General features: G+C 61.0%; 49 protein-coding genes and 5 pseudogenes. 18 read left to right on the forward strand and 36 right to left on the reverse strand.

Going from position 1 to position 47,674, the window contains the following annotated elements:
• The 11 genes and pseudogenes from PAN31108_RS24630 to PAN31108_RS24685 all read right to left on the reverse strand — a co-directional run.
• Positions 1-460: pseudogene (locus PAN31108_RS24630) on the reverse strand (hypothetical protein); the annotation flags it as partial.
• Between the two features lie 2 nt (positions 461-462).
• On the reverse strand, positions 463-1,059 hold the full coding sequence (locus PAN31108_RS24635) for a phage adaptor protein (RefSeq protein ID WP_150671392.1): 597 nt from the start codon (positions 1,057-1,059) through the stop codon (positions 463-465).
• A gap of 1 nt (position 1,060) precedes the next feature.
• Positions 1,061-1,465 carry a hypothetical protein gene (locus PAN31108_RS24640; RefSeq protein ID WP_150671393.1) on the reverse strand — a complete coding sequence of 135 codons (405 nt, stop codon included), beginning with the start codon at positions 1,463-1,465 and terminating at the stop codon, positions 1,061-1,063.
• Positions 1,465-1,755 carry a hypothetical protein gene (locus PAN31108_RS24645; RefSeq protein ID WP_150671394.1) on the reverse strand — a complete coding sequence of 97 codons (291 nt, stop codon included), beginning with the start codon at positions 1,753-1,755 and terminating at the stop codon, positions 1,465-1,467. Before PAN31108_RS24645 ends, PAN31108_RS24640 begins: the two co-directional genes overlap by 1 nt.
• Positions 1,752-2,087, reverse strand: a complete 336-nt coding sequence (locus PAN31108_RS24650) for a hypothetical protein (RefSeq protein WP_150671395.1) — start codon at positions 2,085-2,087, stop codon at positions 1,752-1,754. Before PAN31108_RS24650 ends, PAN31108_RS24645 begins: the two co-directional genes overlap by 4 nt.
• Before the next feature lie 203 nt (positions 2,088-2,290).
• Positions 2,291-2,602 (reverse strand): portal protein, encoded by a 312-nt coding sequence (locus PAN31108_RS27305; protein WP_150671396.1) that lies wholly within the window; start codon positions 2,600-2,602, stop codon positions 2,291-2,293.
• Complete coding sequence (locus PAN31108_RS26555) at positions 2,523-2,867, reverse strand: hypothetical protein (RefSeq protein ID WP_174995137.1); 345 nt, start codon at positions 2,865-2,867, stop codon at positions 2,523-2,525. Before PAN31108_RS26555 ends, PAN31108_RS27305 begins: the two co-directional genes overlap by 80 nt.
• Before the next feature lie 1,206 nt (positions 2,868-4,073).
• A complete protein-coding gene (locus PAN31108_RS24670) occupies positions 4,074-4,970 on the reverse strand; it encodes a hypothetical protein (RefSeq protein ID WP_150671398.1) in 897 nt (298 codons plus the stop codon).
• A 119-nt stretch (positions 4,971-5,089) separates the two neighbouring features.
• Entirely contained in the window at positions 5,090-5,470 is a 381-nt protein-coding gene (locus tag PAN31108_RS24675) for a hypothetical protein (RefSeq protein ID WP_150671399.1), read from the reverse strand.
• A complete protein-coding gene (locus PAN31108_RS24680; protein ID WP_150671400.1) occupies positions 5,467-5,820 on the reverse strand; it encodes a hypothetical protein in 354 nt (117 codons plus the stop codon). The genes PAN31108_RS24675 and PAN31108_RS24680 overlap by 4 nt, the downstream gene beginning before the upstream one ends.
• A 292-nt stretch (positions 5,821-6,112) precedes the next feature.
• Entirely contained in the window at positions 6,113-6,628 is a 516-nt protein-coding gene (locus PAN31108_RS24685; protein ID WP_150671401.1) for an Arc family DNA-binding protein, read from the reverse strand.
• 103 nt (positions 6,629-6,731) lie between these two features.
• On the opposite strand from PAN31108_RS24685, the gene PAN31108_RS24690 reads away from it, so the two are divergent.
• Both PAN31108_RS24690 and PAN31108_RS24695 read left to right on the forward strand, forming a co-directional pair.
• Complete coding sequence (locus tag PAN31108_RS24690; protein WP_150671402.1) at positions 6,732-6,899, forward strand: Arc family DNA-binding protein; 168 nt, start codon at positions 6,732-6,734, stop codon at positions 6,897-6,899.
• A 71-nt stretch (positions 6,900-6,970) separates the two neighbouring features.
• Entirely contained in the window at positions 6,971-7,666 is a 696-nt protein-coding gene (locus tag PAN31108_RS24695) for a phage antirepressor N-terminal domain-containing protein (RefSeq protein ID WP_150671403.1), read from the forward strand.
• Here PAN31108_RS24695 and PAN31108_RS24700 read toward each other — a convergent pair.
• Entirely contained in the window at positions 7,663-8,349 is a 687-nt protein-coding gene (locus PAN31108_RS24700) for a hypothetical protein (RefSeq protein ID WP_174995138.1), read from the reverse strand. The genes PAN31108_RS24695 and PAN31108_RS24700 overlap by 4 nt on opposite strands.
• Positions 8,350-8,518: 169 nt before the next feature.
• Entirely contained in the window at positions 8,519-8,869 is a 351-nt protein-coding gene (locus PAN31108_RS24705) for a hypothetical protein (protein ID WP_150671405.1), read from the reverse strand.
• A 1,089-nt stretch (positions 8,870-9,958) separates the two neighbouring features.
• On the opposite strand from PAN31108_RS24705, the gene PAN31108_RS24710 reads away from it, so the two are divergent.
• Together PAN31108_RS24710 and PAN31108_RS24715 are read left to right on the forward strand one after the other, a co-directional pair.
• Positions 9,959-10,825 (forward strand): CsgG/HfaB family protein, encoded by an 867-nt coding sequence (locus PAN31108_RS24710; protein WP_150671406.1) that lies wholly within the window; start codon positions 9,959-9,961, stop codon positions 10,823-10,825.
• 780 nt (positions 10,826-11,605) lie between these two features.
• Positions 11,606-12,427 carry a glycosyltransferase family 9 protein gene (locus tag PAN31108_RS24715; protein ID WP_150671407.1) on the forward strand — a complete coding sequence of 274 codons (822 nt, stop codon included), beginning with the start codon at positions 11,606-11,608 and terminating at the stop codon, positions 12,425-12,427.
• Between the two features lie 112 nt (positions 12,428-12,539).
• On the opposite strand, the gene PAN31108_RS24720 is transcribed toward PAN31108_RS24715, so the two are convergent.
• From PAN31108_RS24720 to PAN31108_RS24740, 5 genes are all read right to left on the reverse strand, one after another.
• Complete coding sequence (locus PAN31108_RS24720; RefSeq protein ID WP_150671408.1) at positions 12,540-13,013, reverse strand: WbuC family cupin fold metalloprotein; 474 nt, start codon at positions 13,011-13,013, stop codon at positions 12,540-12,542.
• Positions 13,014-13,169: 156 nt separating this feature from the next.
• Positions 13,170-13,382, reverse strand: a complete 213-nt coding sequence (gene rpsU, locus PAN31108_RS24725; RefSeq protein WP_010806331.1) for a 30S ribosomal protein S21 — start codon at positions 13,380-13,382, stop codon at positions 13,170-13,172.
• Between the two features lie 489 nt (positions 13,383-13,871).
• Entirely contained in the window at positions 13,872-15,056 is a 1,185-nt protein-coding gene (locus PAN31108_RS24730) for a porin (RefSeq protein WP_150671409.1), read from the reverse strand.
• Positions 15,057-15,570: 514 nt separating this feature from the next.
• Complete coding sequence (locus PAN31108_RS24735) at positions 15,571-16,266, reverse strand: hypothetical protein (RefSeq protein WP_150671410.1); 696 nt, start codon at positions 16,264-16,266, stop codon at positions 15,571-15,573.
• A gap of 131 nt (positions 16,267-16,397) precedes the next feature.
• Positions 16,398-17,489 carry a mechanosensitive ion channel family protein gene (locus tag PAN31108_RS24740; protein WP_246184134.1) on the reverse strand — a complete coding sequence of 364 codons (1,092 nt, stop codon included), beginning with the start codon at positions 17,487-17,489 and terminating at the stop codon, positions 16,398-16,400.
• A gap of 517 nt (positions 17,490-18,006) precedes the next feature.
• Here PAN31108_RS24740 and PAN31108_RS24745 point away from each other — a divergent pair.
• The 10 genes and pseudogenes from PAN31108_RS24745 (at position 18,007) to ssuD (ending at position 29,304) form a co-directional block, all read left to right on the forward strand.
• Positions 18,007-18,837: a MetQ/NlpA family ABC transporter substrate-binding protein gene (locus PAN31108_RS24745; protein ID WP_150671411.1), complete on the forward strand. Its 831-nt coding sequence runs from the start codon at positions 18,007-18,009 to the stop codon at positions 18,835-18,837.
• A gap of 51 nt (positions 18,838-18,888) precedes the next feature.
• Positions 18,889-19,704 (forward strand): MetQ/NlpA family ABC transporter substrate-binding protein, encoded by an 816-nt coding sequence (locus tag PAN31108_RS24750; RefSeq protein ID WP_150671412.1) that lies wholly within the window; start codon positions 18,889-18,891, stop codon positions 19,702-19,704.
• A gap of 28 nt (positions 19,705-19,732) precedes the next feature.
• Positions 19,733-20,950, forward strand: coding sequence for a methionine ABC transporter ATP-binding protein (locus PAN31108_RS24755; RefSeq protein ID WP_150671413.1), 1,218 nt, complete (start codon positions 19,733-19,735; stop codon positions 20,948-20,950).
• Positions 20,922-21,584, forward strand: coding sequence for a methionine ABC transporter permease (locus PAN31108_RS24760; RefSeq protein WP_150671414.1), 663 nt, complete (start codon positions 20,922-20,924; stop codon positions 21,582-21,584). Before PAN31108_RS24755 ends, PAN31108_RS24760 begins: the two co-directional genes overlap by 29 nt.
• 120 nt (positions 21,585-21,704) lie before the next feature.
• On the forward strand, positions 21,705-22,964 hold the full coding sequence (locus PAN31108_RS24765; RefSeq protein WP_246184135.1) for an SfnB family sulfur acquisition oxidoreductase: 1,260 nt from the start codon (positions 21,705-21,707) through the stop codon (positions 22,962-22,964).
• 38 nt (positions 22,965-23,002) lie between these two features.
• Complete coding sequence (locus PAN31108_RS24770) at positions 23,003-24,352, forward strand: SfnB family sulfur acquisition oxidoreductase (protein WP_150671416.1); 1,350 nt, start codon at positions 23,003-23,005, stop codon at positions 24,350-24,352.
• A 16-nt stretch (positions 24,353-24,368) separates the two neighbouring features.
• Entirely contained in the window at positions 24,369-25,745 is a 1,377-nt protein-coding gene (locus tag PAN31108_RS24775; RefSeq protein ID WP_150671417.1) for an LLM class flavin-dependent oxidoreductase, read from the forward strand.
• Positions 25,746-25,784: 39 nt separating this feature from the next.
• A pseudogene (locus tag PAN31108_RS24780) lies at positions 25,785-26,988 on the forward strand (acyl-CoA dehydrogenase family protein).
• Between the two features lie 10 nt (positions 26,989-26,998).
• On the forward strand, positions 26,999-28,177 hold the full coding sequence (locus PAN31108_RS24785) for a sigma-54 interaction domain-containing protein (RefSeq protein WP_150671418.1): 1,179 nt from the start codon (positions 26,999-27,001) through the stop codon (positions 28,175-28,177).
• Positions 28,174-29,304 carry an FMNH2-dependent alkanesulfonate monooxygenase gene (ssuD, locus tag PAN31108_RS24790; protein WP_150671419.1) on the forward strand — a complete coding sequence of 377 codons (1,131 nt, stop codon included), beginning with the start codon at positions 28,174-28,176 and terminating at the stop codon, positions 29,302-29,304. Before PAN31108_RS24785 ends, ssuD begins: the two co-directional genes overlap by 4 nt.
• Before the next feature lie 229 nt (positions 29,305-29,533).
• On the opposite strand, the gene PAN31108_RS24795 is transcribed toward ssuD, so the two are convergent.
• The 14 genes from PAN31108_RS24795 to PAN31108_RS24860 all read right to left on the reverse strand — a co-directional run bounded on the left by PAN31108_RS24795 (position 29,534) and on the right by PAN31108_RS24860 (position 41,337).
• On the reverse strand, positions 29,534-30,439 hold the full coding sequence (locus PAN31108_RS24795) for an ABC transporter permease (RefSeq protein ID WP_370819728.1): 906 nt from the start codon (positions 30,437-30,439) through the stop codon (positions 29,534-29,536).
• Positions 30,440-30,466: 27 nt separating this feature from the next.
• On the reverse strand, positions 30,467-31,345 hold the full coding sequence (locus tag PAN31108_RS24800) for an ABC transporter ATP-binding protein (protein WP_150671420.1): 879 nt from the start codon (positions 31,343-31,345) through the stop codon (positions 30,467-30,469).
• Position 31,346: 1 nt separating this feature from the next.
• Complete coding sequence (locus PAN31108_RS24805; RefSeq protein WP_150671421.1) at positions 31,347-32,360, reverse strand: ABC transporter substrate-binding protein; 1,014 nt, start codon at positions 32,358-32,360, stop codon at positions 31,347-31,349.
• Between the two features lie 309 nt (positions 32,361-32,669).
• Positions 32,670-33,077: a nuclear transport factor 2 family protein gene (locus PAN31108_RS24810; protein ID WP_150671422.1), complete on the reverse strand. Its 408-nt coding sequence runs from the start codon at positions 33,075-33,077 to the stop codon at positions 32,670-32,672.
• Between the two features lie 82 nt (positions 33,078-33,159).
• Positions 33,160-33,351: a hypothetical protein gene (locus tag PAN31108_RS24815; RefSeq protein WP_150671423.1), complete on the reverse strand. Its 192-nt coding sequence runs from the start codon at positions 33,349-33,351 to the stop codon at positions 33,160-33,162.
• A gap of 39 nt (positions 33,352-33,390) precedes the next feature.
• Positions 33,391-34,371, reverse strand: coding sequence for a branched-chain amino acid ABC transporter permease (locus tag PAN31108_RS24820; RefSeq protein ID WP_246184136.1), 981 nt, complete (start codon positions 34,369-34,371; stop codon positions 33,391-33,393).
• A 7-nt stretch (positions 34,372-34,378) separates the two neighbouring features.
• Positions 34,379-35,269, reverse strand: a complete 891-nt coding sequence (locus PAN31108_RS24825) for a branched-chain amino acid ABC transporter permease (protein ID WP_150671425.1) — start codon at positions 35,267-35,269, stop codon at positions 34,379-34,381.
• A 15-nt stretch (positions 35,270-35,284) separates the two neighbouring features.
• A complete protein-coding gene (locus PAN31108_RS24830) occupies positions 35,285-36,022 on the reverse strand; it encodes an ABC transporter ATP-binding protein (protein ID WP_246184137.1) in 738 nt (245 codons plus the stop codon).
• Complete coding sequence (locus PAN31108_RS24835) at positions 36,019-36,798, reverse strand: ABC transporter ATP-binding protein (protein ID WP_150671426.1); 780 nt, start codon at positions 36,796-36,798, stop codon at positions 36,019-36,021. Before PAN31108_RS24835 ends, PAN31108_RS24830 begins: the two co-directional genes overlap by 4 nt.
• A gap of 4 nt (positions 36,799-36,802) precedes the next feature.
• Positions 36,803-37,492 (reverse strand): DUF2848 domain-containing protein, encoded by a 690-nt coding sequence (locus PAN31108_RS24840; protein WP_150671427.1) that lies wholly within the window; start codon positions 37,490-37,492, stop codon positions 36,803-36,805.
• A gap of 22 nt (positions 37,493-37,514) precedes the next feature.
• Positions 37,515-38,756 carry an ABC transporter substrate-binding protein gene (locus PAN31108_RS24845; RefSeq protein ID WP_150671428.1) on the reverse strand — a complete coding sequence of 414 codons (1,242 nt, stop codon included), beginning with the start codon at positions 38,754-38,756 and terminating at the stop codon, positions 37,515-37,517.
• A 105-nt stretch (positions 38,757-38,861) separates the two neighbouring features.
• Complete coding sequence (locus PAN31108_RS24850; RefSeq protein ID WP_150671429.1) at positions 38,862-39,242, reverse strand: cupin domain-containing protein; 381 nt, start codon at positions 39,240-39,242, stop codon at positions 38,862-38,864.
• Positions 39,243-39,309: 67 nt separating this feature from the next.
• Positions 39,310-40,791, reverse strand: coding sequence for a 4-hydroxyphenylacetate 3-hydroxylase family protein (locus PAN31108_RS24855; protein ID WP_150671430.1), 1,482 nt, complete (start codon positions 40,789-40,791; stop codon positions 39,310-39,312).
• Between the two features lie 27 nt (positions 40,792-40,818).
• Positions 40,819-41,337: a flavin reductase family protein gene (locus PAN31108_RS24860; protein WP_150671431.1), complete on the reverse strand. Its 519-nt coding sequence runs from the start codon at positions 41,335-41,337 to the stop codon at positions 40,819-40,821.
• 489 nt (positions 41,338-41,826) lie between these two features.
• On the opposite strand from PAN31108_RS24860, the pseudogene PAN31108_RS24865 reads away from it, so the two are divergent.
• Positions 41,827-42,954, forward strand: a pseudogene (locus PAN31108_RS24865) (IscS subfamily cysteine desulfurase); the annotation flags it as partial.
• 99 nt (positions 42,955-43,053) lie between these two features.
• Here the strand turns inward: PAN31108_RS24865 and PAN31108_RS24870 are convergent.
• The 3 genes and pseudogenes from PAN31108_RS24870 to PAN31108_RS24880 form a co-directional block, all read right to left on the reverse strand.
• Positions 43,054-43,596: a MarR family winged helix-turn-helix transcriptional regulator gene (locus tag PAN31108_RS24870; RefSeq protein ID WP_150671433.1), complete on the reverse strand. Its 543-nt coding sequence runs from the start codon at positions 43,594-43,596 to the stop codon at positions 43,054-43,056.
• Between the two features lie 147 nt (positions 43,597-43,743).
• Positions 43,744-43,971 (reverse strand): annotated as a pseudogene (locus PAN31108_RS24875) (integrase core domain-containing protein); the annotation flags it as partial.
• Positions 43,972-43,999: 28 nt separating this feature from the next.
• Positions 44,000-44,437, reverse strand: a complete 438-nt coding sequence (locus PAN31108_RS24880; RefSeq protein WP_174995136.1) for a hypothetical protein — start codon at positions 44,435-44,437, stop codon at positions 44,000-44,002.
• Between the two features lie 19 nt (positions 44,438-44,456).
• On the opposite strand from PAN31108_RS24880, the pseudogene PAN31108_RS27225 reads away from it, so the two are divergent.
• The 3 genes and pseudogenes from PAN31108_RS27225 to PAN31108_RS24895 form a co-directional block, all read left to right on the forward strand.
• Positions 44,457-44,605: pseudogene (locus PAN31108_RS27225) on the forward strand (IS5/IS1182 family transposase); the annotation flags it as partial.
• A 507-nt stretch (positions 44,606-45,112) separates the two neighbouring features.
• Positions 45,113-45,694 (forward strand): JmjC domain-containing protein, encoded by a 582-nt coding sequence (locus PAN31108_RS24890; protein ID WP_246184138.1) that lies wholly within the window; start codon positions 45,113-45,115, stop codon positions 45,692-45,694.
• 852 nt (positions 45,695-46,546) lie between these two features.
• Entirely contained in the window at positions 46,547-47,209 is a 663-nt protein-coding gene (locus PAN31108_RS24895; protein WP_150671436.1) for a GNAT family N-acetyltransferase, read from the forward strand.
• 89 nt (positions 47,210-47,298) lie between these two features.
• On the opposite strand, the gene PAN31108_RS27055 is transcribed toward PAN31108_RS24895, so the two are convergent.
• On the reverse strand, positions 47,299-47,580 hold the full coding sequence (locus PAN31108_RS27055; protein ID WP_150671437.1) for an adenylyl-sulfate kinase: 282 nt from the start codon (positions 47,578-47,580) through the stop codon (positions 47,299-47,301).
• Between the last annotated feature and the right edge of the window lie 94 nt (positions 47,581-47,674).

Here is a 47,674-nt window from a genome sequence, read left to right on the forward strand (position 1 = left end):
TCGAATCTGTGGTGTCGAAGGCAAATACGAAGCCCTGAGTGACTTCGATAATGCGTGCGACCGGTGCGCTCGCAATGCTGCTGAAAGCGCCAGTGAGGATCGACTGCTGAATCTTGTCAGTGCCATTCGTGGCGAGCGTCGCATTTCCGAACTGGCAGAACCGCCAGCGGTTTTCACCGCCGGTGTACGTCATTCCGGAGACGTCCGTTTGCGTCGAGCCGACGACCTCGATCAGCTTATTCGATGTGCCCACGATCGTCCGGTATGTGCCGAGAAGAAGTTCGCACGTCGCTGCGCCGGTAACCTCAGACGGGAAGGCGTCGACGGCCAGCGGCGTCGGTGTGGGAGCGCCGCGCATACCGCGAAGCGTCGGGATCATGTTGGCGCAGTCGAGCACTGCGCCTGGCGTCGTCGGATCGGCCGACGGCGTAAAACCAGCGAAAGGGATGGTGCCTGCCATGCTTACGCCCTGCGCATTGTGAGGGGTTGCTCCGGCACCTTCGCGGCGTTGTCGTCATCAATCAATTCGCCGATGGCGGCGTCGCGCTTTTGCCCCCAAAGCGTGGCTCTGGCGTCGTCGCGTGTGTAGACTGCGGCTTCGTGAAGTGCCCCGTAGAGGTATGCGTCCGGAGCATCCTCCAGCAACCAGTTAGATTCGTTTGAGTCCGCCAACGGCTCGATCAGCGTGTAATAGTCGAGACGCAACACTTGACCGAGTTGCGGCACGCTGAGCGTCATGTTGTTGCCCTGGATCTGATAGCCGAAGCCGATGTCCTGCTGTGGGCCGTTCGCATATGCCGAATCGAAATCGTTTGGGAATGGCGACAGCGTGTTGCCGCCGTAATATGCGCGAATAATCCGGCGCCAGTCCGACGGCAAGCCAACGCGAGGCGAAGTCGGCGTTATCTGGAACGTCGCGCGCGCATTGCGCGTATATATCGTTCGATCGAAATGGGCCTCGGCCAGCATGATGAAGTCGGGGAACAAATCCGCGAGGTCTGCCCGCTTGAGCCAGCGCTTCATGCTGGTTTGCAAGTCGCTGTAGGAGGCGATCCCCATGTCAGGCACTCGCCTTGACTGCCGATACCACGCCAGCCGAAACTGTTGCCACAGCGGGGCTGTTCAGGCCAGCATTGCCGCTCGACGTGGTTCCCGACGAATTTTGGAGCACGAGAGAGGCACCATTGGTGACGATGGCATCGGTCGCCGCCAGGGAAACGACGCCGTTTGTCGCCGTCAGGCTCCGGGTGACGGTTCCAGCGGAATTTTGGACTGTCACAGGACCGTTAATCGCTACGGGGACGCCGTTACCGCTGCCGTCGCGTACCTTTACCCAGCCCGTCGTGAGTTTGACGTAGACGTCACTCGTCTGGTCATCCACGGCGGTTTGCCCCGGTGCGCCAACGTTCGCGTTGAGGGCCGCGACAGCGGAAAGAGGAACGTGCTTTTGCAGAAGAAATGCCATCACACTCTCCCGGGGTGAATGCGGAATAGGCTGAATTGAGGGTCGTTAAGGATCGCCTTCAAGTGTTTCTGATCCGACCAGAATTCAGGCCACGAGATACCCGTCTGAAAGCAATACGCCTCGATGACGATCCCCGGGATGTTGGCCACGTGGCGCATTTCTTTATCGCCGAACTGCCGGGTAGCACGGAGCTCGGCATTGTGGTCGAGCAAACCATCGAACCGCTCGGTGTGAGCGATGATGGTTTGCTCCCGATCAGGGTCGGCGATGAACTGGGTCGTCGACGTCATAGGAGTGCGCGGAACTTGTCCAACACGGCGGCGATCTCGGACTTGCCCATATGCTCGACGTGTTCGAGTTCTTCGAGCAATCTGTGCAGCAATGTCCCATGGTCCGGCAACGCTGCCGGACCATCGGGATTTCCAGCGACGGTCAAGGTCGCATCGAGATCGGGGCCGATTTTATCGGTTACACCGGCCACGTCCGCTTCCGTTGCGATGGTGCTGCTCGCAGAATCGCCTGTGTCCTCGGACTGCCCCGTCGGTTCGACGTCGGCAATGCTGAGCGTCGCGTCGGCGGTTGGGTCCACATCGGTGCCGGATGCTTGATCTCGAAATTCCATCAGTGATTCCCCAGTTTACGCGTGCCGCTGTTTCCGGCGTTGCTGTTGGACAGTCCTTTCACCGAAAACGAGCTGCCTTTGCTGCCCGCACTCTTGACGGGAGGGACCTTCGGTGCAGCGCTCGATTGGTTGCCCTTGGCCGCAGTCGATACGGCCTTCTTAGCTTGGGGCAGAGCGTACTTATTACCTTTCATGTGACCTCGCTATGGGGAGGCCTGCGCCTCCCCGGCAGGATTACGACAGGTCGCGGATTTGGCCGCTCGACGCTTCGTTGCGTGCTTCGAGCGTGCCTTTTCACGCTCAACCTCGATCTGGCCTTGCACGAGTGCCATTTGGGGATCGGGTTTCGGTGGGGCCGGCGGTGGAGCAACGGGCTTTGAGAAGAATTGCGACGGCGTGCCGAGTTGCAGCGCCTTTACCAGTTCGGTCGCGGTGTTATAAATGTTCTCGGGCGTAGCGATGCTCTGGATCGCGGGGTTCGCGCTCTGCGCCATCTGCGTTTGCACCGTGAGCATCTGCGTCCCCGTCACGCATGTACGGGAAAATGACAAAGGTCTTCTCGCCGCGCACCTGCTCAGCAACTCTAAAGGCTGCAATCGTCGCGGCGCTCAAGCCACGAGCGCTGAGCCAATCGCCCACAAGCGATGTCGGCTTGTGGCACTGCGGCTTCGCAGGGCGCTTGTAGCTCGGCATCGGTCGTTGCGGCATGTCGTCACGGATACCGAGAAAGCGCTTGGCTTCTCGCATCGCCTCCGCGATCGACAGGGCACGGCATTCCATCCACAGGTCGAGCAGATCACCTTTTCAGCGACAACAGGGTGATACAACCGCCCATCGCTGCACTTCACCCACCCGTGAAGCGCGCCATCACGCACACTATTCCAGGTCTCATCCAGCTTTCCCTTGTGCCAATAGCCAGTGCGCTTTGCGAGCCATTCGTCGTTGTCGGGGAGAGAACCTGCCGGCACTTCATGCCACGCGACGCACCACAACAAGACCGCAGACCAACAGGCCTCCGGTGACTCATCGTGTGCAAGATCGGAGCGAAGAAGACGCGGTACGTCGATTGGCATTTCCCGAAAGTTGCGTAAGTCGCAATCGGCGGGAGTCATTGGCGTGGGGTATTCAGACATGGCATTGCTGTCCATCTCGCTGACTTGAATTGGGTCGGGGCGTGCCACGTGCACAGCGAACACATGGCGCGGCTGTACATCCGCTGCCCCGTTAGAAGAAGGTCGGTCAGTGCCGAGAGAGGTCGAACGCGTCATACAGCTTCGCGACGATGCGCGGCGGCAAAATGCCGCGGCAATAGCCGGCCATGAGCAAGCGCTTCAGGACCCGCTTCATCAGAGCAACCCCAGGGCGGCTTCCATCCGTCGAACTTGATCCGCGCTTCGTTGGTGAATCTCGAAACGAATCCGACGCCAGCAAAGGGATCGAAGAACGCGGTTGGGCGTGCTCGTCATGAGGGCACCGAGCAGCGTGATGCGCCGCTCGCGGGCCTCATCGTTTGCTCGGACCAGTTCAGGCACTTGTTCGCGGTCTTCGACGGACGGTCCCAGTGCGGAGAACGGAAATCGAGGGGCGAACGCCACCCCGCAGCGGCCAACGTGGAGCAGCGAAGTATGGATAGCCATGACGTCCCCGCTCAGGCAGTGGGCTGCGTGTACCCGAGGGGATCGGCGAAGTACCGGTGGCACTCCTCGTTGCTATAAACCGTGCAACGGGGCGTCAACCGGATCGCCTTAGGCGCCCGCCCTTCAGCGGACATAGCTCGCCAAGTTTCGCGACAGACGGGGAGGAATGGTTTGATCTGCGACCAGCGGGAGAATCCCGTTCTGGGGAGATCTTGTTGCAGTGGGATAGATTTCTTATCGGTTGCCATCGCGTAGCCTCCTTAGGCGTCGTTTGCAATGGCTTCCTATTATTCGCAGAATCGGCCGATTGTTTGCCAGTTGGCAAAACTTGTTGCCAACTGGCAAGCGGCTACTTTGTGAGCAGGTCCAGCCCCGACTTGATGTTTGCCCGAATGCTTGAGCTACTTAGACCGTTGTCATCTGCATTCGGTAAGGCCGCGATGACTTCTTCGATTGAGTCAGCGACCTGCTTTACGTTGAGCTTTCCGCCTCGCTGATATTTACCTGCTTTCTCTGACAACAGCAACGCGAGGGCGGCTAACTGCTTCTGTAGCGTGGCCTTTTCCCTACCCAACAGCTTCGGCCCATCCGACGGCAGATCTGCTCGATCTGCAGAACCAGCGAGCATACCCTTTTCCGACGCCCAATTGAACCAACTCGGCTCTATCCCCTTCCCAGAGGCCCACGCCAAAAAATATGACGGTGATGGTCTCTCAGGGTGCTCCCCGCTATCCCACAGTTCATTTAGCAGATCATAGTAGTGATTCGTCTCCCAACAGTACTCTTTAAGTCTGGTAACTGGCGACGGTATCAGATCAGAGTAATCTGACCAAAGACTGAAGCCAGAGAGCGTACGAAATAGTCCGATATCGAGGAACTCGCCAGCTTCAGTAATCATTTGCGTCGATGCGGATGCGGAGCTTGCTTTTCGCCTCGCGACTCGAGTCTGTTCAGAGCACGGCTCGAGACCTAGAATCAGGGGAATCGCTTGATCGCGCGTCCAACTATCGAGCAGCAGCCATTTGGCCAGTAGTTCGGGTTCATCCGTACCGTTTAGGAACCTCTCAACTTCCTCAACACGCTTCGATATTCTCTGCTCAAGATACTTGAGACGTAGATCCAGGTGCTCCTGCTTCCTGGCCCTACGTTCCTGCTCGAGTCTCGTCACCCGTTCGAATTCCGCAAGCAACTCGTCACGTTTTTTCGCTACGACGGCACTGGTATCCACTTTGAATGGCTGCTCCATTGCGCCCTCACACATCTAGATATTGAAGCTAATCACCGGGAAAAGCGACGTCCAATCTTGCTTCTCTAGCCCAAGCTTGATTTCACCCATTCTGTCATTCAGTCGTAAAAGCGTTTGCATCACTCTGTACGCCTCGCCAACCACGGCTCACGTTCACCAAGGATCTCGGCACCCAGCTTCGCATCTTCGAACATATGCTCGGCCACCTCGTGGAGATGCGCGCCAACGATCTCTAAAGCATTGAGCAGACCTAGGTGAGCCGGCGCCCCCAAAGGCTCGCCCCCAGACATCAAGGGTTCGGAGAGACTATTGTGCACAAGACGGGCAATAGTTGTCACGGCTGCTGACGCTCGTCGAATATCGGCAACGTTCCCCGAATGGACCAGATACCGCTCGGGTTCTCCTTCCGTCAACCAGTCCTTGACGAGCGCACCACGAAACCACGGTTTGTGGTACTCAGCTTCCTTTTCCTTTGCGGGTTTCATCTTCGGCACGCTCATTGTTCACCTCCCGCCTCGGCAGCTTGATCCATCAGGGCATCCGCAACATCCTCGATTCTCCGGATGAGGGAATCCGAGGCGTATCGCGCCAGATTGACGAGTGATTCGACCGTTGTGGGCAGGAGCGGGGCGCCGTCCGCATCACTGGCGTCGCTTCCTGCGAGTGAAGTTTCGGTGATGTTGTTGCTCGTGATTGTGAGAACTGTCGACACCCCCGAAGCGACTGTTCTGACGTCTTCGAGTAGATCGGTGATCCGCTCCAAGCAGACTACGCCGGAGGGAATAGACTGCATCTTCTGGGCCGGGAACAGCCTGAAATCTGCATCAAGGGAGTTTTGATTAGCGCGCATACAGCCTCCTACGTTTGGTAGAAAGCCTGCTTTTCCGCTCTCAAACGGGGTGGGCAGGCACATGGCAGGGTTGAGAGACCGGAACGTAGGCACCGGCGTGCGCAAGCGCACCCCCACCATGGCCCGCCCGTTGAATGGGCGTGCGAAGGCGACGGACGTAAAAAAACCGCTCAACGGCGGCTGTCCGCCTACGTTTTACCGGCTCTCACCCCGGACCGCTGTTGTTTCAGCGGTGATTAAAGGTTAGTGACAAAAGTGGCATACGTCAAGAGGGCTTGCTCGGGAGATGAAATTACTTCGGATCACATACAGGTTTTGCGAAGGGCTTCACAACGGTAAGGTCCAACCGTGCAAGGTAGCTCGACATTGCCTCTTTGTGCATTGACGCCGCCGCAATCATTTCCGGATCAACGGCCGGCACTTTTGCGAGATATCGAAGAAGCTCGCCAAGCCTTTCGTTCGTGGAAACGAGCAACTCTTGGACTGCAACGTTTCGGTACCGCTCAGCAGCAACGGCCGTCTCGGATGACTTGCGAATCGCTTGCGACTGGATCCCGAGCACCACTAACCGGAGGGCTGCCTCCTCAAGAGACTCGTCGGCGCCTGCCGTAGCAGCTTCGATGATTTGCTGCAAGCCCTTGGGAATCTTAGGGGGCGGACCAACGCTTCTTTCGAGTCGATCGACGATCTCCTGATTGAGACTGCGACCCGCCGCCTCAGCCTGCAAACCTAGTTCCCGGCGCAGTTCCGAGCTCATTCGGAGCGGATAAGCACGGGCCTGTTTGGCACTCGATTTTTCGGTTTCCATAGCACCTCTTGACTAAATCTATCTGATGTGACGATACTATCTATATGATTCAAAGTAGATTCTACTATGATTCTTTTTGTGGATAACAAGAAAAGGAGATCTTATGGAGGTGCTGCAACCGAGTTCGTACCCGCTGAGAATGCCGGCGGACCTGCGGAATTTTCTGCAGGAGAAGGCCGACCGGCTTGACCGGTCGCTGCATTGGGTGATCGTCAATACGCTGAACGACGCAAGGAAGAAGGAGTCGCGCACGAAAGCGGAAGAACGATAGAAAAAGCCCCGACCGAATATCTGGGGAGATGGGCGGTCAGGGCTCGGTGTTCAAACTTGGAGAATGAACGCATGTATCCTAGCACGCGGGCGTTGACGCCCCAAATTAAAGTGCCGTTTCACGGCGCAGAGTTGTTGCTTGTCGAACACGGCGGGCAGCCGTACACCCCGATGAAGCCCATCGTCGTGGGTATGAGTCTGACGTGGCATGGGCAGCATGCGAAACTGAAGGAGAATCGGGAGCGGTGGGGTATTCTCGATTTGAGAATACCTTCCAGCGGTGGACTCCAAGACATGATTTGTCTCCCGCTTCGTAAGCTGCCTGGTTGGCTCATGACAATGGAGCCCAACAAGATCAAAAATCCTGATGTCCGGGCCCGCGTGATTCAGTATCAGAACGAATGCGACGATGTGCTCTGGAAGTACTGGACTGAGGGGACCGCAGTGAATCCGCGCACCGGCAATGAGAGAAGCACGTCGGCCGATCGAGCCGACGCCTTGCGCTATGCAACCGAACTGGTGATCGACCGACATGTACCATTCAGCGCGGCCTATCGCGTGTTGAGGTTCTATGTCGGCACACCGAGTTTTCGCTTGATGACGTGCGATCAGGTCATTAGAGCGACCGAATTTGCCAAGAGGCTATTGGCGCATCTTGACACGCGCGCCGACTGGATCATCATCGAGAAGCATAGAAGCGAGCTTGCCGGGGCGCCCGAACAGTTTAGCCTGGACCTGCATCCTCGTCTTGGGCCCACCCGAAACTAACCGCGTAGCAATATCAATCCGAATCTCGAGTAGAGGTGCGCCTGCCAAGGACGCGCCTCTCCGCATATTCGATGGGATTTGGAAAACGCCCGACGGCGTCGCAGAAGACCCTGCGCAGGGTGAAAATCTTCTGACAGTAGTTCGATACCGTCAAACATCGATGGCTGCCTCCCCTCCAGTACCATCGCCCTGCGCAATCTTGTATCCAGCGTCCGAGGGCGAATCGCGAGGTAATTCGCGAGTTCCGCCTTACCACCATGAAAATTCTGGAGCGTGCGGAGATATGCTACCGCTTCTGAGAAGCGTCCGGAAACGATTTCCTCTTGCTCCCGTTCTCGCTGCGCACGCTCGAGAATCTCAGCTGGCTCCGTCGAAACGTCAGCAGTCAGACGCGCTGCCACCGAGTTCACCACAAACTCGCCATCGTCAGTACGTGACTCCTGGTCGAGCCTATAAGCGCCTCGGTCCTTGTAGTTGGCGAAGAAGCCGAAGCGCCGCATCAGGCGAGTCAGAATGCCCTCCTGAAGAGCAGCGTCCTCTGGCGCCACGTCGCCATTTTCGGCGACGTAGGCAACCGCCTCCAGATATGCCTCTGACTCTAGGTCTTCGACCTCATATTCGTTTTTTGAGGCACGGGCAATGCGTTTAAGCGCATCGCGCATCGGGGCGAGGAGTCGTGCCAAGAAGGTCCCGTCAAGTATATTTGCCATTTCCCATGCGTGAGGCGTCCGTATAGGTATGCCAGTACGCCATACGGGTTCTGATCCACAGTCTTTAGGACCAATCTGGTTTAGTGCACGTCAAAAAGAAAAACGGAGCAAAAGCTCCGTCTTCAGGCTACATCTCCCCGAACTACTGGGCAGGCGTCGGTGGCACAGTGGCATAGGCCCCACAACCTTTTGAGGCACGCAAATCATCCAATGCAGCGCGCCGCCGATTCGCGCTTTCCATCGCCGAGTCCTTTTCCATCATGTTACCGATGCCGAAGTCTCCCAGAAACGAAAGCACTGACCGACCGTCGAACTGACTCTCACGATTTACGTGATCGATGAAGCCATTGACTTTGGCCGATTCTAGATCGATTTCTCGACACGTCATCGTGCCCTTCTCGTAGCCAGTGAGTTCCCCTTGGCGGCCATAGTTTTTTGTTGCGCAGCCGGAAATAGCCACGACCGCGATCACAGCAAACAGAACTTGCTTCATATTTCCCCAGTCTGAATTGTCTTTTTGTACGAGCGGCCGAATGTACACGCGACCAGCATCCGACACAACACGCTAAACCAATTCGAGTTCGTCGACTTTGGGGTAAAGCTCGATTTTCGTGGCGCGTTAGATCAACAGCCGACCAGCCGATGGTCGATCGCCGTCTGGATCTCGTCGATAAGCGCCGCCTGGATTAGGTCCAACGATTACCCTTCGCCTGCTTTAGTTCCCTGGTACCGAACGGCTCAATGAGTTCGACACCATCAAACGGTGTGACTCTGATCGTGATTTCCCGAACGGCGGGGTGATCCGTGATCTGAATGTCGACAGTGCAACCGCGATGCACGAACTTGAGGGAAGGCATTGGAGGCACTCTTCATGAGGTGAATCTGGTCGAATGATAGTATCAGCGTCGGCCTACGACAGACTTCAGGAATTCGCCCTATGACAGGAACGTAGGCGCCCGATCGCTCGTACCGAGTTGCTGGCATGCTACATTGGGGCAACGAAACTCGGTTCGGGGGATTTTTTGGGGTATTTCTCAAACCACTGCCCTCCTGAAGCTTGTCAAATCGACATATTCGATTCCTGTCGGGGACCAAAAGACTGCGCCTCATGGCGCTCCCGAATGACAAAGAAAGCCCCGTGCAGCGAATGCTGCCGGGGCTTTCTGTTTGCCGCGTCATTACGGTGTGACGCTCCCGCCACACTATCGCCCCATCGCTGCCCCAGTCACAGCGTTGTCACACGCGCACGCAAAACCCGCGACAACATCGCCTTTGCATCAGCAGCCAAACGACTCATGGTTTTTACTTAATCCTCACCTACGACTCACGAAAGCAGCGCCGTAATCCATTCGTAACCCCCACTAATTTTGAGAGGGGATACGCGATTTACGCACGTGCTAGCATGCGGCGCGGAATGTTCTTACGGAGCATTTCAGCATAGGAGTCCTACCATAAATTGATCCCACTCCTGCTTTTTGGACTCCTGGCATTCGGCGGCGTCACCGACTTGGCCAAAACCCAAGCGTCAATCGGGTGCGGCAGCGCCGCCATTTCCAGAACAACATTCTAAAGAACTAGGAAAATGGCACACCATCTCGTAAAAATCTCCGGTCTGCTGCTGGCAGCCGGACTCATGGCGGGTTGCTCGACCATGAACCAGGGGAGCAGCAGCGCCAAGACGGCCGCCACCGGTTCGGCCGGCGGCGCGAACTCCGAAAATGCCAACGCCTCACTTGAGAAGTGCGATCGCCCGCTCGGCACGATCGCCGTCATCGAAGACACTTCAGCCCCCTGGTACGGCGTGCTGACCGGTCAGTACAAGCTCGGCTCGACCGTGCCCGTGCTCAAACTCCTCGTCCAGCAATCGAACTGCTTCGTCGTCGTCGATCGCGGTCGCGGCATGAACACGGTCATGGGCGAACGCGCGCTTCAGGAGTCCGGCGAACTGCGCGGCAAATCGAACTTCGGCAAAGGCAAGATGGTCGCCGCCGACTATGCGATCAGCCCGTCGATCACCTTCACGAATAACAACGCCGGCGGTGTCGGCGGCAGCCTGACGGGCGTCCTGCCGGGCGGTATCGGTGCCGCCATCGGTGCCCTCGCCGGCAGCATGAACTCGAAGGAGGCCAGCACCTTGCTAACCGTCATCGATAACCGCTCGAGCGTCCAGATCGCCGCCGCAGAAGGCAGCGCCAGCGCCATGGACTTCGGCGCGCTCGGCCGCATCGTCGGCAGCTCGGCCGGCGGCTCGCTCGGCGGCTATTCGAACACCGCCGAAGGCAAGGTCATCGTGGCAGCCTTCACCGACTCGTATAACAACGTCGTGCGCGCCGTGAAAAACTACAAGCAACAGACCGTCGCCGGCGGCCTCGGCACAGGCGGTCAACTCACCGTTCAGGACGACGACGCCCCGGCCCCCGCCAAAAAGGTCGTGCGCAAGAAGAAGTAATTCGACGTTGCCCTCACCTCACCCCTCAAACTCTGTCGTCGACGTTTGAGGGGTGACACCAACGTCGCCGGAGACGCATCCGCCCGGCGGGAACCCGCTCTGCAACATCTCAGCCCGTCGGAACACCCCCGCCCCCGCAACCGCACGAGCCTTCGCGAAACGGCCCGCCGCGATCCCGCCAGCCCCCTTCCCGCAAACATCCGTCGGCCCAGCCCAATACCCGCACCACGCCCCAGCCACGCCCCAGCCACGCCCGAGCAATGTCAGCGCAACGTCCACACCCTCTCTCGCCCATCACGGCACGCCAAGCGTCTCCCGTCTCCTCCCCGATCTGCCGCACCGGTCACCATGCCAGCGGTACCCAACAGCGCGCTCGATACCGTCCGCTTCAAACCTCAAATATTTTGCCGTCCGGCAAACGAATCCGCCTCGGGGGCAAAAGCTTCGGTGCGGCGACCTGTTCCATCGCCCCTATCATGCTCTTCGTGCCTCCCCCGATGTCCTAGCTGTAACGTTGCCGTGCACCCGCCGTCCGGTGCCGCGCTCCCTCCATTCCTTGTTCGCTCTCGACGCCAGGATTCGTATGACGAAGCCTTCGCAGCGCGCCGTCCCGCCCCCCTCTCCAGCAACGCCCCTGCCGCCAGTGAGATCGCGCACGCCTGGGCTCAGGTCGGCGCCGCACTCAGCCCACATCCGGATTGCCCGCTCCCGAACTGGGCCGGGGGTGGCGACACGCTCCATCAACATCTGCTGGTCATCGGTGCCGGGCACGATACCGAAATGATCGATCAGTTGCGCCACCTCGAGACGGCCGCTGCACGCTTCGGCAAGATAGGCTTCGTGGGGCCGACGGAGGCGCGTCGGCTCGTCGAATGGTCGATGGGGGAACGCATTGTCGTGTTATCGCGAATGCCCCGCAATGTCTCGGACTGGGACCTGCGCTGCCCGCTCGCCGCACTGGCCCGCACCCTCGGGCCACAAGCCGCTCATGCGCACGCAGGACGCCCCTTCCTGCGTGTCACCGCCACCGCCGCGCGTCACTGGCGCGACCGACTCGCCGCGGCGGCGCAGCACGGCTTCTGTGTAGGTCTTGCAGGATGGGAAGCCTTTGACGACGCAGGCACAGGCCGAACGGATTCATCGCCGCACGTCTCACGGCCCTCCTCACTCTCTTCACTCGCCCCGCTACTGCGCGTTCCGGGGGTTTCGTGGGTACCGCTGGGATGCCCTGGAGATGACGCATCGTCCGCCATGCCACCCCAATCGGTCGACTGGATCGACTGGCGCGCCGACTGCGACGATCTGGCCGACGAAGCATCGCTCATCGACAATCTCGATCTTGTGATTGCGTTGGACTCGGCCCACGGCCATCTGGCCGACGGTCTGGGCGTGCCGGTGTGGCGTCTCGACGCCGCGCGAATCACGGCCTCGCAACGCGAAGGCGGGGGCGACACGCCATTCAGTCCGCAACGTCGGGCCACCATCGACGCGCTGAGCCGCTTCCCATTGCCCTGCGTCGCTGACGACTGGCCCGGGGCCGTGGGTGCCGCCGCCGACGTATTGCTCGCCATGGCGACGGAATTTCAAGGCTGGACTCGCTGATCGTCCTACCGACGGACAGCACCGCGCGCCGCCCCCCAGCGCATCGCGTATTCACGCCAGACCGTCATGCCATTACGGTATTACGCCATTACGCCAATGCGCTATTACGCTGTTATGCCGTCCAACGATCCCCGACCTGTGCCGTCTTCACCCACGCCATGAAGGCGCTGGCTTGCGGCGTATCGGCCGGGGGCGACCAACTCGCGTAATCGGACTCCACGAACGGACGATAAGGCCCATGCTTCACCTCGAAAATCACCGCCCCTGGATCCAGCGAAAGCACGGTGTGATAAACGCCGACCGGGCTCTCGATCACGCTCGCGCCCTCCCCCAACACTTGACGGTCGACGACGGCACCCGCTTCGTCGAACGTCAGCACAACGACCCTGCCGCGCAACGCCGTCAGCAATTCCCAGGTGTGAAGATGCCGATGCGGGCGAATGTACGTTGCCGGCTCCATGGCGATCGCCAGACGTTGAATGACGTCGTCCAGCGATTCGTGCAGGTTCTGGTTCATGCGGGCACGCGGCGATTGTGCGGCTTGCCCGGTCAACGCGTCGAGCGCGGCGAAGGTCAACGTTTTCATGGGGATATCGTGGGGTAAGCGGATGATGCGTTGTGCAGACGGCGATGGCCGCGAGTGTAGCAAATCGACCCGCCGCGTCCGACCATAAAAAAACCCGCCAGACGGCGGGTTTTTCGACTTCGCACGACATTGCGCCAATGCGGCGCAATCGAGTGCTTAGTACATCTTCTTCTTCAGGGTCTGGCTGCGCAGACGCTTACGCAAACGGGCCACGGCAGCAGCCTTCTTGCGCTTGCGTTCAGCCGTCGGCTTTTCGTAAGCAGCGCGTGCCTTGACTTCCTTGATCAGGCCCGTGCCATCGATAGCGCGACGGAAACGACGCAGTGCGACTTCAACGGGTTCACCGTCTTTGATAACGATCTTGGTCATGCAATATCTCGAATAATGTTCGGCTCCGTAAGAGCCGTAAATTGGATTTACCGCGCAAAGCTACCCTTCTCCGCCCTGCCGGAGACATCTCTCCTGCCAGACGCGACGAACGGACTTGCTGCGGACTGCACTACACCACATCCGGCGGGACCGCGACTCACCTCCTCTGCGATCTCCCGATTGGCTTTCGACACCCTGCCCGCTGAACTGCGAACCCGGTATCGCGCCTTCCAGACTGGCTGAACGGTTGATTGATGGCGAAGCGGCGCACTCATCGTTCGTCAGTGAGTCCCGCTTCCCGCAATGCCCATATTTTGGACAAGGTCGGGATTATACACATAAAGGACGTCGAATGCACACGTTTCGAGGCCCTGCCCTGTGAAACGGGCCCTGCCAGGGGATGGCAGGGCCCGCAGCAACGGAAAAGACGCCAGTCGGCCCTTCCCCGTTCCTGGAGCGGCAATCGTGCGATTGCGCAGGAAAACCCGCTTAGAACTTGTGGCGCACGCCCGCGATCACGGCGATCTGCGACTGAGCGCCGGTGCCGGTCGGCCCGCCAACGTTGTCGATCGCGGCAACGACGGCGTCACCCGTGGCGCGTTGGTACACGCCGTTCAGGTACGTCTCGGTGCGCTTGCTGAAGGCGTAGGTCGTGCCGGCGTTGATCTGGAACCAGCGAGGCTTCGTCCCCTTCGTGATGCCGGACAGCGCCGTCGTGCCGCCCACGCTGCCATCGCTGTAGATGAACGCCAGACCGCCCAGCAGGTTCGGCGCGATCTGGTACTTGCCGTTCAGTTCGAACGTATTCACGCGAATCGACGACTGATTGACGTAATTCACCTTGGCATAGCTGTACACGAAGCCGATGGTGGCTGCCTGGATCTGATACGAGACGCCTGCCGCCGCGATGTCGTGCTTGTCCACGGCGCTCGTGTAGAAGATGTCCGTAGCGCTGGAATAGTCGGTCGAGACGGCACCGGTGGGGTTGGCGGCCCCAGGACTCGACAAGTGCATGTAGGCGAGCGCGGCGGTCAGCGGGCCATTGGCGTACGAAGCGCCCAGGCTGAATGCCTTGTTATGCGCGAAGCCCGTCCCGTTACCCGTGTTCGCCTCGTTGCTGAAGCCGTACAAACCGCCGAACGAGAAGCCGTTGTAGTTCGCGCTCGTGTACTTGACCGAATTGTTTACGCGAAACGAGTTGTACAGGTTGTCGATATCGCCAATGTGCGCGCCATACTGCGTGGCCCACTGCTTGGCCGACGTGAGCGGGCTCACGAAGTCAACCACGGAGTCGTATTGACGACCGATCGTGACGCTGCCGGCTTGAGCGCTTTGCAGACCGACATATGCCTGACGACCGAACATGCGACTGTTTTGCAGCAACGCGCCGTTCATCAGGTTGAAACCGTTTTCCAGCACGAACACAGCCTTCAGACCGCCGCCCAGGTCTTCCGAACCCTTCAGGCCCCAGCGGTTGCCCTGACCAATACCGCTCACGGCCTGGAAGTTATGAGCCCCCTTGGCGTTCAGCCCCCCTGCGACATTGTTGACGTAGGCAACGCCCGCGTCGATCACGCCGTACAGCGTAACGTTAGTCGTCGAGCTCTGCGCCATTGCAGGCGCGGCAACGGCGAAGCTGGCAGCGGCCAGCGCCGTGAGTTGGAAGCGCTTCATCTTTATCCTCTTTGATGGTGATCTTATATTTCTGGCCTGCATGACAGGCGTCCACTGTCGCTACGGCCGCCTCGGCCTGAGCGACGAGGATGCTGCAACGCATATGCAATGGAGTGCTTACCAAATGACAAACGGTGCTTTCCATATTAAGGAACAGCACCGCCGGTCGTTTGCGAGCGGGTGCATTCTGACACGTTCGTGACACGGCTCGCACGCAAGTGGTGCATTTGCAACACATGAAATAGCCCCCCGGATGCCGCGGGGTTACGTCACTGTTTCGTCGCGCTTGATGACGCTCACCATGCTCACGCGACAGGCGACGTGGCATCGCTTTCGCAAGACGCGAGCCACCGCAATCGATAAGACCAACGATATCAACGAAGCAATGAAAAACGGCGCGTCACCGCTTGGGCACGCGCCGTTTCCGAGATGAAGAAGGTCGTGAAATGTGTTCGTCGACCGCCGTTGAGCAGATCGAGGACGTCAGCACATCAATCGATCTCCGGTGACGGGCTCACACCTTCGCTACGCGCTGACGCGTCGTCGCCGCAGCGCGGGTAGCGCGTTTGCCCACACGCCCCGCCTTGGCCGAGACAGCGCCATTGACGGCTTTCGCCGGTGCGGAGGGTTTCACGGCCGCCGGGGACTTCGCGGGACCGACCGTCTTCTGCACCTTTGGTGCGCTTGGTACCTTGGGGGCCTTGAGACGCTGCACCTGAACGGCACCGCTCGCCGCGCTTTTTGCCGCCTCCACGACCTTCGCGACCTTCTCGACCTTCGCGACCCTCTCGGCCTTCACCGCCTTCACCGCCTTGGCCGGCTTCGTCGCTTTTTCAGCTTTCGGCGCTTTGGCGACTTTGGGCCGCTTTGCCTCTTTCGCGCCACTCACGCCGTTGTCCGTCTTTACGCGTTTCGCCTCGGGGGCGCCCGGCGCAGGTTTCGCGACCGTCTTCGGCGCGGCCTTCGCTGCGGCAGCCAGTTCGAGATCGATGGTGTGTTTGAGGCCAGCGATCACCGGCGCGGCGAGATCGTCCGCAAAATGATCGAACCAGCGTTTGGCCTGCAGCAGTTTTTTACCGCCGAGGCGTCGCTTGTGGCCCTCGTCACTGGCGATCACCTTGGCCGAAAGCCGGGCACGCCCTTTCGAGAGGCGCTCGAGAACGGTGATGATGGTGAACCCGCGATGCGACGTCTTCTGCTCTGCAGACATAATGGCCTCCTGATGTACCTGCCGCACGGCAGGCCCGGATTAGGTCAAAGCCACGATATGAACCACGTGGATGCGACCGATCCTACCACGCCGGAATGTCGATGCCAGCAGGCATGCGGCTTTCGGAGACATTAGTGTGTGGTGGACGCAACCTCGGGCGGGTTCGGCGCCTGCGCGAAATACTGAACGCTGGCCGGAATTGCGAAGCGGATGTCTTCCTTCAGGAACGCGCGCATGAGCGCAAGGTTAATGTCCTGCTGCAAATCCATATAAAGGTTGTAATCGGGACTGAGCACAAAATAGACGACTTCGAAGTCGAGCGAACTCGCACCGAACTGCTTGAAGTGCGCACGATCGAAGCGCGTCTTGCCGCTCGCCTGCACCACTTGCCTGACCATCGCAGGTATCTTCGCGATTTTGTCCGGCACGGTGTGGTACGTCACGCTAAAGGTAAATACGATGCGACGCTCCGACATGCGTTTGTAGTTATGCAGCGTGTTCTTGAGCAGTTCGGTATTGCCGCAGACGATTTCCTCGCCACTCAGACTGCGAATGCGCGTGGTCTTGAGTCCGATGCGCTCGATCGTGCCGGAAACATCGCCGAAGACGATAAAGTCGCCGACTTCGAACGGCTTATCCAGGCCGATGGCCAACGACGCGAACAAATCGCTCAGCACGTTCTGCACGGCGAGGGCGACGGCGACACCCCCGATACCGAGGCTGGCGACGAAGGCGGTGATGTTTACGCCGAAATTCGCGAGCATGGCGAGCAACAACACCGCCCATGCGAGGACCCGCACCGTCCACGCCGTCATGGTGACGATGACGGGATTGTCCGGCACCGTGGCGCGATGCTGCATGCGACGCGCCGACCACACGCCCACGGCGCGATTGACCCAAAGCGCCAGTTGCAGGCAGAAAAGCACCGTCCAGCCGCGAACGATAGCGGTGTCCCACTTATCGCCGAGATCGAGCATCTTCAGCCCGATGAGCAACGCAGCGAGCAGGAGAACGAAGTGACGCGTCGCCCCCAGCACCTCCGCAAACATCCCCGCCGCCTGCGATTGCAAACGCCTGGACAGCGCTCCGAAACGTACCAACGCGAGACGAAGCACACCGCTCATTACGCCGTAACTCAACACCATGGCGATGACGGCGAACAACCCGTCCGCAGGTGAAATCCCCTCGAAAGCCTGTAATGAAGTAAGCGCGCCGATTTGCAAGCGTGGCCTCCTTGCGTAAAGGTCAAAACTCGTCAGGACGCAAGATATGTGCCGACCGGTCGATCCGTCGTCCGGCCGGTCGGGGAGGCACCCGGGCGATGCCGCAGGCGTGCAGATCTTTCAAACGGTGGAAGAAATGACAGCGACCGATCGCCCTCGCGCGAACCGGAGCGTCGGCGAAGGCGCGCGCTGCCGTGTGGTGCCATGTGGTGCCGATCGGCACGGGGGCTGCTGGAATCGACGCAACCGGCCAACAGATTGTTCATTTTTTGCGCCCCTCACCGCACACCATCGCGTGGCGTCAACGCGGCCCTGCTCGCCACCGCCATCACAAAACTCAAAAACATCATTCAGAAATAATCACTTACACCACATCCGGGATGTGCATATGCAAACCATTTTTGCTTCGTAGTCGTCGCGCGGCCACAAGGTTTTAATACGCTCTCGGGGCACAGGCGATCCAGATTCCAGGGAGATGTCCTTATGCCGTAGATGGGGACCACCTTCTGATCGGACCATGACGAAGCAATCATTGCGAAGCCTTTCGCTTTCCCTCTTGTCGGCACTGTCGTTTGCGTTGTCGCCCGTGGTTTCGGCTCACGCACAACCGCTGAGAATCGGCACCAACCCGGGTATGCTCGGCGACACGCTGGAGGTCGCTGCACAGGAAGCCAGGAAGCAGGGCATCGACGTGCGTATCGTCGAAATGACGGACTGGACCACGCCCAACGTGGCCCTCTCCGCCGGCGATCTCGATCTCAATTACTTCCAGCATTCGGCCTTCCTCGAAAACGAAATCCGCGAGCGGGGCTACAAATTCGCAAAAGCCGGTGTGGGCGTGCTACCGAACATCGGCCTGTTTTCCACACGCGTCAAACAACTCTCGGCCCTGAAAAACGGTGCGAGCGTCGCGCTCGCCAACGACCCGGTCAATCAGGGTCGCGGCCTGCAACTGCTGGCCCGCGCGGGCCTCGTCACACTCCGGCCGGGCGTCGGCAGCAAAGCGACACTCGCCGATATTACCGGCAATCCGAAGAATCTGAACATCAAGGAAATCGAAGGACCGCAGCTCGTTCGCGCGCTCGACGATGTCGACCTGGCGCAGGGCTACCCCGCGCGCTTCGTCACCGCCGGGCGGCCCGATATCGCCACGCATGGCTTGCTTTACTCGACCACCGACGATGTGCAGTACGCCCTCGTGTTCGTCTCGCGCGCCGACAACGTCAACGATCCGCGCATTCAACAGTTCATCAGGATCTATCAGGAATCTCCGGCCGTAAGGGCCAAGATCGACGCCTCATACGTCGGCGACCAGCGACTCTACAGCCTGCCCTGGCTCAAAAAGTGAGCGCTATCCCCCTCCTCTCCTTCCACACGCTACCTGTTTCCGGAGTCTTACATGAAGCTTTCCTTCGTCCTGCGCACGGCGCTTGCCCCGTTGGCCGCACTCCTCATGCTCAACGCCAGCGCTGCCGACAAGTTGCGCATCGGTGTCGTCCCCGGCGCCTATGGGGACTCCATCGCCGTGGCGGCCAAAGAGGCCAAACGTCAGGGCATCGATGTGGATGTCGTCGAATTCACCGACTGGACGACGCCGAACATCGCCGTGAATTCGGGCGATCTGGACATCAATTACTTTCAGCACCAGCCTTTCCTGAATAACGCGATTCAAAAGAACGGCTTCAAACTCGCCAGCGCGGGCACGGGCATTCTTGCCAACGTCGGTCTGTATTCGCTCAAGCACAAGACCATCGCCGAGGTGCCGGAGCGCGGCACGGTCGGCATCGCCAACGATCCGGTCAATCAAGGCCGGGGGCTGCTCCTGCTGCAAAAGGTCGGCCTCATCAAGCTCAAGAGCGGTGTGGGCTTCCTCGGCACGCTCAACGACATCGTCGACAACCCGAAAAAGCTGCGCTTCGTCGAAGTCGAAGGGCCGCAACTCGTACGTATCACGGGCGACGTGGACATCGCGCAGGGCTATCCGCACTTTATCGTCGCCGCGAAGGCGTTCGATCCGTCGAGCGGACTGGCCTATTCCGGCATCGAAGACGCGCAATTCTCGATTCAGTTCGTCGTCAAGGCCGATCGTGTCCAGGACCCCGTGGTCAAGAAGTTCATCCGCATCTACCAGAACTCGGACGCAGTGAAAGCGACTGTGAATCAGGCTTTCAACAACGACAAACGACTGTACTCGCTGTCGTGGGTCAAACAATGACGCGCTTCGTCGCGAAAGGAGCCCGCTCATGAGCGTGACAGCGACCGCAAGACAAACGCTGGCAGAGCACGCCGAGACGCCGGTCGTTCTCGCGACGGCCGGCCGTGCCCCGTCTCCGGCAGCGACGCCCGCTGCGCGTAACGACGCGAGCCTCAAAGGCGCCGTGGCGTTTCGCGACGTGACGAAAACATACGTGTCGTCTGCCGGGCTCGTGACCGCGCTCGACGCCATCGATCTCGACATCCGGCCAGGCAGCGTTTTCGGCATCATCGGACGCAGCGGCGCGGGCAAATCCAGTCTGCTGCGCACCATCAACCGGCTGGAGCGCCCGAGCGGCGGACAGGTGCTCGTCGACGGTGTCGACATCGCTACGCTGAACGACGCACAGCTCGTACAGCTTCGCCGTCGCATCGGCATGATCTTTCAGCACTTCAACCTGCTCTCGGCCAAGACGGTCTTCGACAACGTGGCGTTGCCGCTGCAAGTCGCGGGCGTGCCGAAAGCGCAGATCGACGCCCGCGTGGGCGAATTGCTCGCGCTCGTCGGTCTGTCGGACAAAGCCGGTACGTATCCCGGTCGCCTCTCGGGCGGACAGAAGCAGCGCGTCGGCATCGCCCGTGCCCTCGCGACCGGCCCCGAGATCCTGCTGTGTGACGAAGCGACGTCCGCGCTCGACCCCGAGACGACGCACGCCACCCTGCGCCTGCTGCGCGACATCAATCGTCAGTTGGGCATCACCATCGTACTCATCACCCACGAGATGAGCGTGATTCGCGAGATCGCCGATCAGGTGCTCGTGCTCGAGCAAGGACGCATCGCCGAACTCGGCGACGTGTGGCGCGTATTCGGCGCGCCCCGGCACGACGCCACGCGCGCGCTGCTCGCGCCGCTTCGACATGACTTGCCCGACGATCTGCGTCAGGCGATGCAGCCCGATCGGCCCGCCGGTCCCTGCGTGCAGATCCTTCAACTGACGTATCGCGGCGCGGACGGACTGGAGCCCGACTTCCCCCGTATTGCGCAAGCGTTGGGCGGGAGTGTCCGGTTACTGCACGGCGGCGTGGACCGCATTCAGGGTCACTCGCAGGGGCAGTTGCTGATCTCGCTCGCCCCCCCGCCACATCGCCCGGACGCCCCCGGCGAGCGCACCCCGCCGGATTGGCAAACACTGACGCGCGGGCCGAACGCCATCGCGCATGACATCGAGGGACTCGGATATGTCGCTGACGCTGTCCATCTCCATTGACCGCTACTGGAGCGCGCTGATCGACACGCTGATGATGGTCGGCGTGTCGGGCGCCATCGCCTTTGCCGCAGGCGTTCCGCTGGCCGTACTACTGATCGTCACCGCACCGGGCGGTTTCCTCGCATGGCCGCGCGTGAACCGCGTGGTCGGTGGCGTGATCAACGGGTTTCGCGCAACGCCCTTCATCGTGCTACTCGTCGCGCTGATCCCCTTCACGCGCCTTATCGCCGGCACCACCATCGGCGTATGGGCGGCCATCGTTCCGCTCGCCGTGAGCGCGACGCCCTTCTTCGCCCGCATCGTCGAGGTCAGCTTGCGCGAGGTCGATCCCGGACTGATCGAAGCCGCCCAGGCAATGGGTTGCGAGAAATGGGACATCGTGCGCCATGTGTATCTGCCCGAGGCCCTGCCGGGCGTCATCGGGGGCTTCACCATCACGCTCGTTGCGCTCATCAGCGCATCGGCCATGGCCGGGGCGGTGGGGGCAGGCGGGCTGGGCGATCTGGCTATCCGCTACGGCTACCAGCGATTCGACACCCAGGTCATGTTGATCGTGATCGCCGTGCTGATCCTGCTCGTCACGCTCGTGCAAACCGCGGGCGATCGCTACGTGCACTGGCTTCGCAGCCGCTGAATAGCGCGCGCCCCCACGCCCCGTCCCGCATCGAGGAAACGCCTAATGACTCATCCAGACGCTACGATCTCCCGAAGCGCCCATAGCTCTCATAGCCCTCATAGCGCTCCGAATCCCGCCGTGTCGGCCGATCACACGGGCCCGGCCGCGCCCCCACGCACGCTCAACCGCCTGCCGCTACCCCCCAGCCCACCCCATCGCATTACCAGCGAAGCCGAAGCACTGACGATTGCTCAAACCCTCGCCGACACCTTCCGCGCGAGCGCCGCCGAGCGCGACAGCGAGCGTCGCCTGCCGTGGGACGAGATCGAGCAATACACCGCGAGCGGCCTGTGGGCCATCACCATTCCCCGGCAATACGGCGGGCTCGGCGCATCGTACGTGACGCTGGCCCAACTGTTCGTCACGATCTGCGCGGCCGACCCGTCGCTGGGTCAGATTCCGCAGAACCACTTCGCGGTGCTGCAAAACCTCTCCGACATGGGCGATGAGGCGCAACGGCAGCGCTGGTTCGCCGATGTCCTCGGCGGCCAGCGGATCGGCAACGCCGGCCCCGAACGCAAGTCGAAGGCGGCACGACTCGACTCGCCGACCGCGCAACTCACGCGCGACGCCAACGGCACCCTGCGCGTGAGCGGCACCCGCTATTACTCGACAGGCTCCGCCTTCGCGCATTGGATACCGTTTCGCGCGGTCGACGAGGAGGGTCGCCCCGTGCAGGTGTGGGCGCGGCGCGACGCGCCCGGCGTCACCGTCTTCGACGATTGGGACGCCTTCGGCCAGCGAACGACGGCCAGCGGTGGCGTGATCTTCGAGAACGTCGCCGTCGAAGATCGGGACGTGGTGCCCGTCTGGCGATTTGGACAAATCCCCACGCTTTCTGGCCCGGTCTCGCAGTTGATTCAGGCGTCTATCGACGCGGGCATCGCCCAAGGCGCGCTGCGCGATGCGCTCGACTTCGTACGCGACAAGAGCCGCCCCTGGATCGATGCCGGCGTGCGTCAGGCAAGCGATGACCCCTACATCATCCACGAGATCGGCCAATTGCAGATCGAGGTCGACGCCGCACATGCCGTGCTGCTCGAAGCGGCGCAATATCTGGACACGCTCGCGCTCGGCCCCATCGACGAGTCGATTTGCGCGAGCGCGTCGGTCGCCGTGGCAGAAGCCAAGATCCTGACAACCGAAGCGGCGCTGAACGCGGGCGAGCACCTGTTTGCGCTCGCCGGCTCGGCGTCGAGCCGCGCCAGGTACAACCTCGACCGCCACTGGCGCAATGCCCGGGTTCATACGCTGCACGACCCGGTGCGCTGGAAATACCACCTGCTCGGCAATTACGTCCTCAACGGCGCGCTCCCGAAGCGACACCAATGGAACTGATGGGCACGGATTGCCCGGCCTTCGCAAGACATCCCGACATGACATACGCCTCGACACTGGCGCGCCTCCCAGCGGCCGCTCAAGCCAGCCATGCCGCCAACGCGGACGCCCCCAATGCCCCCAATGCCCCTACCGCCCCCGAAGATCCGTTGCGAGCGTCGATCCGAACGGATCGGCCTGCGCCCGCGCCTGCCCCGCAACGAAACGCAGACGTGATTCGGGACGATGCCCACGCGCTAGAAGTCGCAAACGCGTTCGCCACCGACATCGCCGGCGACGCCCGCAAACGCGATCAGGAGCGCCGGCTCGCGTGGCGCGAGGTGGAGCAGTTCAGTCAAAGCGGACTGTGGGGCATTACCGTACCGAAGGCTTACGGCGGCGCGGGCGTCAGCACCGGTACGCTGACGAAAGCGGTAAGCGTCATCGCTGCTGCCGATGGCAGTTTCGGTCACATCCCGCAAAACCATTACTACTCGCTCGAAGTGCTGCGCGTTGGCGGCACGCACGAACAAAAAACATTTTTCTACGACCGCGTATTGCGCGGCGAGCGTCTGGGCAATGCGCTGGCCGAGGTCGGACAGCGCGACTTCAAGCGTCGCACGCAACTGCTGCGCGAGCCGGGCGGCTGGTTCGTGAATGGGGCGAAGTTCTATTGCACCGGAGCGGTCTATGCACACTGGATTCCCACCCTCGCCGTCGCTCAGGAAGACACCGGCGAGCGGGGCTATCTCGTGTTCATCCCTCGCGCCGCGCCGGGCGTGACGATTACCGACGACTGGGACGGCTTCGGCCAGCGCGTAACCGGCAGCGGGTCGGTCCAGTTCGAGCGTGTGCGCATCGAGCCGGAATGGGTCGTGCCGTTTACCGCATCGTTCGAGCGGGCGACCACCATCGGTCCGTTCGCCCAGATCATCCACGCCGCGCTCGACGCCGGTATCGGCCATGGCGCGTTGCAGGCCGCGCTGCCGTTCATCCGGGAGCATGCCAGGCCATGGATCGACGCAGGCGGGCAACGGGCCGCCGACGATCCGCTGCTGCTCGAACAGATCGGTAACGTTCACCTGCGCCTGCGCGCCGCCGACGCCCTCATCGCGCGCGCCGCGCATGCCGTCGACACGGCGCAACGGGCGCCGGACGACGACAGCGTGGCGGCCGCGTCGATTGCGGTGGCGCAGGCCAAGGCGCTGAGCACCAGCGCCAGTTTGCTCGCCAGCACCAAACTGCTCGAACTCAGTGGCACGAGCGCGACATCGGCGTCGCTCGGGCTCGACCGCTTCTGGCGCAACGCGCGCACCCATACGCTGCACGACCCGGTGCGCTGGAAGTATCACGCAGTGGGCAACTATGTTCTCAACGGCGTGCGCCCGCCCCGCCACGGGGCGATCTGAGGCCAGGACTCTCGTCATGACACAAGCTAAGCGGCACATTCACGTCAACGCATTCAACATGAATTGCGTCGGGCACATTCACCATGGCCTATGGACGCACCCGCGCGACCAATCCACGCAATATCACTCCCTCGAGTACTGGACACACATCGCTCAGGTACTTGAGCGCGGGCTGTTCGACGGTCTCTTCATTGCCGACGTCGTGGGCTATTACGACGTCTATCAGGGCGGTGTGGATCTGACCCTGCGCGAAGGCATCCAGTTACCGGTCAACAATCCGTGGCTGGTCGTCTCGGCCATGGCGGCCGCCACGAAACACCTCGGCTTCGGGCTTACCGCCATGGTGGGCGCGCACCACCCGTACACGTTCGCGCGCGACGTCACGACACTCGATCAACTCACCCACGGCCGCATCGGCTGGAACATCGTCACCGGCTATGTGGACAGCGGCGCACGCGGGCTGGGCCAGAGCGGACTGGCCGAGCACGATAGCCGCTACGATCGCGCCGAAGACTTTCTCGAACTGAGCTACAAGCTGTGGGAGGGGAGTTGGGACGACGATGCCGTCGTTGCCGACAAGGCGCAACGCATTCACACGCTGCCCGGCAAAGTCCGCCCCGTGACACACGACGGACCGTTCTATCGCGCTCACGCCATCCACATGAGTTCACCGTCGCCGCAACGCACGCCGGTTCTGTTCCAGGCCGGTTCGTCCTCACGCGGACTGCGCTTCGCCGGGCGTCATGCCGAAGGCGTTTTCATCGGGGCGAACTCGCCGGAGGCCGCGCGGGCAGCGTCGCGCAAACTGCGCCAGGCGGCCGTTGAGGCCGGCCGCCGACCGGACGACATCAAGATCTACGCAGGCATCGCGGTCGTGCCCGGACGCACGCAGGCCGAGGCGCGCGACAAATACGCCGAGTATCTGGCGCACGCCAGTGCCGAGAGCGGTCTGGCGCACTTTGCGGCCAGTACCGGCGTCGACTTCGCCAGATTCGCGCTGGACGAACCGATCCAGTTCGGTAACGCCAACGCCATCCAGTCGGCCACCCAAGCCGCGCAGCAACAAGGCTGGACCACACGGCGCAAGCTGCTGGAACAGTTCGCGCTGGGCAGCCGGTATCACACCGTGGTGGGCGACGCGACGCAGGTCGCGGATGAATTGGAACGCTGGATCGATGTGGGAGAGATCGACGGCTTCAATCTCACGCGCATCGTCGTGCCCGAAACGTGGGAGGACTTCACCGATCTCGTCGTGCCCGAACTGCAAAGCCGCGGACGCTACCGCACGCAATACGACACCGACACGTTCCGCCAGCGGCTGTTCGGCCGTGGCGACCGCCTGCCCGCCCATCACGCGGGCGCGGCCTTCCGTCACGTTGCGCAGTGCGCCTGATGCGTCTGCCGAAGCCGTGACTCCTGACTCATGAGATCGATGTCCATTCCTTCCCCCGCGATTTCCTTGCCCACCCTTGACGACGCGCTGCAACGCGCGCAGACCCTTGCGACGCGCTTTGCCGAGACCGCCGTCGCCCGCGACGCCGCCGGGGGCACCCCCAAGGCCGAACGGGACGCCTTGCGCCACAGCGGCCTGCTCTCGCTGTCCATTCCGACGGATTACGGCGGTCAGGGCGCTCCTTGGGGCGAGACCCTGGAGACGGTGCGGATTCTGGCGCAGGCCGATAGTTCGGTCGCGCATGTCTATGGCTTCCACCATCTGTTGCTCGCGACCGTTCAACTGTTTTCGCAGCCCGCACAATGGGCGCCGTGGGTGGAGCAAACCGCGCGCAAACAATGGTTCTGGGGCAACGCCCTCAACCCGCTGGACGAGCGCACCGTGGTGCGTCGCATGCACGATGCCGACGCCTGGTTCGAATTCTCCGGCAAGAAGAGCTTCTGCTCCGGCGCGCTCGACTCCGAAATGCTGATTGCGTCGGGCAAAGACGAGATCAGCGGCAAGTTGCTGATCGCCGCGATTCCGACGGCGCGTGCCGGCATCACGATCAACAGCGACTGGAACTGCTGGCCAGCGTCAGACCGACAGCGGGAGTGCGCGCTTCGAGCGCGTGCGTGTCGAAGCCTCGGAGATGTTGCTCGATCCGGGGCCGCTGACCACGCCGCGCGCATCGCTTCGCCCCCTGCTCGCACAACTGGTGTTCGTCCATATGTTTTTGGGACTGGCCGAAGGCGCGCTTGCCGAAGCGAGGCATTACACGTTGCACGAAGCACGGCCGTGGTTCCGCTCGGGGGTCGCTCGCGCGGGAGACGACCCCTACATCCTCGCCCACTATGGCGAGTTCCACGTCGGGCTGGAGAGCGTGCGGTTGCTCGCGCGGCACGCTGCGGCGTTGTTCGACGACGCATGGCGGCAGGGCGAGTCGCTCGATGCCGACGGACGGGGTCGCGTCGCCCTCGCGGTCGCCACGGCGAAGGTGGCGGCGTCGCGCCACGGCCTCGATGTCGCAAGCCGTCTGTTCGAGACGACCGGCGCACGTGCCACGCACGGCGCGCTGCGACTCGATCGCTACTGGCGAAATCTGCGCGTGCAGACGCTGCACGACCCTGTGGATTACAAGCTTCAGGACATCGGCAACTGGGTGCTCAACGCTCAGGCGCCGGCGCCATCCTTCTACTCGTGAGATGACGCGCATGGCGACCCTACCCGTCTGGCCTCAGCCCTGCGAGCGCTCGCTACGCCCTGACGCCGGTAACGACGAATCCCCGGACTGCGCCGCCGACTGGATCTTCGTCGATCCCCGGTCGCGCGAACTGCTCTCGGAGGTCGAACAGGTAGCCCCCAGCGACGCGAGCATTCTCATCACCGGCGAGACGGGAACCGGCAAGGAATTGATCGCGCGCCACATCCATCGTCGCAGCCTGCGTCGCAGCGGGCCGTTCGTGAAGGTCAGTTGCGGCGCGTTCGCCGAGGCGCTCGTGGACGCCGAACTGTTCGGCTATGAAAACGGCGCATTCGCCGGCGCCTTCGGTTCGCAACCCGGCTGGTTCGAGCAAGCCAACGGCGGCACGATCTTTCTCGACGAGATCAACGATCTGCCCCTGCCCGTGCAAAACAAGTTGCTGCGTGTGTTGCAGGATCGCGAGGTGAACCGTCTGGGCGGCCGGCATCCGCTGCCCGTCGACGTGCGCGTGCTGGCCGCCGCCACCGCCGATCTCGAACAACTCGTCAGCGAAAGACGCTTTCGCAAGGATCTCTTTTACCGCCTGAACGTCATCACCCTGAACGTGCTGACGCTGCGGGAGCGCCCCGGCGACATCGTGCCGCTCGCGCGCTACTTCATCGACACCTACAGCAGACGACTGGGTTATCGCAAGCTCGCGCTCACGCCCGATGCCGAGCAAATGCTGGTACAGGCCCCGTGGCACGGCAATGTACGCGAGTTGGAGAACGTCATCCATCGCACGCTGCTGCTCTGCGAACAAAGCGAGATCGACGCGACGAGTCTGCGCCTGCCGGCCTCGCCCCCCGTGCCGGCGGCGTTGCCCGGCCCGACTGCGGTATCGAGCGCCGAAACGCATTTCCGCCCCGTTCAGGACGAAGAGGTGGCCGCATTGCATCGCGTCATCGCCAGGCTGTGCGAATCACGCGGCGCGAATCTGCATCAACTCGTGGAAGACGCGCTGGTGCGCGAAGTCTTCCGCTTCAGCAATTACAGCCAAAGCGAGACATCTCGTGTGCTGGGCATCAGCCGCAACGTGGTGCGTGCCCGGCTCATCCGCCTCGGCGAAATCGGCCCGCCGCGCAAAGCCGCGGGCGAGGCGCCGCACACCGACACCGCTATCGACATCGATCCTCGGAAACTGCAATGACTCCCGACATCTTCTGGTTCCTGCCCACCTCGGGCGACACGCGTTATCTTGGCAAGTCCGACTTCGGACGCCCCGCCACCAACGCCTACATGCGTCAAATTGCGCAAACCGCCGAGCAGTTGGGATTCGACGGCCTGCTCATTCCCACCGGCAGTTCCTGCCTCGACCCGTGGGTGACGGCAGCGAGCCTGATCCCCGTCACGCAACGCATCAAGCTGCTGGTGGCGTTGCGCACATCGCTGGGCAACCCCACGGCATCGGCGCGCCAGGCCGCCACACTCGATCAGGCGCTCGGCGCCGGACGCCTGCTGCTCAACGTCGTGCCCGGGGGCGATGCGACCGAACTGGCGGCGGACGGCGTGTTCTATTCGCACGACGAGCGCTACACGGCGGGCGACGAGTTCCTGAGCATCTGGCGACGCCTGCTGCAAGGCGAAAAAGTCGACTTCGAAGGCCAGCATCTGAAAGTGGCCGGGGCGCAGAATTTCTTCGAACCGGCGACGTTGCCGCATCCGCCCCTCTACTTCGGCGGCTCGTCACCGGCTGCGCACGAACTCGCCGCCAGACATGTGGATGCGTACCTGAGCTGGGGTGAACCTCCGGCGGCCGTCGCCACCAAGATCGCCGACGTTCGCGCGCGCGCCGAGCGACATGGCAGGACACTGCGCTTCGGCGTGAGACTGCATGTCATCGTGCGCGAAACGAGCGAAGAAGCGTGGGCGGATGCCGACCGCCTCATCAGCCATCTGACCGACGACGACATTGCCGCCGCGCAGCGCAACTACGCGGGCATGGATTCGGTGGGACAGGCGCGCATGGCGTCGCTGCATGGGGGGCGTCGCGACAAACTCGTCGTCGGCCCCAACCTGTGGGCGGGGGTGGGACTCGTGCGCGGCGGCGCCGGCACCGCGCTGGTCGGCAATGCCGACGAGGTCGCCGCGCGTCTGAAGGAATACGTCGACATTGGCGTCGACACCTTTGTCCTGTCGGGCTACCCGCACCTCGAAGAAGCGATCCGCTTCGCCGAACTGGTGTTCCCGCTGCTGCCGGGCAAAGCGCCAGTCACGCTGCGCGACCGTGCGCTGACCGGCGGCGCGTTCGACGTGCGGGCCAGTCGCGCGTCGTGAGCCGGCGATTGCCGTGAACGTATGCCCTCCCCGGCGCGTTTTCCGGGGCTGGGGAGGCAACGGGCTCGCCGTCGCGATTCACGTCGGGCATACGAGCCCGATCCCGATAAGACGCCATTTAACGCCATACAACGCTGTATGACCCGTTATGGCCCAGTCCGGCACGCCGCGCACCACGCAGCGACGGGTGCGGGTGCTCACAAGCCGCGCACAAGCCGACTACCACCGCCTAGACGCTCTGCATTCCCCAGCGACGCACGGTCACGCGGGCCAGGGTATCGAAGACGAGATGCTCGACGATCAGACCGATGAGAATGACCGTCAGCAGCCCGGCGAAGACCTTGTCCGTGTAAAGCTCGTTGCGGTTCTGGTAGATGTACCAGCCAAGTCCGCCCGAACCGGTGTTCGCACCGAACACGAGTTCCGCGGCGATCAACGTGCGCCACGCAAAGGCCCATCCCACCCGCAACCCCGACAGTACCGAAGGCAGCGCCGCCGGCGTGAGAATCCACATGACCTGACGCAATCCCGAGAGACCGTAGTTGCGTCCGATCATCCGTAGCGTGGGCGACACGGATTCGAATCCCGAAGAGACGCTCAGCGCCAGCGGCCACAGCACCGCATGCACGAGCACGAACAGCAGGCTCCCCGTGCCCAGACCGAACCAGAGCAGCGCCAGCGGCAACAGCGCAATCGACGGCAACGGGTTGAACATGCCCGTGAGCAGCGACAGCAGATCGCGCCCGACGGCGGTCGTCATGGCGAGCGACGTCAGCGCGAAGGCGCACAGCACGCCGAGCGCATAGCCGCGCAGGAGCACCCAGAGCGACGTGGCCGTGCGGGCGACGAGCTCGCCGTTGCGCAAGCTGCTCCACCACGCATGCGCACTCGCCGTGGCGCTGGGCAGCAACAAATCGTTGTCGACCCAGCGGGCGGCCAGCTCCCATAACAGGATGAGGCCGATGCCGATGGCCAGCTTGCGCCAGAAGGTCGGCGTGGCCCGCCACCATGTTCTCGCGTCGACGGGCGGCGACACCTGCGGCTTTTCGACGTTCTTGCGCGGCGCGGGCGGGAAAATGCGCTCCGGCCGCCGGGGCGGTCTGAGGCGGACGATATCCGACGGCGTTCGATTCACGGGGTCTTCCTCTGTTTTTCGTCGATCTCACGTCGTTTCATGCTCGCCGAAGAGCAAGTCATGAATGCGTGCGGTGGCATGTCGGAATTCGGGGGATGCGACGTCGCCCGGTTCGAAGTCGCCGGCGTCCAGCTCGGCGCGCATTCGCCCGGGCTGACCGTCGAGCAACACGATGCGGCTGCCGACGATGAGCGCTTCTTCGATCGAGTGCGTGACGAACAGCAGCATGACGTGCGTGTCGTCCCACAGACGCAACAACTCTTCCTGCATGCGCAGGCGCGTGAGCGCGTCGAGCGCGGCGAACGGCTCGTCCATGAGCAGCACGCGCGGGCGCACGGCAAGCGCTCGGGCGATGGCCACCCGCTGCTTCATACCGCCCGACAGGGTGTGCGGGTAGGCATCGGCGAATCGGGCGAGTCCGACTTTCTCCAGGGTCTCGCGCGCACGCTCTCGCGCGTCGCGACGCGACATACCCCGCGCGAGGCGCAACGGAAACATGACGTTTTGCAGCACCGTTTTCCAAGGCGCGAGTTGATCGAACTCCTGAAACACGAACATCCGGTCGATGCCCGGGCCGTTCACTGGCTGTGCGTCGAGCGATATCTCGCCGTGCGCCGGTTCGACGAAGCCGCCGATCGCTTTGAGCAGCGTGGATTTGCCACAGCCCGAGGGGCCGAGAAGCACGAAGCGGTCTGCGTTGTAGACGTCGAACGATATGTCGTTCAACACGGGAACGTGACGGCCGCGATGCCGAAACTCGATGCCCAGGCCGCGCACTTCGAGCACACGCGAGCCGGCAAACGCCTCATCCTTCGGGGAGGCGGCGGGCCCGGAGGATGGGGTATGTGTCCGGACGGCTGGCGCGACATCCGGGCGAGCCAGCGTCTGAGCGCTCGACGTCGCCATCTCAACTCCCCTGCCCTAGCGCCGGATCGTCGAAGAAATAGTCCTTCCACGAATTCGCCTTGTGGCGAACGGCGCCCACGCGTTGCATGAACTGGGCGAGGCCCAACGTGTTCTGAGGGGCAATCGAGAAGTTGACCTTCGGGTCGGTGATGATGCTCACCAGCAGTTTCTTGTCGGTCTTCGATTGATTGACCCGAAGGTACGTATCGGCGGCCGCTTCGGGCTGACGTTTGACGAAGTCGGCTGCGCGCGCGAGCGCCAGCACGAAGGCGCGATACGTCTTCGGATTTTCGTTGCGGAATTTTTCGGTCGTGTAGAGCACCGTGGCGGAGCTCGGACCGCCCAGCACGTCGTAGGAGTCGAGCACGATGTGCGCGTTGGGGTTCGCGGCGAGTTCCTGTTCCTGGAACGGCGGCGTGCCGAAGTGCCCCGTGATCTCGGTGCCGCCTGCGATGATCGCGGCGGCCGCGTCGGGATGCGCCATCGTCTGGGTCCATTTGTCCAGACGATCGAATGCGCCGTCGCCCCATTGCCTGGCCGCCGCGTATTGCAGCACGCGAGACTGCACCGACACGCCCACCGCCGGCAGCGCAATACGATCCTTGTCCGTGAAATCGGCGATCGTACGGATCTTCGGATTATTGCTCACGAGGTAATACGGCAGGCTGCCCAGCGACGCCACCCCACGCACGTTCTGACGCCCGTACGTGCGATCCCACACGGTGATCAGCGGGCCGACACCTGCACCGGCGATATCGATGGCGCCGGACAGGAGGGCATCGTTGATCGCTGCCCCGCCAGACAGTCGCGCCCAATCGACTTTCACGTCGACACCCAGCTTGCGCCCCTCCTGCTCGATTAACTGCTGGTCGCGTACGACGTTGAGCAACAGGTACACGATGCCGAACTGCTCGGCGATCCGAATCCGCCCCTCCGCGCGCGCGGCGGGCACCGCCATCGCGAACGAGAGACTGACGAGCAGCAAACGAACCAGCGAAATACGAGCGAAGCGCATGGCGAACCTTGAGCTGTAGAGGGCAAAGCATCGAAATTAGCGACGCCCTCGACGAAGGTCGACGAAGCAAATCGCACAAGGTTATGCAGGCATGGGGGTATAAGGGAGTGCGCCGAGAGGCATGCCGGGCGTTCGCTGCGGCGACCGCGCGATGCGGCACCGCCGAAACGGCTATCGTAGTCGACGGGCAGCAGACGGCGCCGGGGCGAAACGATCCGATCTGACGCATGGGAATCCGCTAATGCGCGAGATCGACGCCTTGCCGGCCTCGCGCGGGATGGTACGTGACGTCAATGTCAATGCCGTCGCTCAGCCGGCACGCACCGCTTGAGAGACTGCGAAGCTGTCCTCGAACATCCGGTAGTGCGTAATTTTTTCTCCCGAGATTTCGAGAACTACGGCAAATGCCGTTTCAATGACCTGCCGGTTCGGTTGGTATTTCGACGCCAACTCCCCGAGGATGATCGCCCGGCGGTCGCTGGCAAGAATGTCATGTACCTCCAGTTTCAGTCGTTCAAGCAGGCGAGCGGAGTCGTGTATGAAGTCGATGACCGCGCCGCGGCCCTGCTTCTTGCCGAGCCACGGCAAGGCGCCCACGTCGCCTGCGATTTCCCATTGCGCATCCTCGGCAAATAGCGCAGCAACCGCGCCCGCGTCGCCTTGCCCAAATTTGGTAAGAAATGCATGGGCAATTTCAAGATTCTTTTGTTCACTCATCACTCATATCCTTCCAGTGGCGACGCCACCGGCAAACTCAACACGCGCAGCCGCCGCGCACGGAAATCATCGCAACGCATCGTCACCAATCCGCTTGCCTGTTTTCCTTGGCGGCGATGTCCGAAAAAGCGGGAGACTCATGCCCGCTTTGCCAATAAAAATGCGCTGCTACGTCTTCCGTAGTCAGCACGACGATTGTGCGACGATGGTAAAGAATTATCCAGTACGCACCTTCTGGTAAGTACTCCACAGCGACATCCGGTTCGACCGCCATCGACGTCTTCGAGGAGGGCATGCCCTCCTCGCTTTCCTGTCAGCGCTGTCGGGTCGCCCAACGCATACGCCACGCCAGCCACTCGCCGACGATACCGCGTCGGAACATCAGCACGCACAGCACGAAGATCACGCCGGTCAACACGCTGATCATCGAGCCGAGGCCTGAAAACGGCTGCCATCCGGTCGCCTGCGAGAGCCAGTTGCCGAAATCGCCGAGCTTCGTCTCCAGCGAGACGATGAGCAACGCGCCCACGACCGGCCCGAAGCGCGTGCCCAGGCCGCCGACAAGCGTCATCAGGATGACCGAGCCCGAGAGCAACCAGTGAACGTCGGAGAGCGTGGCGAACCCCAGCACCAACGTCTTGAGCGCCCCGGCGAGCCCGGCAATCGCCGCCGAGAGAACAAACGCGAGCAACTTGAAGCGATCTGCCTCGTAACCCAGCGAGATAGCGCGCGGCTCGTTCTCCTTGATCGCCGCCAGCACGCGACCGAACGGCGAGGAAATCACACGCGTGATCAGCACGAACGCCGCTGCCACCACCGCGAGCACTACGTAATAGAGCGTGAGATCGCGATCGAGCGAGACGCCCATGAGCGTACGGCGTGGCACGCCTTGCAGGCCATCCTCACCGCCGGTGAAAGGCGCCTGTAGGCAAAAGAAGTAGAACATCTGCGCAAACGCCAGCGTGATCATCGCGAAATAGATCCCTTGCCGACGAATGGCAAACAATCCGAAGAGCCAACCGAAGACGGCACCCGTTGCCACGCCAATGAGCAAACCGATGAGCGGCGACCACGCAAAATCGCGCATCGCATAACCGGCGAAGTACGCCGCGCCCCCGAAGAACGCTGCGTGGCCGAACGACAGCAATCCCGTATAACCGAGCACGAGATTGAGCGAGCAGGCGAAGAGCGCGAAACACAACACCTTCATGGCGAAAACCGGATACACGCCGAGCGCAGGCAGCGCGAGCAGCACCAACAACAGAACGAGATCGAAAGGGTATCGACGCATCATCGAAGACTCACTTGTGTGCATAACCACCGAACAGACCATGCGGGCGCACGAGCAGTACGAGCGCCATGACCACGAACACGACCGTCGCCGAAGCCTCCGGATACCAGAGCCTGGTCAGACCTTCGAGCACGGCGAGCACCAGCCCGGTGATGACCGACCCCGCGATCGAGCCCATTCCGCCGATCACCACAATGGCGAAGACCGTCACGATCATCGGCTGCCCCATGATCGGCGAGACCTGCATGATGGGCGCCGCCAGCACGCCGGCGAACGCCGCCAATGCCGCGCCAAACGCATAGGTCAGCGTAATCATGAGCGGCATGTTCACACCGAACGTCTCGACCAGGCGGGCGTTCTCGGTGCCGGCACGCAGCAAGGCCCCAATCCGTGTGCGCTCGATCGCGAACCACGTGAGCACACACGCCGCCAGCGAGGCAAACACCACCCACGCACGATAGTTCGGCAGCACCATGAACGGCAGACGGGTCGCACCGTCGAGCAACGCGGGCCCTTCGAAGGACATGCCCGAGACCCCGTATGCCGACCGCCCCAACCCCTCGATGACGAGAGTGAGCCCCAGCGTGAGCAACAAACTGTAGATGTGATCGAGTTTGTAGATGCGCGAGAGCAGCCCGCGCTCGATCGCCGCCCCCAACAGCGCGGCCGCAAGCGGTGCGAGGACCAGCATCGCCCAGTAGTTAAGACCGAGATACTGCTTCCCCATCCAGGCCACCAGCGCCCCGATCATGAACAGTGCTCCATGCGCAAAGTTGATGACGTTGAGCAAGCCGAAAATGACCGAGAGCCCGAGGCTGAGCACCGCATAGAAACAGCCGTTGACCAGCCCGAGCATTAGTTGGCTGAGCAGCGCCGGCAAAGGAATATCGAATGGATTCACGGTAGAAGCCCCTGATTACACGTTGAGCAGTCTTTGCAAGGTCTGCGTATGCGACGGCAACTGGGCGGCGTCGAACTGCATGGCGACGCGTCCGTGTTCCATCACATAGAAGCGCTCGGCGAGCGGCGCGGCGAAGTGGAAGTTCTGCTCGACGAGCAAGATCGTGTAGCCGCGCGACTTGAGCGTCTCGATCATCCGGGCGAGCGTATGGACGATGACGGGCGCCAGCCCTTCAGAAATCTCGTCGAGCAACAGCAGACGCACGCCCGTGCGCAGGATCCGCGCAATCGCGAGCATCTGCTGTTCACCGCCCGACAGGCGCGTGCCCGGACTGTGACGACGTTCCGCCAGGTTTGGAAACATCGTGTAGATCTCATCGAGCGACATCCCGTCGCCCGCGCTCAGCACCGGCGGTAACAACAGGTTTTCCTCGCACGACAGGCTCGAGAAGATGCCACGCTCCTCCGGACAGAAGCCCACGCCGCAACGAGCGATCTTGCGCGTGGGCAGGCCGATGGTCTCCTGCCCGAATACGCTTACCGAGCCGGTACGCGCATCCGTCAGGCCGAGAATGGCGCGCAGCGTGGTACTGCGCCCGGCCCCGTTGCGACCGAGCAGACTGACGACTTCGCCCTGCCCGGCCACCAGTTCCACGCCGTGCAGGATGTGCGATTCGCCGTACCACGCCTGAAGGCCGCTGACGGCCAACGCCGGAACGCTCGCAGAAATGAGAGAGGGTTCGAGCATCTTCATGCGTGCGCCCCTTCGAGCGCGACAGCGGCCGACCCCATGTAGGCTTCGCGCACACGGGCATCGGCCGTGACCGTCGCGTAGTCGCCCTCGGCCAGAATCTCGCCGCGTTGCAGCACCGTAATGGTGTCGGCGATGCCGGACACCACCGTCATGTTGTGCTCGACCATGAGCACCGTGCGCCCCACGGCGACCTGCCGGATCAGCGCGGCCACACGGGCAACGTCTTCGTGCCCCATGCCTTGCGTTGGCTCGTCGAGCAGCATGACATCGGGTTCCATGGCGAGCGTCGTGGCGATTTCCAGCGCTCGCTTGCGCCCGTACGGCAGTGAGACCGTCAGTTCATTGGCATACGCCGCGATGCCAACTTCGTCCAGCAGCGCCATTGCCCGTGTGTCCAGATCGCCGAGCCCACGCGTGCTGCGCCAGAAGTGGTACGACTGTCCGGTCGCGCGTTGCAGCGCTACCCGCACGTTTTCGATCACGGACAACCGCCCGAACACGGCGGATATCTGGAACGAGCGGATCATGCCGCGCCGCGCCACCTCCGCCGGCGCAAGCCGTGTGATGTCCTCCCCTCGGTAGACAATCTGCCCGGACGTCGGCGTGAGGAACTTGGTCAGCAGATTGAAGCACGTGGTCTTGCCAGCGCCGTTCGGTCCGATGAGCGCGTGAATCGCGCCGCGCCGTACCTTCAGGTCTACGCCGCTCACAGCCGTGAAACCCCGAAATGACTTGGTGAGCCGGTGCGTCTCCAGGATGATGTCGTCGTGATGCATGCCCTCACCCCATCATCGGCAACGGCGTGATGCCGTAGCCATGTTGCAGGCGGCGCGAGAGCACCGGATCTTCCAGTTCGAAGTCGAACCGCTCGGCAAAGCGAATTCCGCCGATGGCAGCGAGCGTGCCGCACAGCATGGCCGTGCCGTCGTCGAACCGTCCCCCGGCCGCGACGAAGCGGTCGATCAGATCCTGCGGCGAGAGCATGGTCGTGACACGCCCCTGCTGATACAGCACCTGCTCACCGCCGATGTTGGCGTAGCTGCGCAGTATGAGTGCCTCCCAGTGCGCCTGCACTTCGGCCAGCGGCCAGAGCACCGTTGCACACGGCTTCTCGCACATCTGCTTCGAGACGGTCACGTCGTAGGCCTCGACTTCGCGGTCGGTGTGATCCGACGCCACCCCGACATACGTTTGTCCGCCGCAGCGCACCAACAGCAATTCGACCTCGCCGCTGCTCGCATGTCCACTGGCCTCGATCTGCACCTGCGTCGTCAGCCGATCGCTCGATACGCGGTAGAACATGGGCGTGGACGCCGGGCGTTTCACGCCCAACGCTTCGAGTTCCCGGATGTGACGCTCCATCGCCTCGGTGTCGCGCCCGGTCCAACCGGCGATCACTAACTGCTTGATCGCGATGTCGCGATCGACCAGGCCCTGCGCTGTTTGCAACACAAAATGCATGAGATTCATCTTGCCGACTCCGATCATGGCGTTACTTCCTGATAAAAGCGCACTGGCTTTGCGAGAGCGGACGGAACGCTTCGCTGGCGGGAATGGTCTGCAAGACCTTGTAGTAGTCCCATGGCTTCTTCGACTCCTTCGGCGACTTCACTTCCACGAGGTACATGTCGTGGACCATCAGGCCGTCGGGGCGAATCTGCCCACCCCTGGCGAAGAAGTCGTTGACGGGTGTCTGTTTCATGGAGGCCATGACCGTATCGGCATCGTCCGTGCCGGTGCGCTGCACCGCCTGGAGGTAGTGCATCACCGACGAGTAAGTGCCCGCATGCACGAGCGTGGGCATCTTGCCGGTCTTGGCGAAGAAGCGTTGCGCCCACGCGCGCGATGCGTCGTCGCGATCCCAGTAGAACGCAGTGGTAAGCGTCATGCCCTGGCCGGCTTCGAGCCCGAGGCTGTGAATGTCGCTGATGAACATGTGCAGGCCCGCGATCTTCTGCTTGTCAGGACCGGTAATTCCGAACTCGCGGGCCGTCTTGATGGCATTCACCGTGTCGGCGCCCGCATTGGCCAGCGCGATCACCTTGGCGCGCGAGGCCTGCGCCTGTAGCAGATACGACGACAGATCGGACGAATTGATCGGATGTTTGGCGCGGCCGACGACCTTGCCGTTCACTTGCTGCAGCGCCTCGCTGGCATCCTTCTCGAGCGAGCCCCCCAGCGCATAGTCCACCGTCAGGAAATACCAGCTGTTGTTCCCGCCACGCGTCATTGCCTTGACGGTGTTGGATGCGAACGCGTAGGTGTCGTACGAATACTGCACGGTGTACGGGGAGCACTCTTCATTGACCAGTCGCGTCGTGCCGGCGCCGGTCACGATGGCGATGCGACGCTTGGCTTTCGCCACATTGGCCACCGCCAGCGCAACGGACGACGGCAGCAGATCCTCCACCACATCGACTTGCTGGTTGTCGAACCAGTCGCGCGCGATCGTCGCCGCCACGTCGGTCTTGTTCTGATGGTCGGCGGCAATCACCTTGATCGGGACGCCATTCACCTTGCTGCCGAAATCGTCGACCGCCATCTGTGCGGCGATCACCGAGCCTTTGCCGCCGATGTCCGAAAAGATCGACGACATATCGGTCAGTACCCCGATTTTCACCACCCCGTCGCTAATCCTGCCGGGCTGCGCCTGCGCGGGAAACGGAATGGAAAACGCGGCGGCGAGCGCCAGCGAAGTGAATGATGTGAGACGGCGTGCGCGAGACGTAAACATGATGTGTTCCCGTTGGCGTGTTGCGGTTTGCGTGTGAGTGACAGTCCGGGGTGGCGCGGCAACGCCCTCGGGGTCGCCGCGCCGGGTGCCCTCGCCTTGAACGAATCAGGCGGGATCGTAGTAATGGATTTCGAGAAGCAGACAGCCGCCGTTCGACTTGAACGGGCCGTGGAACGCGCCGGGCGGGCGGCATGCATAAGTGTTCGGCGCGAAGGCTACGCCACCCTCGCCTTGTGCGTTGTTACCGACGGTCAGGTCGCCGCAGACGAGATAGACCTCTTCCCAATACGTGTGCACGAACGGCGCCTTGGTGTAGATGCCCGGCGCGAAACGCAGCAGGCGCGTGCGGCTGCCGGCTTGCCTGTCCTCGTCGAGCGAGCCTGCGAGAATCTTCTGCTCGATGCCGGGCGGATAGCCGGGCGGCACCTCCCAGCCGTCTTTCATGTCGATGGTGTGGAATTCATCGTGCCGTTTGTTGATCGCCATGGAAACTCCTTGTGTCTGGCTGAAAGTGAGTTGCACTGGAACAGAACGCGACAACCTTTCGCCGGCCTCAGGCCGCTGCTGGCTGCCGAACGATTTCGTCGGAGAGCGCGTACGTGCCGAGCAGGCTGTCGACCAGACGTGTCGCTTTCTGCCAGTCGTACGTGCGGTAGGCGTGGCCTTTCGTGACGAACGCGGCCCCTGCGTAGAACATCTCGTATTGGTTGTGGCGCGAGGCGAATTCGGAGCCGACGGCGTCCCACGCGAGCTTGAAGAACTTCACTCGCTCTTCGGCGTTGGCTACCGGGGACTTCTGCGTCTTCTCGATGATGCTGGCGAGCATCGGGTTCTCGAAGTCATGGATGCTCGACGGGAGCATGATCATTCCCCCGCCGGCGAGTTCGCGCAGTGTGCTGAGCACTTTCGTGTAGAGCTGCTGGGTGAGCACTTGCGAACCGTAGAGCAGACTGCGATCGGGCACGTAGTAACCGTTCTCCACATGCCCCTTCGCCTCCATGCCGTGGACCCATGCCTCGACCATTGCGGCTTCGGCGGCCAGTTGCCCCAGCGATTCACGCACCTGCGGAAAGGCATTGGTGCCGTTGATTTCGGTGATGCGCAAGGCAATGCCGACCAAAAAGCGCAGCTTGACCATCAGGCGGACCTGGCACTGGTAGTTCTGGTAGCTGTGTGCCGGCGTGGCGTGGAACTGCCTGGCGCACATGGTCGTATCTCCGGCCACGAAGATACGCTCCCACGGCACCTTCACATCGTCGAAGTACAGTACCGCGTCGTTTTCGTCGAAACGCGATGCGAGCGGGTTGTCAAACACCGACGTGGAACTGCCCTCGTACGACTTGCGCGAGAGCACGCGCAAGCCCTTGGCGTTCATCGGAATCGCGAACGACAGCGCATACATCTCATCGCCCGCCTTGAGCGGCTGAATGCAACTGCAGAAGACCTCGTTGGCCATGATGCCGCTCGTGGCCAGCATCTTCGCACCGCGCACGGTGATGCCCTCGTGATCCTGATCGACGATGCCGACCGCCAGATATTTGTCCTCCTGCTCATGCGCCGCTTTCGACTGGTTGGCCTGCGGATTGACGATCACGTAGGTGAGGAAAAGATCGTTGTCGCGGGCATACCTGTAGTAGTCGCGCAGCGCGCCGGCGCGCTTCTTGTCATACGCTTCGAAGACATCGATGCCCATTACCATGCCGGAAAGGCAAGACGCCACGTGATCGGGCGAGCGGCCCATGAAGCCGTAGTGCAGTTCGCTCCAGGCTTCGAGCATTGCGCGACGCTGCACCAGCTCGTCATAACTTGTGGGCAGTTGCCAGATGCGCGAGACGCTATTCCCCGTGTCGGGCGACACGAAGGTCATTGCGTCCAGATGCTCGGGGCGTGCCTGGAAGTCGTACAGGCTGGCGAAACTGCGGATCGAATTGCGAAATGCCGGATGCGCGGTGACATCCGCGACAGGTTTGCCGTCGATATACACCTCGCGCCCGTCGCGCAGTTGGCCGATATGTTGACTACCGTTCTTTACCATGACTCTCTCCTGAAACCCTTGTGGAAGTCACGCCGCGATGGGCGTGGCGCCGAGCGAGTGATACAGCCCGCCGAAGAAAATGAGCGGCCGTCCGTCGTGGCGCGCCGTATGGCGCACCACCCGTCCGACAAAGATCACGTGGTCGCCGCCGTCGTGCCTGGCATACGGTTCGCACTCGAAGGCCGCGAGGACGCCGGGCAGGCGGCCGACACCCTCCGCCGCGAACGCCACACCGTCCCACTTATTGCCGCGCGCCGTGGCAAAGCGGTTCGACGTCTCGCGTTGACTCTCGTCCAGGACGTTCACCGTGTAATGGCTCGCGCGGCATAGATCGTCGAGGCTCAGGCAGCGGCGATCCACCGAAAACAAGATCAGCGGCGGCGCCAGCGAGACCGAATTGAACGAAGCGACGGTAATGCCGATGGACGGCCCGTCGGCACGTGGCGCCGTAATCACGGCCACGCCGGTCGCGAACATGGCGAGCGCGCGACGAAACAGTCGCGCCTCGTCTTCCTGGGGGGGCACTGCCGTCGATATGTCGTTCATCACAACCTCCTTTTTCAAACCCGAACGAGGAACAAATGCGCGGAAATTTTCGTCGCGCAATACCAACACACTTTCATATTTAGCTTTATTTGTTAGTTATTATTGAATGCAAAATAAATTAGCTAATCAAGCAAGGTAAACCCTGAGCTCAATATCGGTGCGTAAGACATGCGCCGATGCAACGGCCGCGAGAAGAATAGAAAAACCATTAATAAATAATGACTTGCAACAACTCCCAACACATCGAACGCAACGGAATTGTGGGCGGCGCGTGCGGCATTCCTGTCGTTTACCCGCATCGAAAATGCGTTTATCGCAGGGTTGGGAGACCCTTTTTTTAATGTGGGAGAGTGCGAATCGGGAGAGAGGCGGTGCTACACTCGGCCGCAATTCAAGCAGTCCACCGGACAACTCGAGGTCCCCATGAGCACTCCTGCGAACGTCACAGACCAGTCTCCAGCCCCCTCGCTTTTCGAAGCGCCTATCTACATGGACTACAGCGCGACGACCCCGGTCGACATGCGTGTCGTTGAGAAAATGGTGCCGTTTCTGAGCGTCAACTTCGGCAATCCCGCCTCGCGCAGCCACAGCTACGGCTGGTCGGCGGAAGCGGCGGTCGAGACGGCCCGCGAGCACGTCGCGGCGTTGCTCGGCGCGGATCCGCGCGAGATCGTCTGGACGTCCGGCGCCACGGAAGGGAACAACCTCGCGATCAAGGGGGCCGCGCACTTCTATAGCGCGAAGGGCAAGCACCTCATCACGGTCAAGACCGAGCACAAGGCGGTGCTCGACACCATGCGGGATCTGGAGCGTCAGGGCTTCGAGGTCACCTATCTGGATGTGCGGGAAGACGGATTGATCACCGTCGACATGGTGCGAAATGCGCTGCGACCGGACACTATCCTCGTGTCAGTGATGATGGTGAACAACGAGATCGGTGTCATCCAGCCCATTGCCGAGATTGGCGAACTTTGCCGGGAGCGCGGCATCTTGTTGCATTGCGACGCCGTTCAGGCGGCCGGCAAGATCCACATCGACCTGAAAACGCTGAAGGTCGACCTGATGACGGTGACTGCGCACAAGCTGTATGGGCCGAAGGGCATCGGTGCGTTGTACGTTCGTCGCAAGCCGCGCGTTCGTATCGAGGCGCAGATTCACGGTGGGGGACATGAGCGCGGCATGCGCTCGGGCACGCTGCCGACGCACCAGATTGTCGGTATGGGGGAGGCGTTCCGTCTGGCGATGCTGGAACTGGATGAGGAAGCCGCTCGCGTGGGCGCGTTGCGCGACCGATTGCTCACGGGGCTTCAGCAGATGGACGAGGTCTATGTCAACGGCAGCATGACCCGGCGCGTGCCGCACAACCTGAATGTGAGCTTCAACTTCGTGGAAGGGGAATCGCTCATCATGGGGATCAAGGGCGTGGCCGTATCGTCGGGCTCGGCGTGCACATCGGCATCGCTTGAGCCTTCGTTCGTGCTGCGCGCGCTCGGGCGCAGCGACGAGCTCGCACACAGCTCGATCCGCTTCACGCTGGGGCGCTTCTCAACGGAAGCGGAGGTCGATAGCGTGATCGAGCAGGTGCGAGGCACCGTCGGAAAACTGCGCGCGATGAGTCCGCTGTGGGATATGTATCAGGAGGGTGTGGATCTCAACTCGATTCAGTGGGCGGCGCACTGACCGTTCGATCGGGGCCGGACTGGCGCGATCGTTGATTTAGTGTTTTTCCCGTGTCGCGAGCAGGTGACTGAGTTCCAGCGTGGCGCGATCGCCGTTGGCGACCAGACGGTCGACGACGGCGCACAGCACTTTGAATTCGGTGCGCGTCACACCATCGAAGAGTACGTCGTTGATGCTTTGCTGCGAGGGCGTGAGCGCTTGCAGCAGCTTCGCACCCGCCGTCGTGACGGTCAGACTCAACTTGCGCCGGTCTTCCGGGTTCTGGCGTTTGTCGATAAGTTTGAGTGCCTTGAGCTTGTTCGTCTCGATGGTCACGAACGCGCCTGAGAGATGCAGATGCTCGGCCAGTTGGTTGACCGTGACGTCGCCGATGGACGACAGATGCACGACCGATTGCAGCAGCGAGTACTGAATGCCGGTGAGGCCGATCAGGCTGCCAAAGCCATCCCGCACGGACAACAGGCGTGCGGCAAACGGCAACAGACCATTGATCAGATGGCGGAATTCGGCGTCGGAATCGTCAACGAGACAAGCAGGATTAGTGACGGTCAGCGCTTTCGGGGCTGGCGTTTTAGGCATAAGAATGTGAGGGTAAGCAGCAAAAACCGGCACGGGGCGCCGGAACAATGACTTTGAAATAAAATTATACTGCAAAGTCATTACCGTCCTGGCTGGCGGCGCAGTCCGGTATGCACGGCGTCTCCCCGTTTTCAGTAGCACTAGGCTTTAGAGTCCGGGGTTAATGTGACTCTCTCTCCACCAGTTTCCGGGCGTAGGATGAGGGCGTTAATCCGCCCAACGATTTCTTCGGTCGTTCTTCGTTATATTCTCGTCGCCATGCCTCGATAACTACCCTTGGGGTGAGTCAGACTGGCGAACCAATGCTCATTTAGGCATTTATCGCGGAAGCGCCCCATTAAACGATTCAATGTAAGCGTTCTGGTTCGGCTTGCCCGTGACCTGACGGATTTCTCAATGCAGATCACCGCTGCTTCGTTGCAGCCACGAGATCGGCAGAGCTGGCTTCCGCTCCCAGATCGCGCAACGAAGTCAGTTTTCGCAGTGTCGGCAGCGGATAGACGATTGCCCACGGCGCGAGCCGTTTGGAATCGTTGAAGCGGATTATCGCGGCATCCCGGGCGTCGCCGAAATACGTTACCTGACTGTCTTTCGCCGCTCGTACTAGACGCCATTCCACTTCATACGAAATCAGCCCGCTGAGCGCACGCGGCGCCAGCAGGAGGCCCGAAAACAACAGCGTTTCCGAGAACTGCGGATTAAGTGCGAACGGTCCCTCCAGCGCATAGTAAGGTCGGCCCCCCACCTGTCGATACCAAGGATTCAACACGTCATTGAGACCACCCTGAATTTTGGAGCCAACCGGATACCCGATCGCCGTCCCCGCCGCTGCGCCAGCCATCGCTGAGTTCGGTGACCATGAACCGGCCATCGGGCATATGAAAGCTGAGGGCAAACTAGGCCGGAACTGGCTGAAGGGATCGATTGGCGATGCGTTGAACGCTATAACCTGCGGATGATCCTGAGGAAGCTATGGCTTCTTTACGCCCTGATTCTGGCTGCTGTTGTGTGCGGGAATTGCAGACGGCGCTCGCGTGATGCCGTCAGTCCGCGAAAACGAATTGTTCAGAGCCGACTATTGAAAATAGCCGGTCTATTCGATTAGAATCCCATCCAGCGAGAATCGCCTGGGCGGTGTCATTTCTTGGAATCAAGAAAATACAATCCCAAATGAAAAAATCTAATCGCGATGCTCAAGGGATGTTTTTCCGATTGTTTTGCTGGAGCGGGGCCTTTAGTAGTCTTCAAGCACGGGGTAAGCCCTGCGGTTGGTCTTAGCGTCTTTTCCTGAAGTTATCAATTCCTGATGTGCCGATCAGGAGGGGCATGGGTTCGGTTTGCGCCGAGCCTGAAAGGCTCAACTCAGCCTTACACATATGAATAATATGGTTAATGATAATCATTTGTATTTTCATTAAGTTTTTCGCAGCGTAAGCGCGACATGGAGTTTTGTCATGCCACTTCAACTGGGGCTCTCGCGAGAGGCGTTTTATTCGGATTATTTCGAGAAGACGCCATGCCATCTAACAAACGTTGTCACCTGAATCTCAAGACGGTCGCGAACGGTTATGCCGCATTTGGCGGAAAAGGGACCTTCGGGCGTCATTGGGACACGCACGACGTGGTTGCTATTCAGTTGATGGGGCGCAAAAAATGGAAGGTATTTCCACCGACCCTGCCGAATCCACTTGATCACCAGAAGAGCAAGTACAGGAAAGATGAATGCCCGGACGAAGCGTTTCATGAGCTGGTTCTGGAGCAGGGTGATGCGTTGTACATCCCGAGAGGATGGTGGCACGAGGCAACGCCCATCGCGGGGCAGGAGACGTTTCATATCGCCGTTGGACTGCATACCGCCAAAGTCGCTGACTATCTTGCGTGGATCGCAAGTCAAATTCTCCCAAGTCTGGAGCCCGCCAGGCGATCGTTCTATCCATTCAATGACGACTCTCAGGCAATGATCAACATTGCGGAAAGCATCCGCGAGGAAATTCTGAAAAAAGATAATCGCGATTTGTTTTTGAAAGAGGTTTTTAATTTGAACAACAAATTTAAGGAAGTAGATTTCGGGAAAATATCATCAAGAAGCTTGAAGTAGGTGAATAAATAATTAAAAGGCACAATTATGCGCCCATTGACTTTAGACGAGATTTCCTCTGTCTCCGGGGCTGAGACGATTACGTACTCCCTACCTACTGGGTCCACGGTTACCACAAGGCTTGAGGGGAATTCCTCAACAACCATCAATATCAATGTGCCCGGTGTTGGTAGTTATTCTTGGAATAGCGGCACATTCCTAACCTGCTTTCTGATCGGCAATGGTTTCGGCATAACGGCCGGCATCCTGTCGGAGAATCCAATGGTGGGGGTACTGACCCAGCGAATGGTCCAGATGGGGTGTAAGTACGTAATGGACAATATCAATACGCCTCAAACAAATGATGACGGGGATGGTTGAACGAAAACGATTGCGTTAAGGAGTCTTGATGAAAAAATACCGACATAGACTGGCGTGGTACTTCGCGGTTTTTATAATAAACCTCGGGATTTTATTCTCTGGTAGCAAGTTACTGTTTTCGGCATCCTCTTCGGCACTTTTGTACTACTTGCCGACGTCTGTATTTTGGCTGTTCGCCGGGCCGTGGTTGTTTGGGCGCCGATTTCGATCGAGTTCGGTGTTTGGCATTAAAGCAGAACGATTTGGGTTTTGGATTATCGGTATCGCTACTTTCGGCACGGTGATCTTTCTGCTCCAGGGTAACGACAAGCTTGCGGCCATCGCAATCTTCGCTGTCATGTGCGGTGTCGAGGATGTGATTTGGTCCAGGGAGGGTCGGTGTTCCACCGACCAGCCGGGATTCCAGTCCTAAACAATAAAAAGTATTGGGGATGCCCTCTGCTTCGAGCCTCGCAGTGATGACGAGCATGAGGCAGGGGGTGCCGAACAAAAATGAGCTACGTTGACCCCGCGAAGTCGAAGTTGTTTCGTCAGGAAGCGTTGGACGCCCGTCGAGATCGCTTCCAAGGCAGTGTGTTACTGACCTTTCCCATTTCCAGTTGGCTGATCTCGGCGTTTGCGATTGCCGTATTCATCTTGATTGCGGCGATCGTGGTGTTTTGCTCCTACACGAGGCGTGTGACGGTGTCTGGGCAGGTCACGCCAAGCTTGGGGGTGCTGCGCGTCTATCCTGCGCAGGCAGGCATCGTCGTCGAGAAGCGCGTTGTGGAGGGGCAGCACGTGCGCGCGGGCGATGTTCTGTATGTCCTGTCCAGCGATCGTTACAGTTCGGCGATGGGGGGAACCCAGGTTGAGGTTAGCAATCAGATTTCGTATAGGCGGGCGTCGCTTGAGAGCGAGCTTGAAAACGCTCGACGGTTGCAGACCGAGGAGGCGGTACGGCAAGTCATCGTACAGGGATTTGACATACTTAAACTCGTCCGAATTGAGACGACAGTATTCTCGTGGAACGCCGCCTCAGCCAGGGTGTTGACCAAATGTGGATTTGAGCATGAAGGGCGACTGAGAATGAGCTTCAATAAGAGCGGAGAAATCGCAGACAGAGATGTGTTTGCACTACTCTGCCCACAAAATCTTGGCCACCACTCAGTCTAAGCCGCTCGCCTTGGTCGGATAGATGCCGTTCCTGATTTTGCCAACGCGAGCGGTAGATAGAGGACTCAACACTAGGATGGTCGCCTATTTCACTTTTGCAGGATACGGCTAAGAACGTACTCAACAAGAGGTGACAGCGAATCTCGCATATCGCTGGTTGACGTTTCGATTCTCAGGTCTGGAGAGAGTGGGGGTTCGTAAGGTGCACCGACTCCGGTCAACCCATGAAGTAGGCCTGCACGCAGGACATCCCCGTCGAGAACATATGCCGCGTGGCCGCGTTGCAGTAGCTCTCGGGCTAGTCCGTTTGCTAAAGTCGATTTTCCGGAACCCGACAGACCGGTCATCCACACAACGGCGCCCGTTTGCATGCGTCGAATAACGTAGTTATGTATTGACCTAGCAAAACCTGCACAGGTTAAGCGGCTAAAGCGAATGCCTCGGCCGGGGTCTTCATCTTTAGCG

Origin of the sequence: Pandoraea anhela, assembly GCF_902459655.1 — a bacterium.
Lineage (GTDB): Bacteria > Pseudomonadota > Gammaproteobacteria > Burkholderiales > Burkholderiaceae > Pandoraea > Pandoraea anhela.

What these genes read in the sequence shown, in the direction of transcription:
- PAN31108_RS24770 (WP_150671416.1), top strand. Translation starts at nt 23,003, where the DNA reads ATGACATACGCCTCGACACTGGCGCGCCTCCCAGCGGCCGCTCAAGCC.
- PAN31108_RS24870 (WP_150671433.1), bottom strand. Translation starts at nt 43,596, where the DNA reads ATGCCTAAAACGCCAGCCCCGAAAGCGCTGACCGTCACTAATCCTGCT.
- PAN31108_RS24820 (WP_246184136.1), bottom strand. Translation starts at nt 34,371, where the DNA reads ATGATGCGTCGATACCCTTTCGATCTCGTTCTGTTGTTGGTGCTGCTC.
- rpsU (WP_010806331.1), bottom strand. Translation starts at nt 13,382, where the DNA reads ATGACCAAGATCGTTATCAAAGACGGTGAACCCGTTGAAGTCGCACTG.
- PAN31108_RS24785 (WP_150671418.1), top strand. Translation starts at nt 26,999, where the DNA reads ATGGCGACCCTACCCGTCTGGCCTCAGCCCTGCGAGCGCTCGCTACGC.
- PAN31108_RS24815 (WP_150671423.1), bottom strand. Translation starts at nt 33,351, where the DNA reads ATGGCGGTCGAACCGGATGTCGCTGTGGAGTACTTACCAGAAGGTGCG.
- PAN31108_RS24710 (WP_150671406.1), top strand. Translation starts at nt 9,959, where the DNA reads ATGGCACACCATCTCGTAAAAATCTCCGGTCTGCTGCTGGCAGCCGGA.
- PAN31108_RS24685 (WP_150671401.1), bottom strand. Translation starts at nt 6,628, where the DNA reads ATGGAAACCGAAAAATCGAGTGCCAAACAGGCCCGTGCTTATCCGCTC.
- PAN31108_RS24860 (WP_150671431.1), bottom strand. Translation starts at nt 41,337, where the DNA reads ATGAACGACATATCGACGGCAGTGCCCCCCCAGGAAGACGAGGCGCGA.
- PAN31108_RS24695 (WP_150671403.1), top strand. Translation starts at nt 6,971, where the DNA reads ATGTATCCTAGCACGCGGGCGTTGACGCCCCAAATTAAAGTGCCGTTT.
- PAN31108_RS24835 (WP_150671426.1), bottom strand. Translation starts at nt 36,798, where the DNA reads ATGCATCACGACGACATCATCCTGGAGACGCACCGGCTCACCAAGTCA.
- PAN31108_RS24675 (WP_150671399.1), bottom strand. Translation starts at nt 5,470, where the DNA reads ATGAGCGTGCCGAAGATGAAACCCGCAAAGGAAAAGGAAGCTGAGTAC.
- PAN31108_RS24745 (WP_150671411.1), top strand. Translation starts at nt 18,007, where the DNA reads ATGACGAAGCAATCATTGCGAAGCCTTTCGCTTTCCCTCTTGTCGGCA.
- PAN31108_RS24810 (WP_150671422.1), bottom strand. Translation starts at nt 33,077, where the DNA reads ATGAGTGAACAAAAGAATCTTGAAATTGCCCATGCATTTCTTACCAAA.
- PAN31108_RS24755 (WP_150671413.1), top strand. Translation starts at nt 19,733, where the DNA reads ATGAGCGTGACAGCGACCGCAAGACAAACGCTGGCAGAGCACGCCGAG.
- PAN31108_RS24775 (WP_150671417.1), top strand. Translation starts at nt 24,369, where the DNA reads ATGACACAAGCTAAGCGGCACATTCACGTCAACGCATTCAACATGAAT.
- PAN31108_RS24750 (WP_150671412.1), top strand. Translation starts at nt 18,889, where the DNA reads ATGAAGCTTTCCTTCGTCCTGCGCACGGCGCTTGCCCCGTTGGCCGCA.
- PAN31108_RS24840 (WP_150671427.1), bottom strand. Translation starts at nt 37,492, where the DNA reads ATGAATCTCATGCATTTTGTGTTGCAAACAGCGCAGGGCCTGGTCGAT.
- PAN31108_RS24715 (WP_150671407.1), top strand. Translation starts at nt 11,606, where the DNA reads ATGATCGATCAGTTGCGCCACCTCGAGACGGCCGCTGCACGCTTCGGC.
- PAN31108_RS26555 (WP_174995137.1), bottom strand. Translation starts at nt 2,867, where the DNA reads ATGGAATGCCGTGCCCTGTCGATCGCGGAGGCGATGCGAGAAGCCAAG.
- PAN31108_RS24800 (WP_150671420.1), bottom strand. Translation starts at nt 31,345, where the DNA reads ATGGCGACGTCGAGCGCTCAGACGCTGGCTCGCCCGGATGTCGCGCCA.
- PAN31108_RS24650 (WP_150671395.1), bottom strand. Translation starts at nt 2,087, where the DNA reads ATGGAATTTCGAGATCAAGCATCCGGCACCGATGTGGACCCAACCGCC.
- PAN31108_RS24735 (WP_150671410.1), bottom strand. Translation starts at nt 16,266, where the DNA reads ATGTCTGCAGAGCAGAAGACGTCGCATCGCGGGTTCACCATCATCACC.
- PAN31108_RS24680 (WP_150671400.1), bottom strand. Translation starts at nt 5,820, where the DNA reads ATGCGCGCTAATCAAAACTCCCTTGATGCAGATTTCAGGCTGTTCCCG.
- PAN31108_RS24805 (WP_150671421.1), bottom strand. Translation starts at nt 32,360, where the DNA reads ATGCGCTTCGCTCGTATTTCGCTGGTTCGTTTGCTGCTCGTCAGTCTC.
- PAN31108_RS24730 (WP_150671409.1), bottom strand. Translation starts at nt 15,056, where the DNA reads ATGAAGCGCTTCCAACTCACGGCGCTGGCCGCTGCCAGCTTCGCCGTT.
- PAN31108_RS24880 (WP_174995136.1), bottom strand. Translation starts at nt 44,437, where the DNA reads ATGGCTGGCGCAGCGGCGGGGACGGCGATCGGGTATCCGGTTGGCTCC.
- PAN31108_RS24890 (WP_246184138.1), top strand. Translation starts at nt 45,113, where the DNA reads ATGCCATCTAACAAACGTTGTCACCTGAATCTCAAGACGGTCGCGAAC.
- PAN31108_RS24830 (WP_246184137.1), bottom strand. Translation starts at nt 36,022, where the DNA reads ATGAAGATGCTCGAACCCTCTCTCATTTCTGCGAGCGTTCCGGCGTTG.
- PAN31108_RS24845 (WP_150671428.1), bottom strand. Translation starts at nt 38,756, where the DNA reads ATGTTTACGTCTCGCGCACGCCGTCTCACATCATTCACTTCGCTGGCG.
- PAN31108_RS27055 (WP_150671437.1), bottom strand. Translation starts at nt 47,580, where the DNA reads ATGCAAACGGGCGCCGTTGTGTGGATGACCGGTCTGTCGGGTTCCGGA.
- PAN31108_RS24705 (WP_150671405.1), bottom strand. Translation starts at nt 8,869, where the DNA reads ATGAAGCAAGTTCTGTTTGCTGTGATCGCGGTCGTGGCTATTTCCGGC.
- PAN31108_RS24635 (WP_150671392.1), bottom strand. Translation starts at nt 1,059, where the DNA reads ATGGGGATCGCCTCCTACAGCGACTTGCAAACCAGCATGAAGCGCTGG.
- PAN31108_RS24670 (WP_150671398.1), bottom strand. Translation starts at nt 4,970, where the DNA reads ATGGAGCAGCCATTCAAAGTGGATACCAGTGCCGTCGTAGCGAAAAAA.
- PAN31108_RS24850 (WP_150671429.1), bottom strand. Translation starts at nt 39,242, where the DNA reads ATGGCGATCAACAAACGGCACGATGAATTCCACACCATCGACATGAAA.
- PAN31108_RS27305 (WP_150671396.1), bottom strand. Translation starts at nt 2,602, where the DNA reads ATGCTCACGGTGCAAACGCAGATGGCGCAGAGCGCGAACCCCGCGATC.
- PAN31108_RS24720 (WP_150671408.1), bottom strand. Translation starts at nt 13,013, where the DNA reads ATGAAAACGTTGACCTTCGCCGCGCTCGACGCGTTGACCGGGCAAGCC.
- PAN31108_RS24645 (WP_150671394.1), bottom strand. Translation starts at nt 1,755, where the DNA reads ATGACGTCGACGACCCAGTTCATCGCCGACCCTGATCGGGAGCAAACC.
- ssuD (WP_150671419.1), top strand. Translation starts at nt 28,174, where the DNA reads ATGACTCCCGACATCTTCTGGTTCCTGCCCACCTCGGGCGACACGCGT.
- PAN31108_RS24895 (WP_150671436.1), top strand. Translation starts at nt 46,547, where the DNA reads ATGAGCTACGTTGACCCCGCGAAGTCGAAGTTGTTTCGTCAGGAAGCG.
- PAN31108_RS24690 (WP_150671402.1), top strand. Translation starts at nt 6,732, where the DNA reads ATGGAGGTGCTGCAACCGAGTTCGTACCCGCTGAGAATGCCGGCGGAC.
- PAN31108_RS24760 (WP_150671414.1), top strand. Translation starts at nt 20,922, where the DNA reads ATGTCGCTGACGCTGTCCATCTCCATTGACCGCTACTGGAGCGCGCTG.
- PAN31108_RS24640 (WP_150671393.1), bottom strand. Translation starts at nt 1,465, where the DNA reads ATGGCATTTCTTCTGCAAAAGCACGTTCCTCTTTCCGCTGTCGCGGCC.
- PAN31108_RS24855 (WP_150671430.1), bottom strand. Translation starts at nt 40,791, where the DNA reads ATGGTAAAGAACGGTAGTCAACATATCGGCCAACTGCGCGACGGGCGC.